39 protein-coding genes and 1 tRNA gene (2 of these 40 cut by a window edge) are annotated in these 57671 nt (G+C 51.9%); 27 read left to right on the top strand and 13 right to left on the bottom strand.

Annotated features, from left to right (window positions below; all coding sequences use genetic code 11):
- From HUU59_08775 to HUU59_08750, 6 genes are all read left to right on the top strand, one after another.
- Nucleotides 1–1089, top strand: partial view of a TonB-dependent receptor gene (locus HUU59_08775; GenBank protein ID NUO19525.1) — the final stretch only. Its footprint begins 2580 nt before the window's first position; only the last 1089 of its 3669 coding nucleotides appear in the window; its start codon lies beyond the left edge, outside the window; it ends in the stop codon at nucleotides 1087–1089.
- 48 nt (nucleotides 1090–1137) lie between these two features.
- Nucleotides 1138–3150, top strand: coding sequence for a right-handed parallel beta-helix repeat-containing protein (locus HUU59_08770; GenBank protein ID NUO19524.1), 2013 nt, complete (start codon nucleotides 1138–1140; stop codon nucleotides 3148–3150).
- A 67-nt stretch (nucleotides 3151–3217) separates the two neighbouring features.
- The gene (locus tag HUU59_08765) at nucleotides 3218–6208 is read left to right on the top strand and encodes a hypothetical protein (protein ID NUO19523.1); all 2991 of its coding nucleotides are present in this window, start codon (nucleotides 3218–3220) and stop codon (nucleotides 6206–6208) included.
- A gap of 42 nt (nucleotides 6209–6250) precedes the next feature.
- On the top strand, nucleotides 6251–7336 hold the full coding sequence (locus HUU59_08760) for a PorV/PorQ family protein (GenBank protein NUO19522.1): 1086 nt from the start codon (nucleotides 6251–6253) through the stop codon (nucleotides 7334–7336).
- Nucleotides 7337–7351: 15 nt separating this feature from the next.
- Nucleotides 7352–9493, top strand: coding sequence for a hypothetical protein (locus HUU59_08755; protein NUO19521.1), 2142 nt, complete (start codon nucleotides 7352–7354; stop codon nucleotides 9491–9493).
- Between the two features lie 69 nt (nucleotides 9494–9562).
- On the top strand, nucleotides 9563–11410 hold the full coding sequence (locus tag HUU59_08750) for a hypothetical protein (GenBank protein ID NUO19520.1): 1848 nt from the start codon (nucleotides 9563–9565) through the stop codon (nucleotides 11408–11410).
- Here HUU59_08750 and HUU59_08745 read toward each other — a convergent pair.
- Nucleotides 11352–13253, bottom strand: a complete 1902-nt coding sequence (locus HUU59_08745) for a glycosyltransferase family 39 protein (GenBank protein NUO19519.1) — start codon at nucleotides 13251–13253, stop codon at nucleotides 11352–11354. The two genes, HUU59_08750 and HUU59_08745, sit on opposite strands and share 59 nt — an antisense overlap.
- Nucleotides 13254–13324: 71 nt before the next feature.
- Here HUU59_08745 and HUU59_08740 point away from each other — a divergent pair, with 71 nt between their 5' ends.
- On the top strand, nucleotides 13325–16336 hold the full coding sequence (locus tag HUU59_08740; protein NUO19518.1) for a S8 family serine peptidase: 3012 nt from the start codon (nucleotides 13325–13327) through the stop codon (nucleotides 16334–16336).
- 95 nt (nucleotides 16337–16431) lie between these two features.
- On the opposite strand, the gene HUU59_08735 is transcribed toward HUU59_08740, so the two are convergent.
- Nucleotides 16432–16800 carry a response regulator gene (locus HUU59_08735; protein ID NUO19517.1) on the bottom strand — a complete coding sequence of 123 codons (369 nt, stop codon included), beginning with the start codon at nucleotides 16798–16800 and terminating at the stop codon, nucleotides 16432–16434.
- Between the two features lie 439 nt (nucleotides 16801–17239).
- Between HUU59_08735 and HUU59_08730 the strand changes: the two genes are divergently transcribed.
- The 3 genes from HUU59_08730 to HUU59_08720 all read left to right on the top strand — a co-directional run bounded on the left by HUU59_08730 (nucleotide 17240) and on the right by HUU59_08720 (nucleotide 22435).
- On the top strand, nucleotides 17240–18400 hold the full coding sequence (locus tag HUU59_08730; GenBank protein ID NUO19516.1) for a hypothetical protein: 1161 nt from the start codon (nucleotides 17240–17242) through the stop codon (nucleotides 18398–18400).
- A gap of 696 nt (nucleotides 18401–19096) precedes the next feature.
- Nucleotides 19097–20677, top strand: coding sequence for a T9SS type A sorting domain-containing protein (locus HUU59_08725; GenBank protein NUO19515.1), 1581 nt, complete (start codon nucleotides 19097–19099; stop codon nucleotides 20675–20677).
- Between the two features lie 96 nt (nucleotides 20678–20773).
- Nucleotides 20774–22435, top strand: coding sequence for a hypothetical protein (locus HUU59_08720; protein NUO19514.1), 1662 nt, complete (start codon nucleotides 20774–20776; stop codon nucleotides 22433–22435).
- 607 nt (nucleotides 22436–23042) lie between these two features.
- On the opposite strand, the gene HUU59_08715 is transcribed toward HUU59_08720, so the two are convergent.
- Nucleotides 23043–23115, bottom strand: a tRNA-Phe gene (locus tag HUU59_08715).
- 390 nt (nucleotides 23116–23505) lie between these two features.
- On the opposite strand from HUU59_08715, the gene HUU59_08710 reads away from it, so the two are divergent.
- Nucleotides 23506–25743 carry a T9SS type A sorting domain-containing protein gene (locus tag HUU59_08710; GenBank protein NUO19513.1) on the top strand — a complete coding sequence of 746 codons (2238 nt, stop codon included), beginning with the start codon at nucleotides 23506–23508 and terminating at the stop codon, nucleotides 25741–25743.
- A 77-nt stretch (nucleotides 25744–25820) separates the two neighbouring features.
- Here HUU59_08710 and HUU59_08705 read toward each other — a convergent pair whose 3' ends face one another.
- Nucleotides 25821–26078: a cytochrome c gene (locus HUU59_08705; GenBank protein NUO19512.1), complete on the bottom strand. Its 258-nt coding sequence runs from the start codon at nucleotides 26076–26078 to the stop codon at nucleotides 25821–25823.
- Nucleotides 26075–26791, bottom strand: a complete 717-nt coding sequence (locus tag HUU59_08700) for a hypothetical protein (protein NUO19511.1) — start codon at nucleotides 26789–26791, stop codon at nucleotides 26075–26077. Before HUU59_08700 ends, HUU59_08705 begins: the two co-directional genes overlap by 4 nt.
- Nucleotides 26792–27021: 230 nt before the next feature.
- Here HUU59_08700 and HUU59_08695 point away from each other — a divergent pair, with 230 nt between their 5' ends.
- Together HUU59_08695 and HUU59_08690 are read left to right on the top strand one after the other, a co-directional pair.
- Nucleotides 27022–28179 (top strand): leucine-rich repeat domain-containing protein, encoded by a 1158-nt coding sequence (locus HUU59_08695; GenBank protein ID NUO19510.1) that lies wholly within the window; start codon nucleotides 27022–27024, stop codon nucleotides 28177–28179.
- A gap of 15 nt (nucleotides 28180–28194) precedes the next feature.
- Nucleotides 28195–29307 (top strand): glycosyltransferase, encoded by a 1113-nt coding sequence (locus tag HUU59_08690; GenBank protein NUO19509.1) that lies wholly within the window; start codon nucleotides 28195–28197, stop codon nucleotides 29305–29307.
- A gap of 77 nt (nucleotides 29308–29384) precedes the next feature.
- On the opposite strand, the gene HUU59_08685 is transcribed toward HUU59_08690, so the two are convergent.
- Entirely contained in the window at nucleotides 29385–32402 is a 3018-nt protein-coding gene (locus HUU59_08685; protein ID NUO19508.1) for a hypothetical protein, read from the bottom strand.
- Between the two features lie 392 nt (nucleotides 32403–32794).
- On the opposite strand from HUU59_08685, the gene HUU59_08680 reads away from it, so the two are divergent.
- Nucleotides 32795–33268 carry a hypothetical protein gene (locus HUU59_08680; protein ID NUO19507.1) on the top strand — a complete coding sequence of 158 codons (474 nt, stop codon included), beginning with the start codon at nucleotides 32795–32797 and terminating at the stop codon, nucleotides 33266–33268.
- Nucleotides 33269–33319: 51 nt separating this feature from the next.
- Here HUU59_08680 and HUU59_08675 read toward each other — a convergent pair whose 3' ends face one another.
- Together HUU59_08675 and HUU59_08670 are read right to left on the bottom strand one after the other, a co-directional pair.
- On the bottom strand, nucleotides 33320–34303 hold the full coding sequence (locus HUU59_08675) for a hypothetical protein (GenBank protein ID NUO19506.1): 984 nt from the start codon (nucleotides 34301–34303) through the stop codon (nucleotides 33320–33322).
- A gap of 7 nt (nucleotides 34304–34310) precedes the next feature.
- Nucleotides 34311–35282 carry a hypothetical protein gene (locus HUU59_08670; GenBank protein ID NUO19505.1) on the bottom strand — a complete coding sequence of 324 codons (972 nt, stop codon included), beginning with the start codon at nucleotides 35280–35282 and terminating at the stop codon, nucleotides 34311–34313.
- 556 nt (nucleotides 35283–35838) lie between these two features.
- On the opposite strand from HUU59_08670, the gene HUU59_08665 reads away from it, so the two are divergent.
- From HUU59_08665 to HUU59_08630, 8 genes are all read left to right on the top strand, one after another.
- A complete protein-coding gene (locus HUU59_08665) occupies nucleotides 35839–38139 on the top strand; it encodes a tail fiber domain-containing protein (GenBank protein ID NUO19504.1) in 2301 nt (766 codons plus the stop codon).
- An 11-nt stretch (nucleotides 38140–38150) separates the two neighbouring features.
- Nucleotides 38151–40208 carry a tail fiber domain-containing protein gene (locus HUU59_08660; protein NUO19503.1) on the top strand — a complete coding sequence of 686 codons (2058 nt, stop codon included), beginning with the start codon at nucleotides 38151–38153 and terminating at the stop codon, nucleotides 40206–40208.
- Between the two features lie 21 nt (nucleotides 40209–40229).
- Entirely contained in the window at nucleotides 40230–42302 is a 2073-nt protein-coding gene (locus HUU59_08655; protein ID NUO19502.1) for a tail fiber domain-containing protein, read from the top strand.
- Nucleotides 42238–42747 (top strand): hypothetical protein, encoded by a 510-nt coding sequence (locus HUU59_08650; protein NUO19501.1) that lies wholly within the window; start codon nucleotides 42238–42240, stop codon nucleotides 42745–42747. The genes HUU59_08655 and HUU59_08650 overlap by 65 nt, the downstream gene beginning before the upstream one ends.
- A 10-nt stretch (nucleotides 42748–42757) precedes the next feature.
- Entirely contained in the window at nucleotides 42758–43786 is a 1029-nt protein-coding gene (locus HUU59_08645; GenBank protein NUO19500.1) for a T9SS type A sorting domain-containing protein, read from the top strand.
- 248 nt (nucleotides 43787–44034) lie between these two features.
- Nucleotides 44035–45705: an energy-dependent translational throttle protein EttA gene (gene ettA / locus HUU59_08640; GenBank protein NUO19499.1), complete on the top strand. Its 1671-nt coding sequence runs from the start codon at nucleotides 44035–44037 to the stop codon at nucleotides 45703–45705.
- Between the two features lie 3 nt (nucleotides 45706–45708).
- The gene (locus HUU59_08635) at nucleotides 45709–47247 is read left to right on the top strand and encodes a transglutaminase domain-containing protein (GenBank protein ID NUO19498.1); all 1539 of its coding nucleotides are present in this window, start codon (nucleotides 45709–45711) and stop codon (nucleotides 47245–47247) included.
- 1 nt (nucleotide 47248) lies between these two features.
- Nucleotides 47249–47623 carry a diguanylate cyclase gene (locus HUU59_08630; GenBank protein NUO19497.1) on the top strand — a complete coding sequence of 125 codons (375 nt, stop codon included), beginning with the start codon at nucleotides 47249–47251 and terminating at the stop codon, nucleotides 47621–47623.
- Nucleotides 47624–47691: 68 nt separating this feature from the next.
- On the opposite strand, the gene HUU59_08625 is transcribed toward HUU59_08630, so the two are convergent.
- From HUU59_08625 to HUU59_08605, 5 genes are read right to left on the bottom strand one after another with little or no spacing between them, the layout of a single operon-like run.
- Nucleotides 47692–48129 (bottom strand): Rrf2 family transcriptional regulator, encoded by a 438-nt coding sequence (locus HUU59_08625; GenBank protein ID NUO19496.1) that lies wholly within the window; start codon nucleotides 48127–48129, stop codon nucleotides 47692–47694.
- Entirely contained in the window at nucleotides 48126–48893 is a 768-nt protein-coding gene (locus HUU59_08620) for a sulfite exporter TauE/SafE family protein (GenBank protein ID NUO19495.1), read from the bottom strand. Before HUU59_08620 ends, HUU59_08625 begins: the two co-directional genes overlap by 4 nt.
- Nucleotide 48894: 1 nt before the next feature.
- The gene (locus tag HUU59_08615; protein ID NUO19494.1) at nucleotides 48895–50115 is read right to left on the bottom strand and encodes a molybdopterin molybdotransferase MoeA; all 1221 of its coding nucleotides are present in this window, start codon (nucleotides 50113–50115) and stop codon (nucleotides 48895–48897) included.
- A complete protein-coding gene (locus HUU59_08610; protein NUO19493.1) occupies nucleotides 50112–51041 on the bottom strand; it encodes a bifunctional molybdenum cofactor biosynthesis protein MoaC/MoaB in 930 nt (309 codons plus the stop codon). Before HUU59_08610 ends, HUU59_08615 begins: the two co-directional genes overlap by 4 nt.
- A gap of 20 nt (nucleotides 51042–51061) precedes the next feature.
- Nucleotides 51062–51673 (bottom strand): molybdenum cofactor guanylyltransferase, encoded by a 612-nt coding sequence (locus HUU59_08605; protein ID NUO19492.1) that lies wholly within the window; start codon nucleotides 51671–51673, stop codon nucleotides 51062–51064.
- 230 nt (nucleotides 51674–51903) lie between these two features.
- Between HUU59_08605 and HUU59_08600 the strand changes: the two genes are divergently transcribed.
- The 5 genes in view from HUU59_08600 to HUU59_08580 are tightly spaced (at most 1 nt apart) and all read left to right on the top strand, a layout consistent with a single transcriptional unit that may run on beyond the window.
- Nucleotides 51904–52350 (top strand): Rrf2 family transcriptional regulator, encoded by a 447-nt coding sequence (locus tag HUU59_08600; GenBank protein ID NUO19491.1) that lies wholly within the window; start codon nucleotides 51904–51906, stop codon nucleotides 52348–52350.
- Complete coding sequence (moaA, locus tag HUU59_08595; protein NUO19490.1) at nucleotides 52337–53374, top strand: GTP 3',8-cyclase MoaA; 1038 nt, start codon at nucleotides 52337–52339, stop codon at nucleotides 53372–53374. Before HUU59_08600 ends, moaA begins: the two co-directional genes overlap by 14 nt.
- A 1-nt stretch (nucleotide 53375) precedes the next feature.
- The gene (locus tag HUU59_08590) at nucleotides 53376–53906 is read left to right on the top strand and encodes an MOSC domain-containing protein (GenBank protein ID NUO19489.1); all 531 of its coding nucleotides are present in this window, start codon (nucleotides 53376–53378) and stop codon (nucleotides 53904–53906) included.
- Nucleotides 53903–54700 (top strand): hypothetical protein, encoded by a 798-nt coding sequence (locus HUU59_08585; protein NUO19488.1) that lies wholly within the window; start codon nucleotides 53903–53905, stop codon nucleotides 54698–54700. Before HUU59_08590 ends, HUU59_08585 begins: the two co-directional genes overlap by 4 nt.
- Nucleotides 54697–57671, top strand: partial view of a nitrate reductase subunit alpha gene (locus HUU59_08580; GenBank protein NUO19487.1) — the 5' portion only. Its footprint extends 646 nt past the window's final position; only the first 2975 of its 3621 coding nucleotides appear in the window; the start codon lies at nucleotides 54697–54699; the stop codon falls past the right edge of the window. Before HUU59_08585 ends, HUU59_08580 begins: the two co-directional genes overlap by 4 nt.

Raw genomic sequence — 57671 nt, 5'->3', positions numbered from 1 at the left:
TTGATCGTTCGCGCGGGCTTACGGTCGGACTTTATTATACAGGGCGACGGCCTGCTGCAGCAATTCCAGGATCAGGTTGATCGCAACCAGCCGGGAGCACTGCTGGCGGAGCGCGGGCGGTATGTGATTGCGCCGCGTTTGGGTATCTCGCATCCCGTGTCGGCGTCGTCTAAATTGTATTTCAACTACGGGCACTACTATCAGACGCCTTCGTTCCAGTACTTCTACCGCAGTGCAACGGCGAACATCTCCCCGAACACAGAAATTGGAAATCCGAATCTCGAGTACGAGAAGACGGTGTCCTATGAAGTCGGTGTGAGCACGGAGTTCGCCGAGAATTGGGTGGTTGATGTGGCTGGCTACTACCGTGACGTTTACAATCAGATTGGAACAGTGGAGGAGCGCATCGGACCGTTGACTCTGAACCGCTACTTCAATCTTGGTTATGCCCGGGCACGCGGATTTGAGTTCTCACTGGACAAGAAATTCAGCAGCATGTGGGCACTGACGGCAAACTACGACTTTTCATTCGCCTACGGCAAAGAGTCTGCGGCGGCGGAAGGATTGCTGGACCGTTTGAATGGTGTGCCGGAGAACCGCAACGAGCATCCGCTGGATTGGGATGAGACGCACCGAGTGTCAGCATTTTTGACGATGATGGTTGCGAAGGATCAGCACCCGCGCGTGCTGGGTGTAACGCTGCCTTCAAACTGGCTATCGACTGTGGAGTTCTCGTACGGCTCAGGTTTGCCGTACACGCCGTCAACTTATACAACGGGACAGAGCGCGAACTTGATCCTTGCCAATTCGGCACGCAAGCCGGCAACTTCAACGACGGATTTCCGGTTCGACAAGTTCTGGGAAATCGGCAACGGAATGAAGATTTCGACGGGCTTTGAGATATTCAATTTGTTCAATCGCAAGAATGTCAGGGACATTTATTCGGAGACGGGAAATGCGTACGACTCGTCACATGAGGAGAATCAGAACGAGGCGGACGACGGCAACTTGGGCAAGGACTTGGATCACAATCCGCGGAACTACTTCCCGCCGCGACAAGTGCTGCTGCACTTGAAGTTGGATTTCTAAACAGCCTTGCGGGTCCCACAAGAAACGATTTCTGGAGCAAGATAAAACATGTTCGCAACTTTGCGTTTGATCGCATTAGCCGGTGCAGCAACGGCGCTAGTGATACTGGGTTGTTCGGATCCCGAATCGAATCCGATTGTCCCGCCTTCACCGTTCAGGGAGGGGATTCGCCTGGAATCTCCGACCAGCGACGTGACTTTGGCGCCGCAAGACAAGCCGTATCTGATTGACACAAATTATGTTATTCCGCAAGGGGTAACGGTGACGGTGCAACCGGGCACGGAGATAATGGTGGCCGGGCTGTTCTGGATCGATGTTCAGGGGAAGATTGTCGCCCAAGGCACGGCGGGAAGCCCGATCATTTTCACGAGCGCGCACACGTCCCCAGACCTTGGGCAGTGGCGGGGCTTCAAGCTGCACAATCAGGCAGAAGGATCGGAGTTCCGTCATTGTATATTCACATATGGCGCGTACTTTGATAGTGATACACTGACTCCTATTGGCCGTGACGCGCAGAACTACAAGGGCATGCTGGCCATCAATAATAGCAGTCCGACGATTGAGCACTGCATAGTGACGCAGAATCAAAACAATGCGGTGTTCATTACGAACAGTGCGAGCCGCCCCGTCATTCGCTACAATATATTCACGCGAAATGACGCGTCCGGCGTGCGTGCCGACTCCAGCGTATTTCCGCAGGACTTGGATATCTCGTATAATTGTATCTCTGATAACAGCGCGCCGGCGTTTATTATGACGAACGACAATCCCGACACAGTAGCGGGAACGCGCCGCATATTTGGTGATCCGACGACGGTTAATGTGAATCTGGATTCGTGTGATTCGCACTTCAATATTGACATTCTGCCGTTGTTTGTCGATCCGGCGGAGGACCTACAGACCCGGTTTGCCAATTATGAGCTGCAATCGTGCTCGCCGTGCGTAGATGCAGGTCCAGTCGGAACAGATCCGGATCCGGACGGCACTCGCGCCGACATGGGAGCTAAACCCTATGCACAGGCGGCGGGTGAACTGCGCGGACGGCTTGAGACGAACTTGAGTGCAGGTGTGTATCGCATGTCGTGCGATGTCGTAATACCGCCGGGTGTAACGGTCGTCATCGGTGAGGGCGCAAAAATTGAGGCGACAGGACTGTTCAATTTTGAAGTATACGGCAAATTGCTGGTCGAGGGAACTGCGAACAGCCCCGTGGAGCTTTGTGCCTGTCAAACTGCGAATCAGGATTTCGTCGGCGGTTTGCTGTTTCTTGATCGTGGTGACGAGCCTTCGATCTTGAGAAATTTCATTCTGAACGACTTCAATCGCGTGACCGTCAATAAGGCAGGTGTCCGGTTCGAGGATTGTGAGTTCAACACGGGCTTCCTCGGCGGTGCGCAGGTGGCTACGGGCACGACCGCGCTCGATAGTGCGGTAGTGTTTGATGAGTGCATTTTTACAGACGTTGGTGCGTGGGCAGTACAGGTGCTATCGTCTTCCGTGATTATATCGAATTCAAGAATATTCGGTTCGCGTGGACAGGGCATCACCATGAACAACGTCGGAAACGGCGTACAAATATTCAATACCGTTGTCGAAGCCTGCTCCGTTACGACGCTGTCCATGGAGGATTTCTGCAGCCCGCTAATTGTGAACAACACGTTTGTGGGTGGCGGCTACTATGGAATTCACATGCGGCAGAACTGCAATCCGACGCTGCTAAACAATATCGTTGCGCACTGCGGACGTTATGGTGTATTCGCAGAGCAGTCGTCTTTGCCGTTTATTGACTATTGCGACATTTGGAACAACGGTTTGCGGGACACGAATCCGGCCAATTATATGCCGGCCACGTTGGATGTCGGTGCGAGTATCAGCCAGGATCCGCAGTTCTCGGACAATGCCTACAGGCTTGCCGCCGCCTCTCCTTGTGTGAATTCCGGACACCCGGATTCGCAGTACAATGATCCTGACGGTTCGCGAAATGACATCGGCGCATGGGGCGGCCCGGGCGCCGGTGCGGTTGGCCGGGGAATGATACAGCGCTTGATGGCGCAACGATAAGAGAAATAATTTTGATTGCGAAGGCCTAACAGCGTTCGCCTGCCTTATTCTATAGAGGTTCTCGCACATGCGCAGGAATACCTACACATTTTTGTTAACCGCCCTACTTTTGCTTGGGCTTTGCACGGGACTTGTGACGGCACGAAACATGCCGTACTCAAGAGGAGACATTCGCGGGCCGGTGCGTCATTTGGACGTGGCCAACCCTGATGATCAAAACCGCGTGCATGATGCCGGCAAAATGTGGATGAACATCACGAACTACGGCTATTTTGGCAACGACGGTCCTTCACAGACCGGTGCGCTGGATGATCCGTGTCCTCCGGGAAATTGGGCGCCGCAGTGCGAGTTCCCCGGCGGTTCGGGACAACAATATCTGTTTCAAGGCGCGCTGTGGATTGGCGCGTTGATTGAAGAGGACGGATTTTTCACGACGCGCGTCTCGGTGGGTACGGACGGCTGGCAAAACCCGTCCATCAACGAATTTCACGCGCCGGAAGCAGGCTTGCCCGGCAGCGGAATTATTGAGCGTTCTAACCGCCCCGGATTCACGAACTGCTTTGGCGAAGTTGTTTATGATTCATTGGCGGTTTCCGATCAGGATTTCGTGGCGACTATGGCTGACACGTTGACCGAAGAGTTGTTTGTTCGCGATGATCCGGACGACGGCCCGCATCGCCCGCTTGGTATCAAAATCACTCAAAAGTCGTATTCGTTCAGTCAGGCATTTGCGGAGGATTTCATAATTATTGATTACGAAATCGAGAATATCGCATCGAACTTTCTGAAGAACGTTTATGTCGGTTTATATGTTGACGCAGACTGCGGCGTCGCGGGCGACAACAACGAACACACGGACGATATTTGCGGTTTTGTTCGCGAAGTTGATGAAATCAGTGCTGAAGGCGACACGACAAAAGTGCGCATTGACGTGGCATGGATTGCCGATAACGACGGCTATCCGGACCAGACGTTCGGCGGGCCGTTTACGATTCCTCATGTAACCGGCACACGTGTCATTCGGGCGCCGAACCCGCGACTATTCACGTCTTTTAACTGGTACAATCCCAATGGTGACGTCAACCTCGATTACGGCCCGGCCTGGGAGGCATATGCCGACCGTGATAGTCTGGGTATGGGCTGGACGGCGACCTGGGGCACACCGGAAGGTGACGCACACAAGTATCAGCTGATGAGCAACGGCGAATTTGACTTTTGGCAGACGTCAGTGGATGAGCTGTCCGCAGGCGTTGTTCTGGCGGACTCGGAACTGTACAAGTACTCCGGGTATCCTGTGCAAATCTTCTCCGATGCGGGTGTGGTTGACCCTGCGACCGCGGAAGATATCGCAAACGGATATGACACGCGCTACCTGCTGTCTTGGGGGCCGCTCGGAATCTATGACTTCACTGATGGCGCAGGAAATGATATTTACCGACTGAATCCGGGTGAGAAGTTCAAGATGACGATTGCCTATGTCGGTGGTGAGAACTTCCACAATCCCAATAATCCGCAAACGAACAACACGAATATTGACACGTCGAAGTTCGACTTCCGTGATTTGAAAGACAATGCGCGCTGGGCGAAGGATGTGTACGACAATCGTATGTTCGACACGCCGATTTTCGACTGGGGATTTGACGGCGATCCGGATAGCTTGGATGCGGACAGTTCTCAGGGTGATGGAATTCTAGATACCGGAGACGGGTGGTACGGCGAAGACGTCGGCCGGGACGGTATCTACGGTGTCCGTCCTCCGGGCGTTGACAGTATTGAAGTGACGTACTTCATTGGCGCCAACCTATTGGGAATGGGCGGCGCGACCATTACGGTCGGCTGGTACACCGGACCTGATGAAGGTGAACGCGACGGCCGCGTCACTGATGTCGACAACAATCCAATTCTCCAGGGCAGAACGCCGTTCCCGGTGACTTCAGAAGACAACATCATTCCGCAGGATCTCGTTTATGCCTTCAACGCGTTTCATCCGCTTCAGCTTGGTCCGTGGGACATGGGCTGGATGAGTGGAAACGGTGTTCTGGATATGGGTGACGGCATTCCTGATTTTACGGGTCCTCCGCCTCCGCCGATTCCTGCGTTGATCGAGTGCGTGCCGAATACATACAATTCTGCGCAGCATCAGGGCGGCATTGTGAAGATTACACCCGAGGGTCAATGTGCGACGGGCGGTCTCGGCTACGAGCTGCGCGACAAGGAAGTGATTCTGCGCTGGTCGAAGCGTTCTTCGGAGGCGCCGACCTACAGGGATCCGTTCAGCCGTCTGCAGGACTTCGAAGGGTATCGCATTCACGTCGCAACGGTGAATCAAGAAAACAGCTTCGAGCTGCTGGCTCAATTTGACGTTGAGGATTACGCCTATTTTGCCGATGGCTCGGATTCGATGATGACGGTTCCTGTGCAGACAAGTCGTCCGGATACGCTCGCGCCGGACACGACAATTATCGGTGTGCATGGCACACTCGGTCCGGTTGGCCCGAACACGGGAATCGATGAAATCCTGAGCGCGTACGAGGGCATTTATGAGTACCGGATACCTGCGCAAACTTTGGCACCGAGATACTATGCCGTGACTGCGTTCGACTACGGTGATCCGAAGTCGGGCTTGACCACGCTTAGCACACGCGCCACCGCGAATGCGGTGTTGCTTGCACCCGCCGGGTCAGAGCGTCGTGAGGTTACCGTTGTGCCAAATCCGTACCGCGCGTATCAAGATTATACTTCGGACTATCGCGGTCAATCGTGGGAAAATCAGAATGACGGAACGAACGATTTCTTTCCACAGGTTGACCGGCGTATAGAATTCATGAATCTCCCCGAGAAGGCGTTGATTCGCATTTTCACTACGGCCGGTGACCTCGTGCAGGTAATCCCTCACAACACGGACGGCGACCGGAGTTCGTGGGCAAGCTTGAATTCGGAAAAGTGGGATTTGAATTCCCGCAACAATCAGCAAGTAGTGTCAGGACTTTACCTGTTCAGTGTCGAAGATCTTTCGGATCATTCGATTACGACAGGCAAGTTCGTCATTATCCGTTAACCCAGAATTTAGAATCGTGTTCATAGACGGAAGGATGTGCACATGAAGCGTTGGCGACTATTCGGACTGCTTTTGGCCTGTCTGATCGCTCCCTCGATGCTGTGGGCTCAGGCAAAGGTCGGCACCGCCGGCGTACAGTTTTTGAAGATAAGCCCGTCGTGCCGCGCGGTCGGCATGGGCGAGGCCTACGTGGCGGTTGCCACAGATGCCAGCGCTATCTGGCACAATCCGGGCGCACTAGCTCGTCTGGAAAAACCTGAAGCGGTGGTCAGCTGGATAGATTACGCGGCAGGATTGCAGTATGGTTATCTTGGCGTATCGCAACCGGTCGAAAAACTAAACGGTACGATGGCAGCCTCGGTGAGCTATTTGACAACCGATGAAATGAAGGAAACCACACCGGAAATGCCGGACGGCACAGGCCGGACGTTTACAGCGGGTGACTTGGCCGTGGGGTTGTCCTACAGTCAAATGCTGACCGACAAGTTCTCGGTTGGAGGAACGCTGAAACTTGTCAATGAGACTTTGGCAGACAAGTCCGCGACAGGTTGGGCGGCGGACGTCGGCACATTTTATGACACGGGCTGGAAGACAGTCCGGTTGGCGATGTTGACGTCGAATTTCGGTCCGGACATGAAGTTCGTGAACGAGGAGTTTCCCCTGCCGATGAATTTTACGTTTGGAGCTTCGATGTATCTTGTGAACACGAACGACCGCGACTGGTGGAACGGTTCGGATTCGCTGGGTACTCATTCGTTGCTTGCCTCAATGGCCTGGTCGCATCCTAACGACAATTTGGAAGTCTATAACTTCGGTCTGGAATACGGGTACATGAATACGGTGTTTTTGCGTGCGGGCAAGAAGTTGAACGGTTGGTCACGCAAATCCTGGGACGAGTATCGCGCTGCTATTAATGCAGGTGAGGACGCATCCGGGGACAATCCGTTTTACGAGTTTCCGTTATTCAGCCGCAACGGCACGTTTTTCGGCAACGGCGCGACGATTGGTGCGGGATTGAATCTGGCGAAAGCAGGCCTAACGATTGACTACGCATTCACGGGCATTTCGTTCCTTGAGAACATCCATCGTTTCTCGCTGGGCTATCGCTTCACCAAGCACCTGCTGTAATCCGCGGAGAGAATCATGTCCCGAAATACAAAAATACTTTTATTCACAGGTTTGCTGATGGCTCTTGCTGTCGGCTGTGACAGGTTGAACGACACGCCGAGTTCGAACCAATCTCCGACCGTGCGATTCGTGAATTTCCCCGTTGACAGCACGGAGTTTTCCTATGCTCCAATCATTTACTGGCAGGGATTCGACCCGGACGGATTTGTGACGGGTTTTGAATATTACGACGATGTCTCCGAGGAAGCGTTGAACGCTTATCGAGCGGGCGACGCCGCGTTTCAAGCCTATTTGAATACAATTGCGGATGCAAATATCTGGACGTTGACCGAAGAGGCCAGCGAGCAGATATACTTGCTGACGGAGGTCGGCGAAGTGACGGAGCACATCTTCCTTGTGCGCTCGGTGGACAATCTTGGTGCGAAGTCAACGATCGCGGCGAGAACATTTTTCCGTTCCAATCAGCCGCCGAACACGCCTCAGTTGCGCTGGGCGGAGAGCACAAGCACGGACTATGATACCGTTGTGGCAATCGCGGATACGCAGCTTGTCGGCGACACGTTGACTATTACTTACAACGGGCTACGCCTGCTCTGGCAGGGCAGCGATCCGGATTCACGCACGTCTAATGTGATTCCTCTCCAGTTCAGCTATGCGCTTGTTAACGGCCAAGGCGACTCGATCGCGCTCCCGGTCAGAAATGACAGTAATCATGTCGTCGGGTATCGCGCCGGCTGGAGCAACTGGGGCAACGAGACTCAGATTGCATTCTACGGACTTGAGAGCGGCAATTATACGTTTTATGTTCGGGTGCGCGATGACGGGTTCACGCTGGCAAATAACATGGCGCATGCCACTTTCACAGTGGTAAAGCCCCAGTTGACCGGGCAGCTGTTGATTGTCAATGAGAATCGACCGCCCTCTGCGCTTGAACTGAATCGCGGCGGTATTGACGCCGACACCTTGAAAGCGTTCTATCTTGGAGTAAACGGTACAGGCGGAGTGCTGCGCGATGCAATCGATATCGCCAACACGCTTGCGCCAATTGCTCAGCCGCCAGGATCGCCGCCAATACGCCATTTTGATTTTGACAGCATTGCCTGGTTGGATAATGTTGACGGAGATGTGTTGTCTTACGAATACATCAGCCAGTTTGCGGTAGTCTGGATTATCGATGACGATAATTCATCGCCGGGCAGGACGGCGGCTGAAGCAACGGCCTACACGAAAGTACTGGCCGACTACATGAATGTCGGTGGTAATGTAATGTACACTGGCCGCAGATTGTTCAATAAATCGTTGAATCGCGCTGTCGGTACAGCGCCAAACGACTTCCTGCGCGAGTACTTCAACATCTTTGCCATTCGTTCGAAAGCAGTTTACAGTAACAACGTCGTTAATTCCGGAATCGCGGATTTTGTCGGCGCAGTGGCCGGCGACCCGCAGTATCCGGATTTGAATATTGATTCGAACATGGTGTCCAAGCTGCGTTATTTGAATCAGGGGGTGACCTACCCGCCGGAAATCGAGTACTTCGGACGATCCAACGCGCCGGTGAACTTTGACTTCGCGATTACCTTGTACAATTACAAGTCAAGCACCGCTGACACGTCGCTGTACACGAACCTTGTTGAGAATTACGACTGTGCGGTGGATACGAATTGGTCAAACGAGACAACGGTTGCCTTGATTCCTTTGGATGAGACTTTGCCGTTGTTGTCGGCTTCAACGATTCGCAATGTTTCGCGTGGCGTCAACGGCGAGTTCATGCACGTGCGCAATATCAGTTCAAACTTGCTTCAACCGAAGTGGCGGATTTTTGCGTCCATTCCGGTCGGTGGTGGTGAATGGACAACGGCCGATACGCTCGAAGTAACGTATCGTTTCATACCTCTTTCCGCTGACCATGATGAGCCGATAGCACTGAACTTCATCAAGTACGACGGAACGATTGAAATAATTCAAGTCGGAGAGACGATTCGCACGCGCATTTTTGCGACGCCGCGGTTCCGGAGCTGCTTCTTTACGTTCCCGCTGTCGTACATGAAGAACGAGCTGTACACTCATCCGATACTTGGTGATGTACCGGCAGTCAGTTTGTTGATTGCAAATGAGCTGTTGTTCTTTAATCAGAACCTCGACTTCAGCTTCAATTAATCAGAAGAGTCTCCGCATTTAATACACTGGAGCCGCGGAACAGACGTCCCGCGGCTCTTGTTTCTAACCATGTTTAATGAACACTCTCCCCGCAATCTGATCATCCTCTGGTCGGTGGTGTTGATGGGCCTGGCGGTTTGGCAGCCGACGGGCTATTGGACGATTGATGATGGAATCAAGTCCATATCCGCAACACGCGGGCAAGGAATGTTCGGCAGTCCGATTCCGGATGACACACTTCGTGGGAAACTTTCCAACTCTGCTGCTTATCCGGTGTTTGTCGAGCCATTTGCGGAGCGAATAGAAAATGGGGTTGCGCCTGGGTTTTCTCCTTTTTCAAGAATGCTTGCCGGTATCGAAGGGGAGTTCTCTCGTCGGGCGTTATTAGTCGTGACGGCGATAATCGCCATCGGTGTTGGGTGGACATTCTTCGCTGCAAGACTTGCATGGGGATTCGTGCTGCTGCCGTTGACATTCTATGGGCTTGTTCCGTGGGAGCATGGATTTGCGCTTTGCCTCTCGACGATCGCGCTGATCGCTTTGCTTTGTAAAGAACATATTCACACGGCTTTGGCGGCCGTCTGCGGAATTTTGCTTGCGGCGGCGACAATGCTGAGGCCTGAACATGGATTACTCCTGCTTGCGGGAATGATCTACATGTTACATACGAGAAGAATCAAGGAAGGCATGCTTCTCCTTGCGGGAAGCGCCGTTTGTTTTGGCACTCTTATTATGTGGGCAGGGACAGATGAGGTGTTCCGGCAGGTTCTCTTGAATAGAAGTCACGCGGACTGGTCGCTCAGCACTCGCGTGACGGCTGTTATAGATACGGTTTTTTCAATCGGTCCAAATCTCTATGTCTCAGGAATTCTGATTGCAATTCTGCTTGTTTCACTTTTCGTTCTAGATAAAGAAGGCACTCCACGCGTTTTCCGGCTTCTTGGTTGGCTCGGCGTATCGGTGTACGCGTTCATGATAGTCAAAGTGGTCTGGGAGCGCAGCTATCCGCCTTTCGCGATGTTATCAACAGGCTCCATTGCATTCGCAATGCCGTGGATGCTGTGGCTGGTAACGAAGCGGGATGCATGGCGAACCAAGGCAATGCCTTATGCGTTTGCCGCGCTCGCAGTGGGAATCCTTCTGCTGCCGCAATCAACCGGAGTGCACTGGGGACCGCGACTGCTGCTGTTTGCCGCGCCGTTGTTTGTCATCGCCTTGTACAAGGCCAACCTGCACAGGTCAACGGCGTTTAACGCGCTTGTTTTGTTGTCATTGATTCAAGGCATTCACTCCGGTGTTGTCGTGTACGCCCGCATGGTGGAGTCACGCGACCATGAGGAACGGTTGCTGCCGCACATTGGGACCCCGTTGGTGACAACCTCGCGGTCTCAGGCAATTGATCTCGCAGGCTTGTGGGATAACACGGAGTTCTTTGTAGCCTCCAGCGGCGATGAGCTAAAAAGCCTGTTCGTTCAATTCTACGAGCTGCGCCTGGATAGCGTGTGGCTGCATCTGATGTCATCAGACAGCTTGCTGATTAAAACGTTTCCAAACAACAAGCCGGTGTGGCCGCACAAGATGACGCTGGTCAACTGCGGCAATCTGTATCGTTCGCAATGGAGATTGTATCAGATTGTGATGAACCGAGCGGATCCGGAGTGGATTCCTCTGCTTGAGAAGGAGGCAGGACGAGCTACTCAGGCGGGAGATAACAAACGCGCGTTATTTCTGCAGAACGATATTGTCCGCCTGAATCCGAATCGCGCAGAGGCGCATCACAACATGGCGGTTGCGCTGGCAAGGTTGGGGAAGAATTACGATGCTCTAAAGGCTGTCGAGCGTGCGCTCGAGATTGATTCTACTCTGAGACCCGCGCAGGCGCTTCGCGACCGGCTTCAAGCTGCTGAAGCAAACTAAGCGCGGGAATGTAGGCGGGGTCGATACGGAGGGCGCGGGCGAGGGCTTCACGGGCCGCATTTTCCTGTGCATTCTGTCCGAACGCAAGCGCGAGGTGGTAGTAACCCGGAGCGGAGGGGATAAGTGCGACACACTCTTTCAGCGGAAGCTGTGCGGAGGCCGCGTCGCCATCGCGGAGAAAGCGCTTGCCTCGTTCAAGAAGCAAGCGCGCGAGGTTGGTTCGGGCATCTTCGTGTGACGAATCGGCATGCAATGCGCGATGATAGGCATCAAGAGCGCTGGCTGTGTCCTGCTTGGCCTCAAAGACCACGGCGAGATTATTCCATGCCGGTGCAGACTGTGAATTCTGTTTGAGCAAGTCAAGTAAAATTGCCTGTGCCTGATTCAGGTTGTTCGACTTCTGCTCGACAACAGCGAGATTCAGTAGTGCCAATTCGCGGGAGCCAGGATCAGTTTGAGCAAGAGTGAAACTCTTCCGCGCTTCATCAAGTCTGCCAAGTGCAAGGTAAGCATTCCCTTCCATGTAATGCGCTGCGCCGACGTTGGCTTCGCGCGCATTGAAAGGGTTGATTACAGCTATTATAAAAAACGTAAGGGCAACTGCTGCCGCTCGTGCGCGCAGTGCTCTCCCAAGGGAGAGGTAGGTCGTAACTCCAGCGCCTGCGAGTGTGCAAAGCCACGGGACAATCGGCATTCGAAAGCGGCTGGCGATGAAAAAAAGGATGACACTGACGGCATAAGCGAGCACCAGTCCCCATAGCAGCCTTGCCTCGCGTCTGTACAAGGACAGGGCGGCTAAGGGAAGCAAAAGTGTAAAATTCAGCAGAATAAGCAGGCTAAGGCCCGGTGTTTGCCCTGAAAAGTAGGCTATGTGTTTGTTATTTGAGACTTCGAAGCGGTTGAAAAACAGCAGGGTCTTTCGTACCATAAGCTTAAGAGAGGTAACCGGCTCGGAAAGCCAGAATTCCTGACCCTTCTGATAGTAGAAGTCGGAGACTTCGCCGGGGCCCATATCGCGGCGAGTCTCGCGCTCTGCCATGGCATTCGCCTCCTCCAAGGTCCAAAACCGGTCTGCGCCGGGCAAAATGGACGCTATGCCGTCTGCCTGAGGGTTATTGCCAATCCAGAAGTTGACCCCGCCTTGGGTGGCGATGAGGACGGGCTCGTACCCCATTGTCCAGTTGGCCAGTGTTATCGGCGCAATGGGCACAGAGAGCCCGAACAGGCCTGCGATAGCGATTCGAGCTGACAGCGGCCTCCACAGCGGCCACAGGGCAAAGGCAAAAGCAAACGGTGCGACCGGTAGAAAGTTCGGCCTGGTAATCGAAGCAAGCCCCCAGACAATTCCGCAGAGGAGTGCCTGCCTGAGCGAAGGGGATTTTCGCAGAGCAAGTGTGCTCCAACCTGCCAATACGGCCATCAGCATTTCGAGACTGGTCGAGAGAATTTCGGCGCTGAAGAAAATGACCATGCCGTTCACGGCGAACAACGCTCCGGCGATGCGTGCGGCGAGGGATCCGAAATAACAGTGAACGACACGATACAGGATTGCAAGTGTCGCCAATTGCAGAATAAGATTGAGCAGTCTGGCCCACAGCAGGTCATTGTCCACAAGGGCGTAGACGAAGCCTAAGAGCCACGGATAAAGCGGCGCACGAAAGAGCGGCCATGGCCCGAATTCACCGGAGGCGGCCCTTGTTGCGGCCTCGTGATACCACAACGGGTCCACAGCCGGAGCCCAGAAGGTCGGACTGCCGGATGCAAAGTAAAGATGCCAAACGCGCAAGGTAAGCGCGCCGGCAAGGATTAACCAGAGCCAACGGTCAGAAACAAGACTTCGCATACCCTGAATATATGAATCTCAGTTCGCATATTCCATTGGCCGGAACATTCATCTACTTGAAGGGAGTTCCCATGAAACTCGCCCTACTCACCCTAATGATTTGTGCTGCCGCGCTGATGCCAGCCCGAGCCGCCGAACTGTCTCCGACCTTGCCCGACATTTTGTCATCTGCGAGTGCCACAGACCAAATCGCGGTTATCGTATTTCTCGACTCGAAACTATCGATGGATGAGGTATATCCGGAGGCGAAACAACTGCCGATGGGACCACGCCGCGAATACGTGGTGCGCGTCCTGAAAGAGCGGTTTGCTCTGATGAGCTCCGATGTGATGAAATATCTTGAAGGCTTCACAAAGACAGGTGACGTTTCGTTGCTAAGGCCGCTTTGGATAATGAATGCGATTCGTCTGACGGCAACCAAAGACGTGCTCATCAAGCTGGCAAGCGATTTTCCGGAAGTCATTTATGTTGCGCATGACCCTGTATATGAGAATACGCTTGACACCGGTTGGGGTGTTGCCGAAATTGGCGCTCCTCAAGTTTGGAGTCAATTCGGAGCTCGTGGTCAGGGTGTTATTGTCGGGCACAAGGACTCAGGAATTAACTTTGCTGGCTGCGCCCGATTCGCAGATCGCATTTGGATGAATCTCGGTGAAGATGTCAACCATGACGGGCAATTGGACGGTGCCGACCAAAACGGCGTTGACGATGACGGGAACGGTTACATTGACGATTTTAACGGCTGGAACTTTGACGACAACACGAATACGGTGAGTGACAACAACGGGCATGGAACCCGCACGGGGTCAGTCATCAGCTCCAATCCGACCACAGGAACATGTGACACCGTTTCTGTTGCTCCGCAAGCTACGCTGATGGTTCTACTCGGTTACTTGACGCAGGGAGCGGTGTTTGAATCGAGTCAATATGCACTTGAAAATGGTGCCAACGTTATTTCAGCGAGCTTGAGTTTCAAGCAAAGCGAATGCAACAGCCCAAATCTGCGCGAATGTCCGAATCGCGTTGGGTTTCGCTGGGTCTCGGAGATGGAATTGGCGGCAGGAATCATTCACGCGAACTCCACCGGCAATGATGGCCTATCCAATCCACGTCCGCTTTCTACATCTGCTCCGTCAGATTGTCCACCACCCGCAATGACGCCCGGTCACTATCAACAGGGCGGGGTGAGTTCAGTTGTCGCAGTTGGAGCATATAACGCCAATGGTACGCATGGAAGCTTCAGCGGGATCGGTCCTTCAGCATGGTCTCGACAAGATATTTGTGTTCATCCACGAGTGCCATGGTGTGGTCCGGAGGGAACACCGAGCGAGTATCCTGAGGAATTTGAAGATTATCCGTATGCCTCGGGTGAACATGGACTGCTGAAGCCAGATATAACCGCACCTACGGTTGTGGATGCTGTCGCTTCGACATGCGGTTGCTCGAGTATCAACGGCACGTCCGGTGCGACGCCGCATGTCGGTGGAGCATTGGCTGTAATCTATTCTGCATTTCCGGGGATTACACCCGAGGAAGCCTATCTGGTCTTGGTAAACGGTGCTCTGGATGCGGGTGACGCGGGTCCGGATACGACATGGGGATTTGGTAAGCTTAGATTGCTGTCGGCGATACAGCGCGGGGACGATACGCTCGGCTCTGTTGCAGGAACCGTGTCGGAATCGCCAAGCGGTGACTTGCTGGAGGGCGTGAGAGTTACGGTCGAAGGCGCACAGCCGGTATGGACAGATGCAAACGGGAATTACGAGTTATTCCTGCGGCCGGGGACATATACCGGAGCATATGAGAAATTTGGCTATCAGACCGTACTGCGTAATATCAACATCATCGCGGGTCAAGTGGATGACGGAAATTTGACCTTGAGTCTCGCCGCCGATGCCAGCGTATCAGTCGTTGTCACAGACGGAGACGAAGTCTTGTTGCAGGATGTTTTAGTCCGGCACCAACTTAGCGGTCAAGAGACCTTCACCAATTTCGAGGGAATCGCTTCCTTTCCCGTGATGTACAGCGGAATCAATGAATTCATCATCGGCGAAAATGTCGAGATGTTTGAGAGATTGTCCATAACGCCATCTCTTCAGGCAGGTCAAAACACGGTTCCCGCTGAATTGGAACGTTCGCGCCTCGCAGGTCCGACTTTGCCTGATCAATACGGGTACATTGCCTATGATGACTTGGACTTCGGCGGCCCGTTGTTCGACTGGGTGGAGCTTTCAGAAGGACTTGGGGACAATCTGAATATCTCGGGTGACGGCTGTGCCAGTCGGACGCTCCCATTCAATTTACAGTTCTACGGTGCGCAAACGAATCAGATTAACATCAGCGCCAACGGGCATGTTGAATTCGGAACGCCGTGCAGTCAGGATTGGAGCCGTTGGCCAATTCCGGCACCGGATGCTCCCAACAATTACATCTCAGTGTTTTGGCAGGACTACCGTCCGGAGCTTGGCGGCGGAGTCTATTACCATTATGACGCTGAGAATCATCGTGCGATAGTGCAATGGGAGGATGTGCCGGAGTGGTTTGAAACCGGGCGTGCGACTTTCCAGGTGCATATTTACGACCCGGCGTTTAACGGTGACCATCTTGGAAATAGTGTCATAGAGATTCACTTTGAGGACTATCAGGGAAGGCTTGAGACATCTATCGGAATTGAGAATGCAAGCGGGACGGACGGATTGCAGTACGCATTTCAACTGTTTTACGCGGCTGGAGCGGCTCCGGTGCGTGCGGGCCGGGCAATCCGTTTCACAACGGATGTCTATGAATCTGCCGATGATGGTCCGGGTGTGGTGCCCCGCGACTTCGTTCTGATGCAGAACTATCCTAATCCATTTAACTCGCAGACGACCTTCCGTTTCACAGTCCCGCAATCGAGCGCAGTTACCTTGAAGCTCTATGATGTGACGGGGCGCGAAACGGCAGTGATAACAGACGGAACCGTGCAAGCCGGGACCCACTCAGTGAATTTCAATGCGACAGGATTGTCGACAGGAATATACTTTGTGCGGATGGAGGCAAATGGCAGCACGGTCGCCGCGCGCAAGATTTTGTTTCTGAAATAGGGAGTTACTGTCTTGACAAAAGAAAGCCCGATGCGTCAACGCACCGGGCTTTTTAATATCGAGGCCGCTCTCGCGGGGCGGCTTACTCGCAAAACTCAGGCAGTCTGCTTTAGCCTGACACCTTCAATGGCGTGGCGAAGCTGGTCAAGCGAAAAAGGCTTCTCCAGGAAGGCATCCGGCCGCGGTGGTGCCATGTTGATGGCGGCCTTATAGTGCACCCAGCCGGTAATTAGAATAACCGGTGTCGCAGCGTCGCTGGCCTTGATGTCTTTCAATAGCAACAGACCGTTTCGATTCGGCATATGAATGTCCGAAATTACCAGCGAGGGTCGGTGCTGTTCAAATGCCAGAAAGGCCTGGTCACCATCCTCGGCAAGAATCGGCTCATATCCCAAATCCGACACGCACTGCGCGAGCATCTCGAGCATGCTCCTATCATCATCTACAACCAAGCACTTAAGCATTTCTGTTCCTGTCATTTTCCCGGCAAAGGAGCGAAATTTCTTTCACATCTGTCCGCAAAGGCCGTGCCGGGTCTGCCGGACTGCAATCGGAGCAGAAGAGAGGACTAACTTGGGAATCAAGAAAGGGTTAGACCTCTTCACGGGTGGTAGGAGCAAGGAGGAGTAATACGAATCTAACACAAATGTAGACGAACAGCGACAGAATTGTGGATATGTTGATAAGTTGAGTATTTTCATGGTTTTTTCAACCTTCCGAACATGAAGTTAGAAGGAACTTCGTGAAACATTACACAAGTCGAAGGCGTTCATAAGGTATTGTCTCTCAAGGGAATTGCAGAGGTCTAAATCCTTGCAATTCAAGAGAAATGACTTGCTTTTCGGCTTAGATTGTTCTATATTTGCGCAAGTTCCGCAAAGGGAAACCAAGGAGATAAAGTACATGACTCTTCGTAAGACACTGTTTGTCGCATTGCTGCTGGCAGTTGTAGTCCTGCCGGCCACGTCGAACGCCACCATTACCCGTGTGATCGGATTGGGTGGCGAGGACGCCAATTTCATTCTGCGTGATGCCTACAACTCATCAGTGTGGCCGCAGTTAGTGAAGCACTACGGAATGCAGTCGGGTATGGAATTCTATACCCACGATGGTTGGGATCTTCAGAAGGCCTACGTGAATTACGACTTCGGCACGGAGTCGTCAGTACTTCAGTTTGCTCTTGACAAGCTGAACCACCGCAATTACGGCATGCTTGCAGGAAACGAGCTTTCGGATCTTGACAACGTTCCGGGCGGCTACAACAAGCTGAACATCACCTATGGCCGTCCGATGGGCGACGACATGCTTATCGGTGTGAATCTGCATTGGGCAGGCAAGAGCTTGAAGACGAACGAAGACGGCGGCGATTTCGACGATTCGTACAGCGAAATCGGCTTGATGCTTGGATTGACTGCGATGGAAGAGAAGCTCGACGTGTCGTTGGGATTCCGCACGGGTGGTTACACCGTTGACCATGGCGGCGCAACGCTTGCCGAGGCCGATGGCGCGAGCGACATTATGCTGGCTGGCCGTTATTGGCACGAAGCGAGCGAAACGTACTCCATTATCCCGAGCCTTGCTCTCGGCATGCACACGGACAACACCAAGATGGGTGATGCCTCCAATGAGTACGGCGTGACGGCATTCCGTCTGGGCGTTGGTAACAACTGGACGCCGAAGGAAAACTTGCTGGTGATTTCGGAGCTCGGTCTTCGCAGTATCAGTGAGACGATGAAGCCGGATGGTGGCGAGGAAACCAGCGATTCCGAAATGGACATCTTCTGGAGAATCGGTGTTGAATCCGAGATCTTCCCGTGGCTGTGGGGCCGTTTCGGCGCCGAGCGTGACTGGGTTGGCGCGACGTGGGAATCCGTGGTTGGTCAACCGGAGTGGTCGAGCAGCATCACGAGCACCTATGTTGGTGCGACGACGCGCTGGAATCGCTTCCAGGCCGACTTGCTTGTTCATCCGTCGTTCTTCGGCTATGGCCCGAACTTCGTATCTGGTTATACCGACATGATTTTCACGCGTGCTTCGGTGAAGATCAACTTCGACAAAGAGTAATTCGCCTAAAGCGTAACGCACATTTGGCCGGGCGGCAGCGATGCCGCCCGGTTTCTTTTGTGGTAAAGAACTGTCTGTAAAACATACACTTCAGGCAAACCTGGGGCTTCCTGAAGATAACAGGGCTTGACTTTGACTTTTTTTTTTTGAAATAATGATAGCAACCCAGTTGCGAAGTGGTTTTCGTAGCGCGTTCATTCACGTTTTGGAGGTTGCGATGAAGAAGGTAATTATTGCGGGAATGCTCCTTGCATTGTGTTCAACAGGCTTTTGCCAAACGGACGATCCGGGTTGCAATCTATATGCGACTCAGAAGGACACAACATGCGTAAGCACATCAACATGCGCGACGGCGACGAATTGTCCAAGAACGCAATTCACAATAGTATGTCCGACCGATGTTTATTGGATTAAGGCTTATACAGATTGTGACGGTACCAACAATGCTCATTGTGCCGCGTGTGTAAAGATAACCGACATGAGTGGCACTCCGTTGTTTCAGTTAAACACTGAAGCAGAGTGTGAAGAGGTCGAATATTGCGACAGCGCCTCTTGGACTCCTACTTCTTCGGGGACGTATTATTTATCAGTCTGTTTAGTGCCATGCAACGAGGTTGATGGAGAGACCTGCTGCGGAGGACAGTACGATTGCGAAGCATGGGGCATAATTTCGAAGTCGCAATTAAGCTGTGATTAGTGAGAGTTCCTTTTCTGCTGCTGTGTTTGCCGCTCTTCAGCGGAGGTATCGAAGGAAGAGTGATAACTGTACCCGATGATGTGCCAACCGTACAATCAGGTTTGGACGAAATCGGCGAGAGGGATACACTTTTTGTACATATCGGTGTTTACCCAGAAAATTTGCAGGCACCGCCGTTTGAGTTTGTAATGCTTGGGGAGTTGTCGGATGATTCCACAGGGTATTTTCGTCCGTTGATTGATCCTACTATACTTGAAACACCGGATTCAACACCGGTGTTTCGTTTTCCGGACAATTCACTTGCAATGGTCGAGAACTTCGAATTTCAGAACGTGGGAAGAAAAGGGATTGTTTGTACTGGTCGTGGCATAACCTTGGAAAACTGCGCGGTCTACTCAACCGTTGATGGCCTTGTCTTCGATCGTGATAGCCTCGACGCATTAGTTTCGATTAAGAATAGCATGTTCTGGGGCAACACGGACTACACCGTGAGAATAAGCAGAGGCAATAGATTGCGTGCAATCGGGAGTACTTTTGTTGGCGGCGGAACAGACAGGAGCCGTTCAATGGTAGTATCAAGCGAGTCCACAATTGATTCGTGTTATTTTACAAGTGAGGGATCCGCCGGTCTACTTTACTGTTGGTCCGGAAATCATGTCGTGACCAATTGCACTTTTGGGCCTGCAGTAACACGATCGATTTGGGACGAGAGTATAGTTGACATGGGTAACGGTACCATCCGGTTTTCGGACAATGTCTTCGTTGATTGTGTTCATAGCAAAAGTGTGCTTGAGTTTCAAGTTGCAATAGGAGATTCCGCAGAAATCGTCAATAACTCGTTCACGCACTGTATTGGAGCAGACTCATTGCTGACGCCGCGTGGGACTGTCTATATTGAACAAGGCAATGCTGAGGGTCGAGGTATTCTTATCAGCGGTAATACCTTTACAGAGTGTTCCTCAAATCAAACGGTTGACGACATTTTTGTCGTTCCCTTCTTTCCGGCACTCATTGAGAACAACCGGTTTATTCGTGACGCGCAGAACGGATTGCCATCCATCAGATCAGGTTCACCGTTTCAGCCGTCGCCGTTAACACTTCGGAATAATGTTTGGGAAGATTGCGGCTATGCGGCGTCACTTTATCCTCCGGCTGATGCCCGCTCTAACTACTGGGGAGACCCGAGCGGACCCTATCATGAGTTTGAGAATCCAGGAGGATTGGGCGATACGATAACAGGTTCAATGCTGTTTGTGCCATGGCTCGAAGATACTGTGACATCAGTGGAGGACAGTAGTCCAGAGGTGATCGAGGAATTTTCTATCCGCGCATTTCCGAACCCTTTCAACTCGCGGGTGACAATTGAGTTCACGACTGCAAGGCTCCAAGAAATGGAATTGAAAATCTTCGATATCCAGGGGCGGCTGGTTGCTGACCTGCTCAACGAATCGCGATCCTCCGGTTCGTACACGATCGAGTGGGACGCCTTGGCCACTGCAAGCGGTACCTATTTCGCACGGCTTACCGGCAACAGCGTTTGGAGTGCCTCCAAGGTGATAAAGCTCGCGCTCATAAAGTAGATTGCCTCTGCAATAAGTTATAGGACGGCCACCTGGTCGTCCTTTTTTGTGCACGGTCTTTGCTCTATTCATAGTGATTAACTATGAGGAGCGACTATGTCAGGCAACACTCTTGCACTCTGCACGATGCTGCTGTTGATTTTCATCACGGCCTGTGAAGAGGAATCCACCGAACCGACGGTCGGAAATCCGACAGTTACGATACTGACCCCATCAGGCAGCGGCGAACTGAGCGGTACTGTTACTGTTGAAGTATTTGGCCACGATGCGAACGGGAATGCGTTGGATCGGATTGTGTATTTCGTGGAGGATGAGGCCTTGTACACCGACCCGAACCCAGGCGCGGGCAGTCCGTCAAGCTCATGGGAATGGAACACTGAAACACTTGGCGATGGAGTATATGACATTCGTGTCGTTGCATACGACAATGTCGGGAGGTCCGGTGAGGACGAGCAGCGAGTTGATGTGGTAAACGCGGATGTGGCGACAGGAGTCTTTCGCTCCGACAACAATGGGGTGATCCGTACCCGTCATGGGGCCCAGCTTCGCATCCCGTTAGGCGCGGTGCCGCTCGACGAAGAGAATCGCGTTGCGACGATGGTTTTTTCAATTTCACGCGATACCACCGCGACCGTTCAGCCGCCGCAGGGCGAGACACGTGTTTCCAACTACTATCGCTTCACACCCGGAGGCTTCGTATTCCGATATCCACTGGAGCTGACTCTTCCGTTGCTGGACAACGCAAATGTCGAAAACCGTGAAGTCACGCTATACCGGATTAATCCGACGACCTCAGAGCTTGAGAGTTTCGGCGGTGTATACGACGCAGGATTTCATTCTATCACGGCGCAGACGTACGAGCTTTCGACATGGTTTGCGGCGGCCTCGACGTCCAGCGGCCTCGACCCGCAGGGTTGGGGTTGTGTGCAAGTGGATGCGGGGAATGCCGACTGGGTGCAGCTTTGTGTGGAGAACTACTTGTTGACCTATCCGCTGCGTGACCAGCTGTTTGTTCCGCAAAACGGGCTAAACATCGCCTACGCGAACAGCGCATTCGGCTGGGAAGAGAACGGGCGTTGGTTTCTGCCGCAAGGCAGCTACACCATTTGTATGCAGCGATTGGGCAGCAACGGAGTGTGGCAGAGACAGTCGCGGTCGGTGGTTATAAATCAACCTGCGGCACGCGAATGGGAGGGTGGAGGAAACTGTGTTGCGGAATGGACCGATTTCATCACGGACGGGTCGATCCCGCAACCCGTTGACGGTACCTGTGGCTGTATACCGGAGCCTTCTGTCCCCGTTGGGACGGGAGAGGTACAAGTGACACTTCAGTGGTTCAGCGAGGCCTCGATTGATTTAGACCTATGGGTCTATGAACCATCCGGCGAACGATGTTACTTTGGCAATGCATCGACAGCAACCGGTGGAACTCTTGACCGGGACAATCTCTGCGGAAATTATCAGAACGGAACACCTGAGAATATTTTTTGGCAGACTGCTCCGGACGGCGAGTATTCAATCTGGGTTGACTGGTGGTCAGATTGCGGCAACGGCTTGTCGCAGATGCCGTTCAACGTGAGGCTAGTGAACGGCGTTCAGGTCGAAACGTATGACCGTGTGCTGCCTAATGAACAATCACTAGAAGTGGCGCAATTTGAAGTCTATCATGGAGCTTTGAGAATGTACCCTCCTGGGGGCCTTTTTCACTCCTCGCCTCCACCGCATATCACCAAGTTACCCATCATGGCGCGACGCTAATTAGACTTAAGGCATGAAATGGCGAAACCCCCGACCGGTGTCATTGTCGGGGGTTTCTATTGCTTTGGCTCCCTGCGATCATGGGTCCCGCGTCAGATCGCGCAAAAGGCCAAGCAAGCTCTTGATAAAGCCTTGGCGGATCTCCACCAATGCTACTTATAATGATTTATCCCCCCTACAAATGATAAGACCAATCAGCTGATAAATTGTTGCAGTGAATTCTACGCGAAGAAGGCAATGTGCTTGATCGGAGGCATGGCGTTCTGGAAACTTTAGTTCTCTCTGCAGACTTACTGAAAGGTGTTATGAGGATGGACATAACACTGAAGGCCGTGAAGTGTAAGGAAACAAGAAGGATGCGGGTGTTGAAGGAATTGACATCACAAAAATTTCGTAAGACAATGTTTTGAATTGACTTTGCCCTGTTTCAGAGGCTAAATTAGGCTTGGAACGTAACAACGGGAGTTGTACGTGCCGGTCATCCGAGGTGGAAAGTTTTTTGAACCCCGCACCAGCCGAATCTCCCGGCGGTGCGGGGTTCGGTGCAAACAGGGGCAATTGCATTTTGCAAGAGAAAAGCCCATCACAGAGGTGACAGGCTTTGAGGTGGCGTCTCCCAGAATCGAACTGGGGACACACGGATTTTCAGTCCGTTGCTCTACCATCTGAGCTAAGACGCCGAAAAGGAAACCGCAATGTAATCAACACCCCGGCAATTGTCAAGCGGAAAAGCTGGCTTGTTGTTGGTTACGACACCAGTGATAAGTTAACGGTCCGGTGAGACGTAGACCATACCAACTATATTAAGCACAAGTGTCAGAATAACAACAATATGAGTTAGGGTAAGAGACCCGGACATGTCGGTCTTAGTGTTCTGGAATCATTGCGGATAGGTGAGCGGGGATATACTTTTATATGTAATAACGAATTTCTCGGACAAAGAACGCAAGATTTTGTAAATATAAGAGTTGAATCGGTGGTTTTTGTTTTGGTCAGCTGATTGTTGCGGAGGCGCAACAGATTTCAAAAGAGATATTGTATTGGTGAAATAGATAGGATCGGAGGAGCATGTGAAACTCTTGCAATGTATGTTAATGATCCTCGCAGTGATGACAGCATCACATGCGTGGGCGGATGGCCGAAGCGGTCCGCGAAGTTTGGATGAATGTTCAGCCTCTGCTGAGTTCAATTTGAACTCAGAGACGGATGATTTCTTGTATGACTTCTACATTGATGTTGATGATGAAAGCAACTGTGGCCGCCGACCATCCGGTGATCAGACTTTTCAACTGCTCGTACAAGAGAACGGGCTTTACAGCATCAGTCTTGATACCGACGGTGAAAGCGGATGGCTTTACTTGCTGTCCGGCTGCTGTGACGGTGAACAGCTTTTTCCACGCGGTTTAGTGGGTTCGTACAGGGAGATTGAATGTGCTTGGCTGGAGCAAGGCACCTACTATCTTACGGTGGAAGGTGACGGCGAAATGCAGCTTTACATCAATGCCTGCAACTCTCCGTGCGGATCCATCGGTCTGGAGGACGGTCTTACGTTCGAAGGCAACTCAATAATCTTTGTTGAGACGGTGGATGCGAATTCGTCGGAACCGAACTACAACGGACCCTGGCTTACGGAAGGAGTGCCGTGTCAGGAAAGCTCTGCAAATGAAGACGGCGAGTGGGTCGGTTTTGGCTATTACAATTGGTACAATCAGGACTTCGGCTGGAGTCATTTCTTCAGCACTGAAGGTATTGAGTGTCAGGATTTCACGATCGACTCGGCATGTGTCATCATTTGCGCGTATGAAAATGACTACTGCGGTCAAGGTGATCCGTCTCGTGACGCTTCACGTTGCCAGTGGGATGAAGTTTGGATTGACAGTGATGACTTTCCGACTGGCATCTTAAATCCGTGGGTGGAACCCGGCAACAACCTTTCATTGTCAGAGACCAAATTCCCTGTTTCGCTTGGTGATCTCGAAGACGGTGAGGTTGAGGTCTTTGTGGACATTGACGCTTTTTCTGATCAATGCGCCTGGGCGACTGAAATATGGTCATCGAAACTAGTTGTGTACATGTCATGCCGTCAGATCCCTCCGGGTCCGGATGGATATGATCTTGGCGACCTTCCCAACCTGAATGAGGAGGAACAGCCATGTTATCCGACGAATACTCCTGAAAGCGGCGGACCTGCCAATGCAGTATTCGCAAGCGAACAGCAGATAGCGTGGTTGGGCGAGTGTGTCACTCATGAGCAGTTTCCGAATACAGTTGACGCGGACATATGTGACGACGGTGTATTCTTCTTGCCGGAAGATAATCCCGGCGGCTCGTGGATGCCCGGTGAAACAGTTTGTGTTGAAGTAGCCATAACGACCGGACCCTCATATCTGCCTGGAACACCTCTGTACCTGTGGGCGTGGAAAGACGGAAATCTTGACTGCGACTTCGATGATGAATTCAGCTTCGGTGACTTCACTGCAAGCGAGTGCATCATCCCCGGCTACCTTTACTATGCAGAAGGTCCGAATACCATGTTCACGACGGAAGTTTGCTTCCTGGATCCAGGCACGCTCGAGTTCGGACGCTATGACGGCCATTTGAGATTCCGCTTGCTTTCCTGCGGAGGCGAGACTCCGACACGCGAAGGTGATCTCCTGGACTGCAGTTCGGCACAGACTTATGTAGACGATATTCTTGGCGAAACGGAAGATTACATTATCGCCGATCTGCAGCTCCCCGTTCAACTGATTTCGTTCACAGCGACCAGCATCAACGGACATATGCTGCTCAGCTGGACCACTGCTTCAGAACAAGACAATGACGCCTATGAGGTTCAGCGCTGGAACGGCTCCGGCTGGCTTCGTGCGGGTGATCTTGTCGCGGGTGCGGGAACGTCCGTCAGTACGCACCAATACGTATTTGCCGACCGGAATGTGGAGGAAGGCCTAAGCTATCGTTACAGACTTGTAACGATAGATCTAAACGGCAACAGAATGCCTGTGGCGGAAGTCAGCGGGCATGTTGAACCGGTAAACACGACTGTCGAAACATTCACGTTGCACCAAAATTTCCCCAACCCGTTCAATCCGACGACAGAGATCGCATTTGAACTGGCGAGTGCCACAGATGTCTCTCTTGTGATATTCGACCTGTTGGGACGTGAGGTTGCAAGCTTGGTCAACGGACGTCAGGATGCCGGAAAGTATACGGTTAGTTTTGATGCGACCGGATTACCGAGCGGAATGTACTTCTATCGTCTTCAGACGGCTGAGTTTACTGACATGAAGAAGATGATGCTCCTGAAATAAGGGACTTCCGATCTCCCTTACAAATAGCCCCCCGGTGCTTGCTCCGCACCGGGGGGCTTGTCTATCAGGTCTGACGACTAATTTGATGTCTTAAGGTGATTCAGTATAAGTGCTCGCTGCTCGGCGGTAAGGTGAAGCTTGGCACCGTAACGCTCCACATAAATAGGCCATTCATCATCCGTAAAGTCCGAAGCCTTACGCAGTGAGTGGCAGGACGCGCAGTTCGCTCGATAGAGCCTCTCGCCGTCTGACAAAGGCGCGGAGGGCTTGATCTCCTTAGCTGCACATCCAGCGAGCAGCCACAAGGTCGTAAGAATGAGGGTTTTACGAATCACAGGTCAATACCCATAATCATGCGGAATCTTGAATCATCGCTGTCATCCGTTATGCCTGCCGCGATTCCAGCCGATAACCACAGTCCGCCTGAGGCAAATGATACGGTAGGGCCCAGATAGCTTTCAGTGACATTCTCATCCTCTTCGAACTCCACGCGGGTTGTGGATTCCAGACCTGCCACGAATTTGGGGTGGAATTCAATGGATGTGCCTAAGTCAAAACCAACCTCATGTTTGGTGTCTGGAGCGAAAAAGTACTCATACACAGGATTCACGGCGATGTTCCATTTGTCCACTGTCTTGGCAAGAATCAGTTTGCCTTCCAGCTTGTTGGGAGAAGAAGTCTCCGTCTTGCGGTTATATTCTATATAGACCAGCGGGTCCATGAAGTACTGATCAACTTCTCCAAAACGATAGCGAGTGCGTAGTTGCCAAGCGTCCCACTTCATGGCGCTGCCTTCGTTTTGGACGAAGATTTCATACAACGACGCGTCCCACCGCGAGGTCAGGCCGTGCTCGATTTCGATCCGGAATTCGTTTTGGTCCACCTCTCGCATTTTGGTTGTTTGATACAGCTCAAGCTCCGTATTGCCCTGCGGCATTGTTTGGTATTGGTAAGTCCAGACATAGAAACGGCGGTCAGCGAGGGCTAAAGTAGATGAAAGTGACAATATCGCAATTGTCGAAAGAACCAACCCAAATCGCAAAAACATTCTTAATCTCCATTTAACAAAAGTTTAACATTGCAAAACAGCGAGCGAATTGCTTCAAAGGCAATGTTCTACGGGTCTAACTTTCATTAATGACAATAAACGAAATTTAGATACAATTGTCAAGTATAGAGATGAATGGGGGTTCAAAGAAAATGCACGTTGCGGATGAAAGTTGTCTTTGGCGGGTTTGTATCGTAAATTAGGGTTAACTACCCTTGAAGGAGGGAATAATGCGAACCACACTATTGATACTATGGGCTTTCGCCGTTTTGCAGTGGGGTTGCGAGCGAGATAAGACGATTACGGGGGCTACGGCTTCCGGCCAGATCGTGACTTTCCCGGATACTGCCCTGGAAAACGCCGTGCGGGCGGCCCTGCAGGAACCTACAGACCCGATTACTGTCGGAGACCTGGAAGGGCTGACACACTTCTATGCGGCAGAATGGGGGATACGTGATCTCACGGGAATTGAGTATATGCGCTCCCTCACGTATCTGGATTTGTCGGCCAACGCGCTGGACAGTATTCCGCAACTCGCGGAGCTGACAACATTGGACACAGTGATTCTCAACTACAACTCGATCGGCGATATCGGACCGCTTATTCAGTTGCTCGGGCTCCGGATGCTGGCCATAGCAGGGAATGATGCCAGCGATATTAGCCCAATCGCCAACAGCCAGTTTCTGCGTTCTCTTGATGCGAGCTTTAACGGGATTGAGAATACCGAGCCGCTTCGCACCTGTCCGCAACTGCGGGAGTTGTATGTTCGCGGGAATCCCATCTCGGACATGAGTTTTCTTGCCGACTTAAGACTGCTTGAAGCGCTGGACATCGGTAATTGTCCGGCAACGGACATCAGCACAATCATTCAGGCCTCAAATCTGCGGAGGTTGTATATTCAAGATTCTGGCGTTCAGGATTTTGCCCCGCTTTCGCAGCTTCGATTTCTCGAAGTCCTCTGGCTGACAGAGAGTCACGTTGAATCTCTGGAACCGCTGCGAACGCTGACCTCTTTGACACAGCTCTATCTGTCCAACAACCAGATAACTTCAATCGAGCCGCTGCGGAATCTTGCTCAAGTAACATCGTTGAATCTTGCCGACAATCAGATAAGTGATGTGTCGTATCTTGCAAACCTCAACAACATCACCACACTCGATTTGTCAAACAATCTTGTCACGGACATAGACGTGCTTGAGGATGCGCAGATGCTTCAGGTTGTGTATCTGTCGGGGAATCAGATATCACGAGTTCTGGCATTGGACGAGAATTCGGGATTAAGCGCGTTTGACACCGTCTACCTATTTGAGAACCCGCTTTCGGACAGTTCGCGTTTTTACTGGATACCGCGCATGCAGCAGCGTGGTGTGGAAGTTTACTACGAATAAACCTGGATGTAACTATTGCGGCACTGGCTGATCACGACAACCCTGAACAACAATCTCCTGAAGGCTAAGCTGCCGCCCCTCCTGAATGCGCTGCCAGACCTTGAAATCACCTTCGTTTCTGACAGGGTCGGGCCAGAGATAGAGCGAGTTCGCTGGGTAGTGCCTCCGCGCTGGCTGCGAAAAATAACGGGAAGGTTGCTGTCGCGTGAGTTGATACTGTGGCGTGAAGTCGCACGCAAGGGCATTGAACGGGTGATGGTATACAATGCTGTGCCACATTTGATGCTCGCACATCCACCGGCGTGGATGTTCAGAAAGAAGCTTGATGTGCATCTGATTGCGGGGCGATTGGATTTGGATTTCGCGGATCGTCCCGAAGTGATGGTGAATCGTGTCGTCAGAAGGCTGAATAATCCGAAGTGGATAGAGAATTGGGTGCGCAGGATTGCATTCAAGCATTGTGACCGGCTTTTCGTTCCAGGCTGCAGAGCACGGGAGTTTCTGCTGGAGTGCGGTGTGAATTCTCGAAAAATCGTGAACATTCACAGTGCGGTGGACCCTGAAACTTATTGTCCGGACGGCAGAGAGCGGGATATCGACGTACTTGTTATCTCGAATCTGCAAAAGCGGAAACGCCCGGAGTTGACGGTCAGAGTTCTTGAACGTATTCAGAAGTTGAAGCCGGATGCGAAATTCGTGTGGATCGGCGACGGCCACCTGCGGGACGACGTGAAGAGAATGGTGTTGGATTCACCAATAGCCAAGCACACGGCGATGATTGGGCACACAGACGATGTCTTGAGTTATGACAGACGTGCTAAGGTCTATCTGCTCAACTCAGTCTCAGAAGGTCTGTCTTGTGCAACGATGGAAGCGATGGCGGCGGGAGCTGTTCCGGTGACGAGCGATGCGGGGGATATGGCTGAAGTTGTGCGCAGTGGGGAGACGGGCGAATTGATACTTGACGGAGATAATCCGGATGCATATGCAGCTGCCATTCACTCTTTGCTCACGGACGAAAAGAAAAGAGAACGCTATGCATTTAATGGACGGGAATTGATAGTTCGCGAACACAGTTTTGAGGCAGTTTCGAATGCCTGGAGGAAGTTGGAATCTACAGGCAGTTAGGCAGGTTAGAATCGATGCAAGAAAAAGTCGGGGCGCCCCTTGCGGAGCGCCCCGTTCTTGTGTCAGTCTAATCGTGGTCAGTTACAGTTTGCAATGACCACAAACTTCTTGTAGTTGGCGAATCCTGCCGGAGCGGTCCATTGAGCCGCACCTGCCGGGAAGAAGACGCTCGCTTCAAGCGTGTAATCCGGATCGCCGCCGTTGTTCGGATCGGCATCCGCGTTCGGGTTCGTCGTGCTGTAGATTTGGTAGATAGCCGACTGCGGGGCCGTAAAGTTCAACCAAGCCGCGCCATTACCGGGAGCATTGTAAACAGTCAGGTTAATGACTTCAAAGCACGGCACAGCGCAGGGATTCAAACAGAATGAGCGATTGCGAACCGTATCAGCAGCAACCGTACCTGCGGGATAAGTATATTGCAAGCTTCGAGTGTTCACAGCTCCAGTACCCGGGTTAACAGTCAGGTTACTGCCGTTGGGGCTGGAGAGCGACATGAAGCGGCAAGTACCCGCGCCGACTGACTGAATACTAATCCAGTGTTGAACGCCTGTTGCGAGCGAACAGCACATACCTTCAGGATACTCATAGCTGAAGAATTGTCCCTGAATCTGGAAAGTCGAATGGTACACGTTGCCGTTCGAGAATGCTTGCAGGAAGACGGTATCGCGGCACAACGGACCGGTTGAGAAGTCGGGGGTGCGATTGGATGAATCCGCCCAGAACGCGACTTCAAAAGAGTCTGATGTTGCAACGCAGTTGTTGAAGGTCGTCGGCTGGACAAATGCACCCCAGAATGTGAAGCCGCCAACTACTTCGCCAGTCTGCAGCGTGAAGTTATCAAACACTTTCAATCCAGTAGTTGCAGACCAAGCACGGTCAGCGCCTGAAAGACCCCACGATTCTGTCGCGAGGTGCGCACGCTGAGAATTGATGGCATCACCGGCACAATCCGTCACAGACGGCGGAATGACGCAGTCAACGCAGTTGACGGTAGCGGTATACTGAGAACCGCAAGGCGTCCCGACGAACTGGGTCGGAGCGACGAGCAACAGGTAGGTGCCCGGACGAACGCAAGCCGAAATGGTCTTGGTCGAGCAGGCAAGGGACGTATCTGTTGCTAACGTTACCAGCGCATTACAATCCGAATTGAGAATCCAGCCGCGAGCGATGAACTCAGCATTCCAAGTCCACGTGATTTGCGTCGTGTCGGTGACCGTCAGAGAGTACCAGTCAATGTCACGGCCATTGGTCGAGTCATTGATTTGATAGTTGCCGGACGAACCGCACTTTGTCGTGCCACAGGTAATGGCTTCAAAGGCCGGGACCGCGAGGTTACAGCCGTCATTGGTACCAACGAAACCGTCAGAACAATCACCCTCGGTCTCACTATCAACGCACGTCACATCACAGGGGGTGCAGCAGGTCACGGTCAACGTGAACGGACCGGCATCGGCCTGCGACCAGCCTTCGACGATAAGATAGTAAGTACCTGCGGTCAGGCTGCGGCAATTAATACGTGACAAACCGCCGACGGTGCCGCAATCATCGTCATCACTTTCGAGGATTGAGCCTGCGCAGCAACCGGTCGTCAGGTGAATGAACGAATCCCATGCTGTTCCGCCGCAAAGCGAGAAGGTGTATAGTCCGTTTTGCGCGATGTTGATTTGGACGATTACGTCCTGGCTTAAAGAATCGGCCTGACCGGCACCCGAAACCCGGCAATCATCACCTGCTCCAACGGTAGTTCCCGAAATCGTGGAAGGACCGGGGCAAGAGACGTTGAGAACGAGGTCTGCACACGACGTATCAATGGCGCACGGTTCGCAATTCACCCAGAACTCATAATCTGCACCGCACTCAACACCGTCAAAAGTCGTAGGCGCAAAGAACAGCCAGTATTCTCCCGGAGGGAAGCATCCGGAAACTTCAAGAGTCTCACATGCAACTGCGGAGAAAGGTCCGGCAGTTGACAAGCTGTCACATTCGAAGCCGGTTGGACCGGGGAAAATGACGAAATTCAGAAGGTCAAATTCTGCAACCGCGCCATAGGTGATGCGGGTCGTATCGGTGAGGACGATCCGGTACCAGTCGGTATCACGAATCTGCAGAGTGTCATCAACTAAGTAAGTTCCGGACTCGGCACAGATGGTGTCTTCGCACGTAATGTTCGTGAATACAGGATTGACCGAGTTACAGCCGCCATTGGTAACGTCCACATAATCCGGGCCGCAAAGCGGTTCATTTTCCGGACGACCGTCTTCGCACACCAAATCACATTGACCACATGCTACGATGTCAAGAACATAGGTGCCGGCTTCTGTAGAGTATCCGTCTATGACGATCAGAATCTGCTGGTTGGCCGTCAAGGGAATACAAGCCAACTCGGAGCCGAAATTGTCAACGCAAATACCGCCATCATCATTTCCGCAAATGAAATCACCGGGATAAACTGGGGCGGCAGGACAGGTAAAGTTCCACAGCGAAATGCCGGTGTCATAGGTGTTTCCGTTGGCCTGACCGTTGCAGAGAGAGAAAGTGTATTCGCCATCCGCCGGCGCTGTCCACTTGTAGAACACGTCCGGTCCGGCGAGTGACGGGGTGAACGCGCCACCCTGCCAGCAGGCGGGAACAACACCACCCCAGCCAGTTGTATCGATGTTGTTGGTGAAGCCAACCGTAGTGCCCGTGGCCACGGAGGTTCCAAGAACAGAGCCAAGATCAGGAACACCGGTACAGTTGTCAGATCCTTGATCAAGACTTGGATTGCGCGGCTGGCGCTGGTCAACTGAGTTTGCGCGAGCTGCCGCGTCCTTCTCAGCTTCCGTGACAGACCGTCTACTGCTGCTAAGCATATTCCGGTCAATGTCAGTGACCGGACGCAACATGTCCATCGAAAAGGCATTGGTCTTCGGCTGGCGGGTCATCTTACCTTCATCGACCGTCATAACTGCAACGTCCGACACGACATCGGCTGTTATTGAAGTCAGATCAGTTGTGTTGGTAACGAGCTTGGTCGCCCCAGGTCGCACGGCCACAGCCGCGGCGATACAGGAGCAAATCAGAATGCCTGTCCATATCCATTTGTTTTTAATCATCTTGCAACTCTCCTCAGTCATGTTGTTTGTGGTCAAGAAAGAACTCTTGATCGGGACTACCAAAATCTCAAGGGATACATGTCAAATTGTGTCGATATTCGCTAAATCGCGGGATACAATATACGATGTTATCAGATGATTCACACTTACTTAGGAACTGGAATTTATAACAATTTCGAGGACGAGTCTTGGAGGTCACTTTCATATAAATTTGTTCATAAAGGGTTTAAGAGTAGGCCTTTGTCCTACAATCCAGAATCTTCTGTTTCGGTCGAGAAAGATGGCCTCTCATGCAGTTGCCAGCAGGCGAAAAGGAGCGTGGAAACCGTTGGTAAATCGCGATTCAATTCGTATATTGGGTGTGAAGAATATTGAACAGCTTGGAGCTAAGTGTGAACGCAATGAAATTAATGATGATTGGGCTTCTTCTGCTCTTTTCAATAGCAGTTGGACAGGACACGCCACCGGTTGCCGCCTTTTTTCTAGAAGCAGGTACCCTGACTGCCACCGGATTGGCGGAGAAACAGCCGTTGCCAGATGGGACCGAAGTGAAGGTGTATTGGGACTGGGATGAAAACGGGCCTGATGCAAAGGACCCTCAGCCGGTCGTCGGTACTGAAGCCGGCAACGCGAACTTCAACACGTTCAAGCTGAACGGTGTTGAGATGGGGATGGGCCCCGGCAAGTTCATCACTGATCCGATGTTTAACATCGTCGGTACCCTGCCCAAACCTTCCACATACTATTTGCGAATTTGTCTGGGCGATAAACAGCTGGTCAGCAATGTTGTCAAATTGTCGAGCGGGCTTGCGGATTATGAATTTAAGGAGTGGACGGTCGATCCGACTCCGTGCAAGTCGAAATAACCCGGCGCCCTATCAGAAAAAAGCCCGCGAGGATTCGCGGGCTTTTTTTGTTTACATCTTTTTCCATATCTCGAGGATTTTCAGCGGAAGTTCGCTGCGCGCACGTTGAAAAAGGTGTGCCGATCCTGACTCTTTCACACCTGCGGCGGCACCTCTGTGCCCGTCACCAAGGTTCAACAGCCGGACAATTTCGCCCATGTCCTTTTGATGTGACTCATGCTGCATTCGCAAAGCAAGAGAAAGGCTGACCGCAATGTTATTTGTCTTATGCCCTTGCTTGAATACAGGTTTCAGCTCCACATAACCCTTTGCGGCCGGATCAACAAGCCCGATCAATTTCTTGTCCACTCTGACGGGCTGACTGAACGAGGTTAAATCGACGATATAAAGTTCCTGACCGGTGTCTTCGGGAAGCATAAGTCGGTACTTCTGTATGTTCTCCAGCATGCGGGCTTCCGTTTCACCGTATTTTGCAGCTCTTGAAATGACCAGCGGTTGATCGGCCACTTCATCCAGAGATAGATCGCGAAGGTCGAAGACCAAAGATCGCAGGAATTCCGCATGCTCAAACTTGGAGGAAGATGGGCACTTGATCGCGCGGTCAATGCGATTTGCAGGCGTGTCTTCGCGCCATGCCTCCATGGACGGATAGGCGAAGCTGTCAATCAAATCAGAGACATCGGCAAGAACTCGAAAATCTTCAGGGACATCCTCGTTCTCGGCGAAGTAGTCATGAATGACACGAACACAGGAAGGTGCGTCGGCAAATCGGCCGGGGATCGTTGAAGGATCAATCCTGCGCAGGCGCAACTCCTCAAGGTTTCCGATGTGATGATCAAACCACATTCCGCACTCAAGCGGATAGGGTAGATCACAGACAATATCAGCCAGAGAGATTGGAATCTCGGCCCTGGAAATAGTAATTGGCCCTGCAAAGCGAACATCGGATATATCAAAGCCCCAAGACAGGAGGGACGCGCCGACAACGCCGTCGAAGTCATCATGAGTGACAATGCAGTTCAGTTCAACCGGCATTCGCCTGTCAATCCTGTTTTTTCAATTTGTAATTTGCCGGAACCTCAAACGTAGCTGGATCGACGGCCTCAACGGCTGCACTTACAAGCGTGCGTTCTGAACTGAAAACGGTTTTCAGGATGTATTCCGGCCTCTCTTCCGCTTTCTTCTTCTTGCCAAGACCGAACGGAACCTTCTTTGCAAGCTCTTCCGCTGCTCCTTCCTTGGCTACTTGCCCAAGGCTCTTCCCCTTACGACGATTATGCTCGACCTTAATAAGGCTTTCGACGGACTCGCCACGCGCATTTTTGGCCTTGTCAAGCACCTCATCTATTTTTGCCGCATAAAGGAACGCTGCTGACATGAGGCCTTCTGTCATCGCAATTTCGTCAAGCCCAAGGGCTGCCAGATAGTTCTTGGAATACTCGGCAATCTCCGCCGCGCCTGGTACATCTTCGCTGTTCCAGATATTAAGAGTGATGATAACTCTGTCCAGTGAATCCTGCTTGTTGACCCCGGTTGCCACAACATGTGCGTTCCGGCAAGTCCAGCCATTGATAACTTTGGGGTCGGTGTCGGATATGTCTTCAATAGTCCATTCATATTGCTCAGGTGGTGCTGCGGTCGTATCCTCCTCTTCTTCAGGCTCGGCACCCTCAGTGTCAATCATACCCTTTTTGAGTTGCTCGCGAAACTCGGCCAGTGACATAGCACTGTACGTTTCCTTCGAATGGTTGACAGTGAAGACAGAATCCTTGTCAAGTCGAGTGATGGTAGCTCCCTCAACAGGCTTGCCGCGCGTGGCTGTCTTCATGAAACCGGCAGTCCATTGAACTATGGATTCGCCACAGTGCTTGTCAGAACTGTAGAAATCCGTACCCGTCGTCTGGTTCGTGCCGAGTTTGCCGACGGTAGATTGCGACCGGTACTCCCTTTTGACGTCAGCCTGTGCCGAGAACGCCAATCCCAGTGTGATAAGTAATACCAAATGTAAATGCATAATTCCCTCGAAAGTTGTTTACAAGAAAATACGATATCCAATGGAAACTTTCAACCTGTAATAGACCAGCGGCATTGCCAGGCGGAACCCCCGAGATCGGTGTATGATCAGGTTGGTTCCGCTTGGCATGCAGATGCACCCTTGACGGGGCACGTTGCAAACGCGATGGAGGATTAGCTTAAATGTGCATTGGAGCATGCAAAGTGCATTCGATAGCATCTGTGCATAATTGCAACCACTCGATGTGCACGACAAGTGACATAGTCACTGGTGCATTGAAACAGTTTATTGACTCTCGTTATCGATAGTGATACATTAAATACAAGAATCTTTTTTGCCGGAGATTCAGACTTCGGCAGGGGATGGAGTACGAGCGAGTCGTCGCCGGCATCGGTGAGGACTCGCTCGTTTGTTTTTGACTGTTGCAGACCCACCAACACAAATTGCACTTGCGTAATTGAAGTGCTTTGCCATTAGGTTATGGCAGAATGATTACACACTAAATCAGCAAGACGATGATATATCCTTTCCAATTTTTTCTGCAAGGACTTCCACGATGAAACGCTACTTGACAATCTTGTTTGCATTACTGATGAGCGCATCATTCGCATCTGCCGTTCCGCTCTATATCAACTATCAGGGCTACCTGACCAATCCAACCGGAACACCGTTGGATACGACAGTTTCGATGACTTTCAAGTTCTACGGATTCATGCATGAGCTGATTTGGACCGAATCACATCCTGCAGTGACCGTATCCGACGGTTACTTCAATGTGATACTCGGCAGCGAAGTTTTTATTACCGACAGCATTTTTGCATCAGGGATTGCTTTACTGGAGGTAACAGTTGGGTCTGACCTTCCGATGTCTCCGATGATTCAGAGTCACACGGTGCCGTACGCATTTCGAACGGGGACTGTAGATGGTGCGACTGGCGGAACCTTGTATAGCAGCCTCTCTGTTGGCAACACGAACTCGATACCTTCATATGAAAGTTTTGCTGTCGGTGGCGATCACGTCATAACTGTGAGTCCTGCAACAATTGCCGGTGGCAGCGGCAACTCTGTAACAGCCACCTACGGATTTATCGGCGCAGGTATATATAACGAGGTCAACTCAGCGGGCGGTGTTTGCGGCGGGGGATATGGAAATGAAATGAGTTCTGCCGGATCTTCTAATGTTATCGGTGGAGGTTACCACAATGACATTACCGGATCCGGAAACTATAACGTTATTGGCGGAGGTTACGAAAACGTTGCGACGAGCACGGGTGGAACGATAGGGGGCGGTTCTCGTAACCGGGTGTTCGGTGAGTACGCAACGATTGCCGGCGGCGGCGGACCACTGGCTGGAGACTCAAATTTGGCGACAGGAACGGCTTCAACAATCAGCGGCGGAAGGAGCAACCGCGCAACAGGCGCATACTCGATTGTCGGCGGTGGGCAGGGCAACAACGCAAGTGGCGAGCACTCGATTATTGGAGGCGGAAGTGGAAACACTGTATCGCAATTCCGGGCTGCGATACTAGGAGGTGAAAGCAACACGGCAAGCGGTCAGCGTTCAGCAGTATCAGGCGGGTTCAACAACTCCGCGTCCGGCAGCATTGCTTTTGTCGGCGGAGGCGGGACAAATCAAGCGACAGGTTTTGCGGCAGCAATAGCAGGCGGTCAACAGAACACCATACTGTCTCAAGATGCATTCATAGGCGGCGGGCAAGGAAATGTTGTGGAGGGGATCCAGTCCTCAATCTGCGGCGGAGCATTCAATCGCGTTCGCAATAATTACTCTGTCATCGCTGGCGGCGGTGGTTCACTCATTGACTCCAACTACATAAATGGACTTAACTCTTTCATTGGAGCGGGCTCACGGAACGTCGTAACCGGTAATTTTTCAATGGTCGGCGCAGGAGTTTCGAACAAGATCACGGGCAACAACGCCGTGATTGGCGGCGGCGACGGAAACCGCATTGAAGATGCAACAAGTCCTCTGAATTCAAGTTACTCTTTTATAGGTGGAGGAAGAAACAACCGCGCTCGCGGTGAATACTCAGTTGTCGTCGGCGGTGGCGGATCCGTATCGGCGGATTCCAACTCCGCACGCGGAAGCTACTCCTTTGTTGGCGGTGGTCAAAAGGGCAATGCCGAGGGGTTGCAATCAGTTGTCTGCGGAGGACTAAGCAATGCGAGCACGGGCGAAAAGTCATTCTGCGGCGGAGGGCAAGGGAACACAGCAAGTGGCCTGCGCTCATTTGTCGGGGCAGGATCGCTGAATACCGCTTCTAATCAAGATGCAACCGTCGGCGGCGGATTCCAGAACGTGGCAAGCGGTTCAGGTACGACTGTCCCTGGCGGCGTCGGGAACGAAGCGACGGGAAGTTTTTCGACAGCAATGGGTTTTCGCGCCAAGGCAAACCACACCGGCTCATTTGTATGGGCCGATAACACCGTCGCTGACTTTGCGTCCACGGCCAGCAATCAATTCAGTCTGCGTTCATCCGGCGGTGTGCGTATTGCCACAACGACCACTGGAACAGTCGGAGTGAAGCTCGACAACGGGGACACGGCGTGGGAAGTTCTTTCGGACAGCACCAAGAAGACGAATCGCAAGGCCGTCAATACGTCAGAAATCCTCGACAAGATTACGCAATTGCGGATCGAAGAGTGGAATTATTCACATCAGGACGAGAGCAATACCCATATCGGCCCGATGGCACAGTCGTTCCATGCCTTGTTCGGCTACGGTGCGGCGATACAGGAACTGGCGAAGCGGTGCGCAAAGCTCGAAGAGCAGAATCGGCAACTTCAGGTACAGATACAAACACTGCTTGCAGGCGACAAGCAGACACACTCTAAATAGGAGAGACCGCAATGTTAAAGGTTTTTGCCAGGCTCTGTTGGCTCGTCATTGCATTTCCTTGCTGGGCGATTCCGCAACAGGTTAACTTCCAAGGTCTACTTGTGAACAACGGCGGAAACCTTGTGGACACAACCGTTAGCATGACTTTCCGGATATACACGGATTCCACAAGCGGAAGCTTGTTATGGACGGAAACTCGCAGTGCAGTTTCCTCAATAAATGGTCTTTTCAATGTGCGGTTGGGACAGGTCATTCCACTCCCGGACGGCATATTCAATCAACCGCAACTGTGGCTCGGAGTCACGGTTGGTGCCGACGACGAAATGGTTCCACGGAACTTCCTGTCTTCTGTGCCCTACTCCTATCGAGTAAGCTCCGTTGATGGTGCGAAAGGTGGTGTTATTTCGGGTCCGCTCTCAACAGACACGACACTTCAAGCGGAGGGCATTCGTTTTCTGGACGGAACAACACAGTTCACAGCCAGCGTTGCCGGCCAGCAGTACGCGGATACGAACAGCTACGACGCAACGCGTGCCTGGACCAGCGTGCAGGTCTCGTTGAAACAGTCGAATTCCGATACAATAACATGGGATGCTACTCGCACTTGGGTGAACTCGCAACTTGGTCCTCTGCAAGCGGATGCAGACACGACGACTTGGGACGCTACGAAAGCCAATCTGGCTCCGCTTCAGAATGACAGTGACACGTCTTTATGGGATGCGACGCGAACTTGGGTCAATTCAATGGGCTACCTTCGCGGCTCAAACAACTCGATCGGTACTACTGGTTTCGTAGGAGGCGGAAACTACAATTCGGCATCGGGAAGCTACTCATTTGTCGGCGGCGGCGGCGGCGCATCTTCTGCAGATGCCAACTCGGCATCCGGTTCAAATTCTGTGATCGGTGGTGGGCGATTGAATTTCGCAAGCGCGTTTGCCAGTACCGTTGGCGGCGGCAACGCCAACCAATCTATTGCGGACTACTCAACAATTGGAGGAGGCTTCCTGAACACAGTGAGTGGTCAAATGTCTGTGATCGGTGGCGGCAATAATAACCAGGCCAGTAATTGGAATACAACCGTTGGAGGTGGCGGCAATAACAACGCGACCGGCATTGGGGCAACGGTTGGCGGTGGAATTGTCAACCATGCGCGTGGCGAATTTGCGGTAGTTGGCGGCGGCGGCGGTCAAACGCACTCAGATTCGAATTCCGCAACGGGTGCGCAGTCGGTCATTTCGGGCGGAAGAGGCAACTACGCGAGTGGAACCTATGCGACGATCAGCGGAGGTTCCGGCAATCAAGCAACTGGAGCATTTTCGTCCACCGTTGGCGGAGGGGCCGCGAACATTGTCTGTGGGCAAGACGCAACGATTTCCGGTGGGTACGCAAATACAGCGTCATACGCTGGGTGCGTGGTGGGTGGTGGTCAGTCTAACTGGGCGAACAACAACTATGCGACAATTGGTGGAGGAATAAGCAATACTATCGGAGGCTACGCTGGAACAATCGGAGGTGGTCAATCGAATTGGGCGTCCGGGCTCTATGCCACCGTTCCCGGTGGCTATAACAATCGTGCTTATGCAGCCTACTCTTTTGCGGCTGGAAACCGCGCGTATGCGGGTGGCAACGGCACCTTCGTCTGGAGCGACGCCAATGATGCTGATTTCATCGTAAGCAACTCGAATTGTTTCGCAGTTCGCTCGACCGGCGGTGTTTACTTCTTCACCAACTTGTCCGAGACTTCCGGAGTCAATCTTCCTTCAGGAGGAAGCGCATGGAACGCTGTCTCTGATTCTACCAAGAAACAGAACATCCGTTTGGTGGACACGAAGGACATGCTTGAGAAAGTCTTGACGCTTCCTATCAAGAAATGGAGCTACAAGTCGCAAGACCCGTCGGTCGAGCACATCGGTCCTATGGCGCAGGATTTCTGGAGTGCATTCCACGTGGGCGACGACAGCCTGTGCGGCGATACAGGAACTGGCGAAGCGGTGCGCAAAGCTCGAAGAGCAGAATCGGCAACTTCAGGTACAGATACAAACACTGCTTGCAGGCGACAAGCAGGCTAACTCCAAATAGGAGATCTATTCATGTGGAAATTTCTTATCACAATTGTACTCGCCTCTGCCGTCGCCCCGTGCTGGGCAGTGCCACAGTCCATCAACTATCAAGGTTATCTAACGTCAGCGGGCGGAGCGCCGCTGGATACCATTGTTTCAATTTCTTTTGGGATTTATGACGCACTTGCTGATGGGGATCTCATTTGGTCGGAGACACATCCGGCAGTCGTGGTTTCGGAGGGGCTTTTCAACGTTGCACTTGGTTCACTTGCGCCACTCTCCGACGACTTCACGGCAAACCGCTGGCTCGGTATCACAATTGGAGCAGACGCTGAAATGATCCCCCGAGAGCAGTTTCAAACCGTGGCGCATGCTTTCCGCGTGGGTACCGTGGACGGAGCGACCGGTGGAAACATCGAGGGTGACGTGAATATTTCCGGCAAAGCCAATATTGGCATTGGAAATTCCAACTCGGGCGCGAGCGCTTTTGTGTGTGGCGCGAACAACTCTGCCACAGGACACTATTCGGCTGTTGGTGGCGGTGCCTATAATCTTGCCGCCGGAAGCTACGCCGTCATCGGAGGAGGAGGTGGTGCGCTCCCTGCGGATTCGAACCGCGCAAGCGCTAATTGGGCGGCCATTCTCGGAGGCAGAGCGAATCAAGCTCCACAAACCTACTCCACTATCGGAGGAGGCTATGCGAACTGGGCGCTTGGCCAGTATGCAGTGGTAACCGGCGGACGCGCCAACTATTGCGGCGGCAACTACTCGGCCATATTGAGCGGTGACTCCAATTACGTTATGCAGGAGCATGTGGTCGTGGCCGGCGGACATGGCAATCATGTCGAAGGCGAAAGCGCTGTCTGCGGCGGAGGCACGAGCAATTGGATCAACAACGCTGAATACGCAACGATATCAGGCGGCTTCGTCAACACTATTCAGTCCGATTATGCCACCGTTGCCGGCGGATACAGCAACAGCTCGTCGGGAATTTACGCCACAATTGGCGGTGGAAATGACAATGTTGCGTCCGCAACAAATGCCACCATCGCAGGCGGTTTTCAAAACAGTGCCACTTCCGCCGCCACAGTGGTCGGAGGCGGGTATCAGAACGATGCAACGGTCGCCGGAGCCACAGTGGCTGGCGGCTACTATAACGAGGCTTCAAACACGGCCGCGACGGTCGGAGGAGGCTATGAAAACCTCTCTAACGGCTACGCCGCGACGGTCGCAGGAGGCCGCTACAACAATGCCCGCGGAAACTTCTCCGTCATCGCGGGCGGAGGCGGGGTTAACGAGGCAGACTCCAACAGCGTTTCCGCCTACTGTTCGATTGGCGGAGGGTCAAGGAATTACACCATGGCGAACTGGGCCAACATCAGCGGTGGATATTCCAACGAAGCCACAGGGTCATATTGCTCAATCGGGGGGGGATACAATAATCGAACTGCAAGCCATTACTCGACTGTCCCCGGTGGCCAGCATAACAGTGCCACCGGCGAAGTCGCTTTCGCTGCGGGTGCCTACGCATTCGCCGCTCAAAACGGGAGTTTCGTATGGAGTTCCGGAGGGGATACAACGAACTCCTTCGCGACGAATAGTTTCACCGCACGCGCTCCTGGAGGTGTCAGATTCTACACCGCCACTTCGTCAACTACGGTCGGCGCAACTCTTCCTGCGGGAAGTGGAACATGGTCCTCCCTCTCTGATTCCACCACCAAGCGTCGATTTGGTCGTGTAAACACGAGGGATATTCTCGACAAGGTAACAGAGCTTCCTATTGAGCGCTGGAGTTACAAGACGCAAGACGAGAATATCCAACACGTCGGGCCGATGGCGCAGGATTTTTATGCCTTGTTTTCACTCGGTGAAGACAACAAGACCATTTCAATGCTCGACCCTTCGGGCGTGGCGCTCGCCGCAATTCAAGAGCTTGCCAATCAAAACCGCGAGCTTCGCGCAAGTATCGACAAACTGCAGGCACAGATTACATCGCTGCAGGCGGGATTCACACTAACTACTTCAAAGGACAAACGTTATGAAAAAGCCGCTATTCTTCCTGCTTGTGCCGGCTCTGCTGCTTGCGCAACCGCCGCAAAGTGAGCATTTCAGGCTCGCTAAGTCCGTTATGGATGCCGGTGGCGGTATTTCAGAATCCGCCAACTTCCGGCTCTTGTCTGCATTCGGTCAGCCGACGCCGGTCGGAGCACAATCGTCAACCAACTTTGTCTTGTATGCCGGCTTCCTTAACCCGCTGCTCTCTGTCTCGCCGTTGTCACCAATTCAGGAACTCGTAATTCTGCCGCTTGGAAACGACGCAAGACTCTGGTGGGAGGCAATACCTGGGGCTGCAAGCTACTCCATATATAGAGATACTGCATTCGAATTTCAGCCGCTGCAGAGCAATTTCGTTGCCACTGTCAACGACACAACTTATACTGACACAGGCGTACTTAGCAGTCCGCCTGTTCAGCAATACTACATCATACTTGTAAACAGCTCAACAACTTTCGGCGGAGGTGCTCAGACAAAACACTTCGCCAAGTAAGGAGAGATCCATGAAGAACTGGGTTTTCTTGGCAGTCATTGTGAATATTGCGCTGAGCTTTAGTCCCACGTCAGCGCAAATAACTATTTCACAAAGCAATTTCCTCGGGTCGGGTGCGGCATTCATTTCACATCAGGTCCTATCGGGCGCAGTTTTCGATGTGGGTTCGGCCGGTGCGGAGCAACAATGGAGTTTTGGCAACTACGATTGGGAAGTCGATCAATACACCCTAATCCTTGATCCCAGCGAAACACCGTACTGGGAGGACTTTCAGAATGCGACAAGAGCAATTCATGCAGACGGAAGCGGAAGTTACCTCTACGAACGTATAGTAGAAGATGCCTGTTACATGCTTGGCGTCGGTTCAGAGGAGGAAGTGCGTGTGTATGATCCTGCACCTGTGGAAATGACATTGCCGGTTAATTATCAATCAACTTGGGATATGGTGATTAGCGTAACGCAGGAATTGGAACCGGGAATGGTAATGACCCTGAAGGATTCCGGACATGTTCTTGTTGACGGGTGGGGAACCGTGTCAACTCCGTTCGGCGAGTTTAACGTCTTGCGTCTTGCCACGCACCATTACAGCGAAACATATCTGAATGATGTGCTGCTGGTGTCTTCCGAGTTTCTGAGCTATGCTTGGGTAGACCAATTCGCCGTTGCTGTCGTAAATGTGGATTCGGACATTGATGTAACTGATCCGAATTTCGATTACGGTATCATCGAAATGAACGAAGAGGCCATGCCGGTCGGACCGCAAGTCGGGGTGTTGCCACGGAACCTGTATCTACATCAGAACTATCCGAATCCATTCAATTCAGAAACTCGCCTTCCGTTCCAGATAGCAAAGGCTGCGACAGTTCATTTGCAGGTATTTGACGCCACTGGGAGAATCGTAAGAGACGAGAACATCTTTCTGCCTGCAGGGAGCCACGAACTGAGCCTCAACGCGGACACTTGGGCGAGTGGCAACTATTTTGCCCGTATCGCGGCAGGCGGCGAGCAAATGACACGTAGAATGACACTGATTAGATAAATACCAGATACTTGGACTCAGAAGGCCGCCGTCGGGCGGCCTTTTCAAACTCACGCAGAAGAACGCGCACGACTCTATTCCTCATTTCGCGTGACGAGTCGTTGGCAGATAAGTCCTAAACCATTAAATGTTAGTAGCTTGGCAGCAAAACCTATGAAATAGGTGAGAAAAGTGTAATGTGCAGGATTCGCTCGAATGTGCTATATTGCCCTTGAAAAGCAACAATAGAATTCAGAGTTGTGAGTTAAATGGCCCCACAGTACATCTTCGTCATGCAGCACCTCGTCAAGTTGTATGGCACGACAAAAGTACTTGACGACATTAATCTTGCGTTTTATCCCGGTGCAAAGATTGGTTTGGTAGGAGACAATGGTTCGGGCAAATCCACACTATTGCGCATTATGGCGGGATTGGACAAAGATTTTCAAGGCTCTGCTGAGCCTGCTAAAGGAGTACGGGCAGTCCTCGTCGCCCAGGAACCTCAGCTTGATTTGAATAAAACCGTGCGCGAAAACGTGGAAATGGCTTTTGCACCAACGCTTAGTTTGATAGAAAAGTACAATAAGCTTGCCGAAGACATGGCAACCATGGACGGAGATGCCATGGAAAAAGCGCTGGACAAAATGCAAAAGCTTCAGGACGAAATCGACAAGGTGGACGGCTGGAACCTGGAACATCAAGTCGAAGTTGCGTCTGATGCTTTGTTCTTGCCTGACGGAGACTTGCCGGTTTCCCGGATTTCAGGAGGAGAACGAAGGCGAGTGGCACTCTGCAAGGCTCTCATTGAAAAACCTGATATCCTTCTTCTGGACGAGCCGACCAACCACTTGGATGCTGAGACAGTTCTTTGGCTGGAGAAGCAATTGCGAGAGTTTGAAGGAACGGTGATAATATCGACCCATGACCGCTACTTTCTCGATAACATTACGAAATGGATTCTGGAACTGGATGCAGGACGAGGAATACCGTGGGAAGGGAATTATTCACATTGGCTTGAACAGAAGATTGAGCAAATGGAGCAGCCGGACAAAAAGGTGTCCGCAAAACTTGCGGCACTTAAACGGGAACTCGCTTGGATCAAACTCTCACAGCGCGACCGCCTCGAACTTAGCCATAAGCACCTGACGGAGTATGAAAAACGATCAAAGGAAGTCTTCGAAGTAAGCGACCAGAACATGATGATTCAGATCGCGCCCGGTCCGCACCTTGGAGATGTCGTACTGGAATTAAATGGCGTATCCAAGAGCTACGGTGACAATGCACTAATTAAAGACTTGAATCTCTTCATTCCGCCGGGAAGTATTACCGGTGTAATTGGTCCCAACGGAGCGGGAAAGTCCACTCTATTTCGCTTAATCAACGGTCACGAGCAGCCGGACAGCGGGACAATCAGGCTTGGACCGTCCGTTGTACTTGAGTATGTAAACCAAATGCGGGATGACCTCGACGACAAGAAGACGATCTTTGAGGAAATCACCGGTGGAACGGACACAATTCTGATGGGAGGCAAGGAGATTTCGTCGCGAGCCTACGTATCCAAGTTCAATTTCCGCGGGTCAGATCAGCAGAAGTATGTCGGTAATCTTTCTGGAGGTGAAAGAAACCGGGTACATCTCGCGAAACTTCTTCGAAAGGGAGGTAACTTTCTGCTGCTTGACGAGCCAAGCAACGATCTTGACATCACCACTCTTAGAATGCTCGAAAACGCACTGCTCGAATTCAACGGTTGTGTTATGGTGATCAGTCACGATCGCTTCTTTCTGGACCGCATATGCACGCACATTCTGGCATTTGAAGGCAACGGCAAGGTTCGCTGGTTTGAAGGCAATTTTGAAGCCTATGAGCAGCAGCGCAGAACAGAACTGGGCTCCAATTTTGATCGTCCGCGCCGTTCACTTTATCGTAAGCTCACGGCATAGAATATGGCACGCCTAAGCCTCGCAATCCGGAAGATAATCAGGTTTTCATTGGCCTTGTCGCTTGCAATTACAACGATCGTACTCAGCGAGACTGACATTGTTTCGCAGAGTGCCAAGGATATTGTTCTCGGACACTACTTGAGGGATGTGGATTCGTTGAAACGCAGAGCCGCTCTCTTTCTATTTGATAACATGGAAGGGCACAGCTATATCACGTTTGACTTGAGCGACACGGCGGGAAAGGTGATTCCGTTCGATGTGCTGAATTTCCAAAGCTGCGAAGAACTCGAAGCGTCATTCAAAACACTCGAAAGTGCACACGGAGTGCTTGACTTCAAGATTCGTGACGTATGTTCAGACGACTCGGCAATTTCGGCGTCATTCGTGATTGATCATGTAGATAAGGCATTTGAAGCCTGGCAGACTCGTCCCTGGGCGAAAACGTTCACGTTCGAACAATTCTGCGAATATATTCTGCCCTATCGGGGCAGCAATGAACCCTTGGAGAAATGGCGAGGTCATTTCAGCACACGCTACGACAGCGCGTTCCACGGCATGAAAGACACGATAGATCCGATTGAAGCTGCTTGTATAATCAATCAGGACCTCATGTCATGGTTTCGGTTTGATCCAAGATTCTACTATCATCCGACCGATCAAGGTCTCTCAGAAATGCTTCAGAATAAAATCGGTCGCTGCGAAGACATGACAAATCTCACGATTTATGCGATGCGAGCTAACGGATTGGCTGTGACAAGTGATTACACTCCGTACTGGGCAAACTCAGGGAACAACCACGCGTGGAACGCAATAGTAACGACTGGTGGAGAAGTGATTCCATTTATGGGGGCGGAAGCTAATCCGCGAGCATATCGGCTCCCAAATAAGCTTGCAAAAGTGTATCGCAAGACTTTTTCGTTGCAAAGAAGAAACCTTGCATTTCAAGTGAATCATCCGGACGACGCACCCAAGTACCTGTCGTCCAAGTGTTATATTGATGTAACGTCCGATTACACGTCGGTCAGTGATGTAAGAGTGAGAATAAGTGTTCCAGATTCCATAAGACATGCATACATCTGCGTGTTCAATTCCGGGGAATGGAAGGCTATTCATTGGGGCGAAGTTCGTTCGGACTCAGTGACATTTTATGAGATGGGTGTTGACGTGGCATATTTACCCGGATTATATGTTAATGGTGAGATTAAACCTGTTGGATCGGCGTTCCTCCTGACAAAAGCAGGTGATATCCGTCCTGCAGTCGCGGATACGACCAAGTTAATCGACATGGTATTGCACTCAACGACAATGAAGACGCTCGAAGTGTCCACTGACGGCATTCTCAAAGCGGCTTTTGAAGTAGGAACAGAGTATGTACTCTGCTATTGGAGTGACGGTTGGGTTTGTGTAGGGAAGAGGATAGCTGATGGCGGACCGCTACTCTTTCCAAATGTTCCGTCAAATGGCTTGTATTGGCTTACTGCGGCAAACTCGAACAAGGAAGAGAGGATATTCACATACAGTGACGGACAGGTGTGGTGGTGAAATGGAACACGATTTGAAAAAAAATGGGAATCTCGCAACTTCCAATTGGTGGAGAGAACTCCAGGTATCCATAACCGTGTGCGATACGACTGGAGTAATCGTGGAAATGAATGAAAAGTCCATAACAACTTTCAAGTCAGAGGGAGGTGCGGCTCTCGTGGGAACGAACGTGCTTGATTGTCATCCAGAACCGGCAAGAACACAGCTTGCCGAAATGCTTGCAGATAAGAGCACGAATGTGTACACAATCGAAAAAAACGGAGTGAAAAAGCTGATTTACCAAACTCCGTGGTCTGTCAATGGCGAGTACATGGGCTATGTAGAGATTTCATTGGAGATTCCCTGGGAGTTGCGGCACTTCGTCCGAGCGCTGTGAAATGGTGAGTAAAGGAATTCAAAAAAGCCAGCAGGTCATGCTGGCTTTTACTTTTCATGGTATCGCTCTCAGTGCCGGGGTAACAAGATGTCCCGCTGTTCCTGTCGCATCTCCAGCAAATCCGCAATGGAAGTTCCCTTCAGGAATCTTTCAATCTCAGTTTTCGTTGGCTTCCATAGCCGATGAACACAGCAAGCTGTTTCATCGCTGCAAATCGCGTGGCCGAGTAGACACTCATTGGACAGAGTAAGTCCATCATACAGCATGAACACGTCATAAAGAGAGACTTGATTCGGCGGGTGGGACAAGGAAATTCCCCCGCCAGGTCCTCTTAATGACGTAACAACGCCAGCTGCTGACAGTTCGCGTATCAGCTTCGATAGAAACGGAGCAGGGAGTTGCTCGGCCTTAGCAATCTCGGAGACGAATACTGAGCCTTGCTGATAATGCTGCGCAAGGAAGACAAGTGCGCGAATTGCGTAACTTGTGGGTTTGGAAAAAATCATTTGACAGTCAGAAGAAGCTTGAGAACTGCAATCATGAGGACGGCCGCTAAGACCACCCTGAGCGCCCGGTTGGAAAACCTTGCCGAACCCAGCCATGCGCCTATCACACCGCCGGCAATTGCGGCAGCAAGGAGAGGGAGGACCGGTGCGACCGCAAGTTTCCCGGTTACAACTCTGCCCGCCAGTCCGGACATAGAGTTCGATAGTATGAAGAGAGCGGACAGTGTTGCTGCGGATTTGACGGTAGTCCATCTGAAAAAGATTGACACCGGACTCAGAAAAATGCCACCGCCAACTCCCACGATTCCCGAAACAAGACCAATGGATCCCCCGACTCCGCCGAGCATTATGGCATGCGGCTCTGTCAATGCATAGTTTGACGTGCGGCGTTCGTAAAGCAATCTAAGGGCTGCAATCGAAAGTGCGAATGCCAGGAGCACCTTGTAGACAGTACTCGACACATGCATCGTTCCACCAATGAATGAGAATGGAATGGACGTCAGCACAAGCAGCCATGCAAAGCGCGGCAGCAAATGTCCCCGTCGCATGAACGACCAGAATGCAAGACTTGAAACTGCAACATTTAGGATCAATGCCGTACCAGCCATTTGTTCCTGTTGGAAAGAAAAGAGGCTTAGGACTGCAAGATATCCGGACGCACCGCCATGCCCCACGGAGGCATAAATCATTGCAACAAGAAAGATGAGCGCAGTCAGCGCGATCTGACCGCTCAAATCAAGCGGCATGACATGCTCTCCTGCCATGTTACCATTCAATTCTCACAATCTCTACATTACTTCCTTTCGGAAGCGTTCGAGGTTCACCGTCAAAAACGATGAGAGAATTGGCGGTCGCAAGCCCGCCCAACATGTGCGAGTCCTGTCCGCGACATGGTGACACGAGCACTTTCCCATCATGGTCGTGCGCCGTGGCTCTGACAAAGTCCGTCCTTGGTGTTTTCTTGCGAACGTCTTCAGTGAGCAATGCGCTTTCAAGGCGGGGCTGAGCGTAATTGCCGTTTTCAAGTGCTTGCAAAGCAGGTTTGACGAACAGCAGAAAAGTCACAAGCGCGGACACAGGATTTCCAGGAAGTCCGAACAGAATTTTCCCAGATAGATTTGCAAAGACGACAGGCTTTCCCGGTTTTATTGCGATCGAATCAAAGATTATCGTTCCGCCCAGCTTTGAAATGGCGGGCTTTACGAAGTCAACATCACCAACAGACGCGCCGCCGGAGGTGATCACTAAGTCTGCGAATTCAATCGCCCGCGTAAGCGCATCAGTTAGCGAATCAATATCGTCTTTGCAGCGTGCGATGGTAACTTCCGGTATTCGGAGGTGATCGAGTGCGGCGAGCAATCCGAATCTATTTGAGTCGTAGACTTGAGCATCTTCAAGCGGTTCACCCGGTTCAACAAGCTCATTACCCGTCACGATCAGCGCAACACGAGGTGCACGTCTTACCGGAATATGAGTCAGACCGAGTGATGCTGCAAGACTGATGGCGGCCGGAGTCATGCGAATTCCCGGATTCAAACAGACATCCCCTTTCATGAATTCTTCGCCAAAGTGACGAATGTTCATGTCCAGCTTGACAGGTGCGTCAAAACGAAGGTAATCATCCTTAAACACTGCATCCTCTATCATGATCACAGTGTTTGCGCCGAATGGGATCATGGCACCGGTGTAGACTTTTGACGCTTCGCCGATCATAATCGAACGAGTTGGCACAGAGCCAGTCCTTACTTCACTTACTAATTGGAGCCTGACCGGACTCTCATTGCTTGCGGACTCGACATCTTGCGCCCTGACAGCATAGCCGTCAACCGCACTTTGATTGAACCGCGGCATTGGAAATGGTGCCTGCAGAGGAGCTGACAGCGTTCGGTTGATCGCTTCCAGCAATGGCAATTCAAGTACCGGAAGTATCTGAATAGCCGCAGCAATTCTGTTGTGCGCTTCTTGATAACTAATCAAAGAAATCACGCCTTTCGTCCTGCCCTATCATGACTTCCTCCCCACATCATCTGAAAGGCATGAAGCACAGCGGGGAACAGCGCGTCGAGGGACTCTTGCACGCCCTTACTGGATCCGGGCAAATTAATCATCAATGTGTTTCCGCGGATTCCCGCGGCTGAACGGCTCAACATGGCGTATGGTGTGCGCTCCTGACCGTAGCCGCGAATAGCCTCTGGAATACCCGGAATGTCTTTTTCAACTACCCTCCGCATTGCCTCAGGAGTCGTATCGCGCGGGCTGAATCCTGTTCCTCCGGTTGTTACCACAAGATCGAGTTTCTCCGAGTCGCTGTAGTGGGTCAATTTGGCAACTATTTGGTCAATGTCGTCCGCAATGATGTCATAGAACTGTACATTGAGACCATTCTGTTCAAGCCGCTCGCGTATTAACAGACCTGATGTGTCGGACTTTTTGCCGCCGGCAACTGAGTCCGAAAGCACCAGCACAGCGGCTCGCAGCGGTGGGGTGAATGCCTCCTTGAAATCAGACTTTCCACCTCTTTTCTTGACCAGCCTGATGGACAAGATCTCCATGTTTTCGTCAAGCATTTTCAGCATATCGTATACGGTTAACGCCGCAACAGAAGCCGCAGTCATCGCTTCCATTTCCATGCCGGTGCGATAAATGCCTTTGACGGTAGCAGTAAGTACGATACGATCTTTCAGAAGAGTGTGTTCGAGTGACGAAAATTCGATCGGCAACGGATGGCAAAACGGGATTATTTCAGAAGTTCTTTTGGCTGCCATAATGGCTGCAACGCGTGCAACTTCAAGGGGGTCACCTTTGGGCACAGTTCGGTCTTTCACGCGGTCGAGCACAGACGGCGTAATCGCAATGACTGCTTCGGCTACGGCGATGCGCAACGAGCGGTGTTTATTTGAAACATCAAGCATGGGTCAAGCCCTTAGAATTATTAGGACTTTCTTAGCAAAGTTTGTTCGTACTCATTGAGTTCTTGCGGCGTATTTACACTTCGCAGTCTCAGAAACTGCTCTTGCTGCAGGGTTAGCATGCGAGTATCAGCCTTTTGCAGGAGCTCGCGCAGCGAAGCGGATTCCTGCTGCAGCACTTCCTCGACAATCCGAAGCATTGTTTCAGGATATAGTCCCGGTAACGGCGAAAACGACCCGGTATCATTGGCAAAGACCACGGGTCTATCATTAGGCTGCTTAACAAGCGAGTCAAGAAGCTGGCGGTTCAACAGAATTTGATCACATCCGGCTACGAGATAACTCGAGGCAATTCCGCTTTGGAACAAACCAAACAAAGCCCCTACCGGGCCGCGGTCATGTATCTGGTCGGGAAGGAAAATGACATCATCATATAAGGACTTGTCGATTCCATCGCTGTGGCCGACGACAACACATCGCAGGTCTAGGCCGGTGAATTGCCGCAGGACCAGTTCAAACATAGTCTCACCGGAGGAAAGCACAATTCCGGCTTTCGGAACCCCCATGCGCGAGCTGTGCCCTCCGGCGAGGATGGCTCCTGCTATTGGGAGAGTGATTTGGCGTGAACCAGCCATTCAAAAAGGTACTAAAATTTGAAGTTCAGACCAAACTGGACAGATTTTTGAGAGGCCAGCACACACAAATGGGATAAAATCGAGGATTGAATAGTCACGCCAGTGGGCGTCGAGAATTCCATAAGCATAATATAAATAATAACTAAATAATTTTGACTTATTGCCACAGTTCCTCTTGACAGGCTCAGATTCATAATATATATTTGGATAAAAAGATACAATACTCTTAAATGCTTTTTTCCCACTCAGCCGCTTATGCCATACGTGCCCTTGTTTGGTTGGCCTGCCAACCGAAAGAGACACGCTGGCTGGCCACAGACGTTGCCAGGGAAGAGCGCATACCTCAACCCTATCTTAGTAAAGTACTTGGAACTCTAAAAGCGGAAGGCTTCGTGAACTCAATTCGCGGACCACGCGGCGGGTACGCCCTGGCGGAAGACCCAAGCCGAATCACGCTGCGACGAATTGCCTCGCTGTTTGATTCGGAAGACCGCCTGAACGAGTGCGTGCTGGCCTACGGCGACTGTGGGAGCTGCAATAGCTGCCCAATGAGCGCGCTATGGCATGACCACTCCGAAGCGATATCCAGTTTCCTTGATTTCATTACAATAGAGGCGCTTGCAATGAGAAGCAAGCACAGAACTGACGCGGGAGATGACACCCATGGTCATGCATGAACTCTCCAAGCATACAAGCAGGCGGCCAGAAATGAGCGGAGCGCTTGTAGACAGATTTGGGCGGATTCAGGACTACCTGAGAATCTCGGTGACAGACCGCTGCAATCTGCGTTGCACTTACTGCATGCCCGCAGAAGGAGTAGTTTGGAAGCGGCGCAGCGACCTTTTGACGGACGCGGAAATTGTGCGTGTCGGAAAGGTGATGGCAAGCCTGGGCGTTCGCAAAATCCGGCTCACCGGAGGCGAACCGACCACTCGGACCGGACTGGCGGGACTGGTCGCTCAGCTACACAGCATTGATGGCATAGAAACAGTCTCTTTAACGACAAACGGAGTGCTGTTTGCACGCTTTGCCGAGGATCTCAAAGCGGCGGGATTGTACGGCGTGAACATCAGCCTTGACAGTCTGGACAGGGAGAACTTCATACGAATAGCCCGTCGGGACGCACTTCAGCACGTGCTGAGTTCCGTGCATGCGGCGCTAGAGTGCGGTTTCGCTGCTGTAAAGATAAACGTTGTTGTAATGGCCGGGGTAAATGAGCACGAACTGCTGGACTTTGTTGAGTTGGCGAAGGACAACCCGCTCAACGTCCGGTTCATTGAGTACATGCCATTCAAGGGAAACCGGTGGGAAGGCAGTGGGATTGTCTCTTATGATGACATGCGCAGCAAGATTGAGCAAATGTATCCTCTGCACGCACTGCCTGAAACATTCACGACAAACCGCATCGCAGAAGACTTCACGATCCCCGGTTTTCGCGGAAGAATCAGCATTATCGCCTCCATGACCAGAAGTTTTTGTTCCGCATGCTCTCGGCTCAGACTGACGTCGGACGGCGCACTAAAGGCGTGCTTGTTCTATCCTGCGCAAGGACAATTGCGGACCCTGATGAGAAGTGATGCGGACGACGAAGAACTCAAGCGAGCAATAAGACAGGTTGTTGGTCAGAAACCTGAGGGACATCCTGAGCCGGAACGGCTTGAAGCTTTGAATGATCTGAGTATGATAGAAATAGGAGGATAGCATGAGCGACCTCAAACCCACGAACTGCACAGATTCAAGTGAAATATCTCACAAGGGACGAATAGCTGCGATTTCCACGAGCACACGTCGCGGCATTCCAAAGTCCAATTGTGACAAAGTGAAACTAATTGAGAATTGGGGATTGGAGGGCGACATTCACGGCGGCAACTGGCATCGGCAGGTAAGCATTCTTGCGCTGGAAAGCGTGCAGAAAATTCGTGACAGAGGTGTACCGGTCAGACCTGGAGCATTTGCAGAAAACATCACCACGGAATTTATTGATGTCCCGAATCTTCAAGTTGGCACGCGTATTCGAATAGGTGAGGCAGAACTCGAAATCACGCAGATTGGCAAAGAGTGCCATACCAAGTGCGCCATTTTCTTTCGAGCAGGAGACTGCGTCATGCCGCGGGAGGGAATCTTTGCGACAGTCAAGCGAGGCGGTGAAATCCGCGTCGGGGACACTATATGTGTCGTGTCTGCAGATGAAATGCAGTGCGCAGACAGCAGCGAAAATGAGGCGGCGGCATGATTAGGATACTATTTTCCTGCCTGTTGCTGGCGAACGCGTACAGCAAAAGCTTAACGGATACTGTGGAATCAAGGTTCGACTCAGCAGTGACGATTTCTGAGGATACGTCGATAGTCATAGACTTGGCGGCACAGCGCTATGTCCAGAAGTGCCTTGGCTGTCATACCATCGGCGGAGGCAGACTGACAGGTCCTGACCTTCTGCCGACGCGTGCATGGCCGAAGTCTGAATTGGCTGCCAAAGTCAAACTAATGGAACCACGTGTCGGCCCGTTGACCGATGACGAAGTAAGTGACTATGTGAGTTTGCTTCAGGATGCGCGTGCGGACGCCAGAGTGAAGATTGCTCAGGAGCTAGCGAGTAAGGCCGTAGCTGCGACACTTGAACCAGCTTCTCAATCGGTAGGCCGCGAGCTCTTCGATGGAACTCAGCCCCTTGCAAACGGTGGTTTAGCATGCATCACTTGTCACCGAGCCGGTGCAAGCGGCGGGACCTTGGGACCGGATTTGACGGCTGTCAGCACCCGAATGGGGAAAATCGCAATGACTTCGGCGATTCAACAATCTCAGTTCAAAGTGATGTCGGGTGCTTATGCAAATTCCCCGATAACGGCGCAAGAAGCTGTACATCTTGCCGAGTATCTGTCGTTTCCGGACAAAATGCCGCAATCGAGCGCTGAGAATTCTGTGAGTCTGGTTGGGACGCTCATTGGAGCAATAGGATTATTCATAGTTGTAACATTGTATCGCAAACGCGAGCGCGCAATATCACACCGTTTCAGAGGTGCCCAATGAGTTGGATAACAGACCTGTTCGACCCGAAACAGCGTGAATGGGAGGACTTCTATCGGAATCGTTGGTCCTATGACAAGATTATTCGCAGTACTCATGGAGTGAATTGTACCGGAGGCTGCAGTTGGAACATTTATGTCAAGAACGGGATTGTCACGTGGGAAATGCAAGCGCTGGACTACCCCATTATAGACAAAGACATTCCTCCGTACGAGCCGCGAGGCTGCCAGCGCGGCATATCCTATTCATGGTACATTTACAGTCCGATTAGAGTAAAGTATCCCTACGTGCGCGGTGCGTTGATTGATCTCTGGCGCGAGGCGAAGGCTGAACATCCTAACGATCCGGTGGCCGCCTGGAACTCAATTGTCAGCAATCCGGAGTCGCGCCGCCGGTACCAACAGGCACGCGGAAAAGGTGGATTCCGCCGCTTCTCGTGGGATGAAGCAACGGAGATTATTGCTGCAGCCAACATCCACACAGTTCTTAAACACGGCCCCGACAGGATCGCAGGGTTCTCGCCAATACCGGCAATGTCCATGGTCAGCTATGCTGCCGGTGCGCGGTTCATGCAACTGATGGGCGGCGTATCGCTTTCCTTCTATGACTGGTATTGTGACCTGCCACCTGCGTCACCCGAGATCTGGGGCGAACAGACGGACGTTGCAGAGAGCGCAGACTGGTTCAAATCCAATTTCATTGCAGTTGTCGGCTCCAACGTATTGATGACCAGGACACCTGACGCGCACTTTCTTGTGGAAGCAAGGCATCGCGGAGCTAAGGTCGTTGTCTTTTCGCCGGACTTTTCGATGGTTTCAAAAGTATCTGATGAATGGGTACCAATTCACCAAGGACAAGATGCCGCCTTCTGGATGGCGGTCGGACATACGATTCTGCGCGAGTTCTATATTGAAAAACAGGTTCCATATTTCATCAACTATCAAAAGCAGTTCACCGATGGTCCGATACTGGTAGAGTTGCTTCCACGTGCGGACGGTTGCCATGAGCCCGGTCAATACGTGAGAGCCTCAGATGTAACCGAGACCGCCGGAGTTGAGAATTCCGAGTGGAAGTTCCTCATGCTGGACTCTTCCTCGGGTGAATTGCGGCTTCCGATCGGTACTGTTGGCCATCGCTGGCAGGAAAAGAAAGGGCAATGGAATCTGCAGTTGAAGGACGAGCGCAGCGGGCTGGAATTTGACCCTGTTCTAATGATGGACGAAAAGTCGGAGATACTCGAAATTTCCTTACCTGAATTCTCGCTCGAAAAAGGTGACGGAACGGTGACCGCAAAGATACCGGTCCGCAGAATCAAGACGTCAGCAGGAGAGAAAGTCGTTACTACCTCATTTGAGCTTCTGAAAGCGAGATACGGCGTGAGAAAGAACGGCGAAGCTCAGGTGCCGTATGATGAGCCTGAACACGCTTACACTCCGGCCTGGCAGGAACGGTTCACAGGTGTAGCCGGTGACGTTGTACTCCGCTTCGCGCGCGAATGGGCAACTACCGCGGAACGAAGTAAAGGCAAGTGCAGCGTCATAATTGGAGCTGGCGTTAATCATTGGTATCACAACAATCTTATCTACCGGTCCATAATCTCGAGCTTGATGCTGTGCGGCTGTGTTGGGAAGAACGGCGGCGGTCTGAACCATTATGTCGGGCAGGAAAAGCTGGTGCCGCAGACATCATGGGCACCAATCGCCTTTGGAACGGATTGGGCGGCACCACCGCGGCTGCAGAACGCACCGTCTTTTCACTATGTAAACTCCGATCAATGGCGATATGACGCGAAGTTTGATGACATTTGCCCTGTAGCAGATCGATCTCATTCAATGGCGCACGGTCACACTATCGACAGGCAAATCCAGGCGGTCCGTGCGGGCTGGCTGCCATCATATCCGCAGTTCAATCAATCGTCGCTCGAAGTAGTGAGTCACGCGAAAGCCGGAGGAGCAAAAGACGAGACAGAAGTCATCAAGAACGTTGTTGAGCAGCTCAAGTCCGGCAAGCTGAAATTTGCCGTCGAGGATCCGGATGCACCCGAGAACTTTCCGAGGTTATTCTACATTTGGCGCGGCAATGCACTTCTATCGTCCGCAAAAGGTCATGAGTACTTCCTGAAGCATTATCTTGGCACACATACGAATCTGATTGCAGAGGAACAAGCTAAAGAGCACGTAGAGGATGTAATCTGGCATGATAAAGTCGAGCTCGGCAAAATGGATCTGGTCGTAGACTTGAACTACCGCATGGACTCATCTGCCCTGTATTCAGACATCATTCTTCCGGCAGCAACGTACTATGAGAAAAATGACTTGAATTCGACAGACCTGCACAGCTTCATTCACCCGCTTCAGGCCGCTGTGCCTGCCTGTTGGGAGTCCAAAAGTGATTGGGACATCTTCCGCGAAATCGCGCGCAAGACATCGAAGCTAGCTGAAAAGTACATTGCCGAACCGTTGGAAGATCTTGTTGCTACACCACTTGCTCATGACACTCCCGCAGAAATCGCGCAGCGGAAGGTCAAAGACTGGTCTAAGGGCGAGTGTGAGGCCATCCCGGGAAAGACGATGCCGGCCATGAAAATAGTGAAGCGAGACTACCGCAACGTCTTCAATCGATTCATAAGTCTTGGCCCGAACTTTCGTAACGGCCTTGGAATGCATGGACTTCAATTTGAAGTAGCAGACTTCTACGACGCATACAAGGAAAGCAATCCGACTGAGAAGTGGGGCGGCGGCGAGTATCCCTCTTTGCGTGAAGACCTACTTGTGTGCGAGGCAATACTGCATTTTGCACCGGAAACAAACGGCGAATTGGCTTTCCGGGCATACAAAGCCGAGGCTGCGAAGACTGGGCTAGATCATAGTCACGCTGCCGAGAAAACGAGGTCAGTTCGTATCACATTTGACGATATTGCGGCGCAGCCGAGGCGTATATTGACAACTCCGTTCTGGACCGGCGTAACAAGCGA

Source organism: bacterium (assembly GCA_013360195.1).
Classification (GTDB): Bacteria; Electryoneota; RPQS01; order RPQS01; family RPQS01; genus JABWCQ01.
Note: the sequence above shows the minus strand (reverse complement) of the source record. Positions and strands in the feature narration are given on the sequence as shown.

Coding starts and splice junctions, on each gene's coding strand:
- HUU59_08655 (NUO19502.1), top strand. CDS start 40,230: ATGTGGAAATTTCTTATCACAATTGTACTCGCCTCTGCCGTCGCCCCG.
- HUU59_08700 (NUO19511.1), bottom strand. CDS start 26,791: ATGTTTTTGCGATTTGGGTTGGTTCTTTCGACAATTGCGATATTGTCA.
- HUU59_08625 (NUO19496.1), bottom strand. CDS start 48,129: ATGATTTTTTCCAAACCCACAAGTTACGCAATTCGCGCACTTGTCTTC.
- HUU59_08730 (NUO19516.1), top strand. CDS start 17,240: ATGACTCTTCGTAAGACACTGTTTGTCGCATTGCTGCTGGCAGTTGTA.
- moaA (NUO19490.1), top strand. CDS start 52,337: ATGGTCATGCATGAACTCTCCAAGCATACAAGCAGGCGGCCAGAAATG.
- HUU59_08645 (NUO19500.1), top strand. CDS start 42,758: ATGAAGAACTGGGTTTTCTTGGCAGTCATTGTGAATATTGCGCTGAGC.
- HUU59_08660 (NUO19503.1), top strand. CDS start 38,151: ATGTTAAAGGTTTTTGCCAGGCTCTGTTGGCTCGTCATTGCATTTCCT.
- HUU59_08745 (NUO19519.1), bottom strand. CDS start 13,253: ATGCGAAGTCTTGTTTCTGACCGTTGGCTCTGGTTAATCCTTGCCGGC.
- HUU59_08685 (NUO19508.1), bottom strand. CDS start 32,402: ATGATTAAAAACAAATGGATATGGACAGGCATTCTGATTTGCTCCTGT.
- ettA (NUO19499.1), top strand. CDS start 44,035: ATGGCCCCACAGTACATCTTCGTCATGCAGCACCTCGTCAAGTTGTAT.
- HUU59_08760 (NUO19522.1), top strand. CDS start 6,251: ATGAAGCGTTGGCGACTATTCGGACTGCTTTTGGCCTGTCTGATCGCT.
- HUU59_08605 (NUO19492.1), bottom strand. CDS start 51,673: ATGGCTGGTTCACGCCAAATCACTCTCCCAATAGCAGGAGCCATCCTC.
- HUU59_08650 (NUO19501.1), top strand. CDS start 42,238: ATGAAAAAGCCGCTATTCTTCCTGCTTGTGCCGGCTCTGCTGCTTGCG.
- HUU59_08770 (NUO19524.1), top strand. CDS start 1,138: ATGTTCGCAACTTTGCGTTTGATCGCATTAGCCGGTGCAGCAACGGCG.
- HUU59_08670 (NUO19505.1), bottom strand. CDS start 35,282: ATGCATTTACATTTGGTATTACTTATCACACTGGGATTGGCGTTCTCG.
- HUU59_08585 (NUO19488.1), top strand. CDS start 53,903: ATGATTAGGATACTATTTTCCTGCCTGTTGCTGGCGAACGCGTACAGC.
- HUU59_08750 (NUO19520.1), top strand. CDS start 9,563: ATGTTTAATGAACACTCTCCCCGCAATCTGATCATCCTCTGGTCGGTG.
- HUU59_08695 (NUO19510.1), top strand. CDS start 27,022: ATGCGAACCACACTATTGATACTATGGGCTTTCGCCGTTTTGCAGTGG.
- HUU59_08755 (NUO19521.1), top strand. CDS start 7,352: ATGTCCCGAAATACAAAAATACTTTTATTCACAGGTTTGCTGATGGCT.
- HUU59_08590 (NUO19489.1), top strand. CDS start 53,376: ATGAGCGACCTCAAACCCACGAACTGCACAGATTCAAGTGAAATATCT.
- HUU59_08765 (NUO19523.1), top strand. CDS start 3,218: ATGCGCAGGAATACCTACACATTTTTGTTAACCGCCCTACTTTTGCTT.
- HUU59_08620 (NUO19495.1), bottom strand. CDS start 48,893: ATGGCAGGAGAGCATGTCATGCCGCTTGATTTGAGCGGTCAGATCGCG.
- HUU59_08630 (NUO19497.1), top strand. CDS start 47,249: ATGGAACACGATTTGAAAAAAAATGGGAATCTCGCAACTTCCAATTGG.
- HUU59_08635 (NUO19498.1), top strand. CDS start 45,709: ATGGCACGCCTAAGCCTCGCAATCCGGAAGATAATCAGGTTTTCATTG.
- HUU59_08665 (NUO19504.1), top strand. CDS start 35,839: ATGAAACGCTACTTGACAATCTTGTTTGCATTACTGATGAGCGCATCA.
- HUU59_08735 (NUO19517.1), bottom strand. CDS start 16,800: ATGCTTAAGTGCTTGGTTGTAGATGATGATAGGAGCATGCTCGAGATG.
- HUU59_08610 (NUO19493.1), bottom strand. CDS start 51,041: ATGCTTGATGTTTCAAATAAACACCGCTCGTTGCGCATCGCCGTAGCC.
- HUU59_08600 (NUO19491.1), top strand. CDS start 51,904: ATGCTTTTTTCCCACTCAGCCGCTTATGCCATACGTGCCCTTGTTTGG.
- HUU59_08720 (NUO19514.1), top strand. CDS start 20,774: ATGTCAGGCAACACTCTTGCACTCTGCACGATGCTGCTGTTGATTTTC.
- HUU59_08675 (NUO19506.1), bottom strand. CDS start 34,303: ATGCCGGTTGAACTGAACTGCATTGTCACTCATGATGACTTCGACGGC.
- HUU59_08740 (NUO19518.1), top strand. CDS start 13,325: ATGAAACTCGCCCTACTCACCCTAATGATTTGTGCTGCCGCGCTGATG.